Below are 55,642 nucleotides of genomic sequence, written 5' to 3'. Positions count from 1 at the left end.
GGTAGACACCGCACACGGGGTCGCCGCGCTTGAACACGAACGGCCCCTCGCGCTCGCTCCAGCCGAAGTTGTCGCCGGGGCGCACGTCGTAGACGGCCTCGACGCGGTGCTCGCCGATGTGGCCGAGGAATATCCGGTTCCCCGCGGCCGGGTCCCAGCTGAAGCGGTGCGGGTCACGCATGCCGAGGGCGTAGATCTCGTCGAGCACGCCGTCCTCGCCCGCGAACGGGTTGTCCGGCGGGATGCCGTAGGTGCCGCCGGGACCGTCGGTACCCAACGGGTCGATGCGCAGCAGCTTGCCGTACGGGGTGGTCGGGTCCTGCGGGTCGGTCGTCGTGGCGCCGAGGCCGCCGTCACCCGCCGCGATGTAGAGGATGCCGTGGTCGGGGCTGCCCCGGCGCGCGGTCGGGTTGAAGTCGATCTGCTGGAGGCCGTGGATCCGCCCGAAGAAGCCCAACCGCAGGACCTGGCGCCGGGTCCCGCTGAACACGTCGGCGGCCGGGTCGTCGGCGGTCCACTCGGTGACGATCCCGTGGAACTCGGCACCGGGCTGCTCGGGATGAGTCGTCGGCTCGTCCAGGCCGGCCCCCCACTCGGTGTGCACCGTGTAGAACTTGCCGTTGCGCGCGAAGTCCGGGTGGAAGGTGATGAACCCGGAGCCGGAGCCCAGGCCGCGGCCTGAGATGAACTCGGGTGCGAACTCGGCGCCGACATCGAGGTACAGGTGCGGGACGCCGTCGTCGCCGAGCAGGTACATCCGCCCGTTCAGGTCGGGGACGTACATCCGGCCGGAGCCGTCGGGGATCTCGCCGAGGTGGTTGATGCGCGCGTGGCGCACCAGCCGCTGGTCTGTCGGCGCCGGGACAGGTTCGGTCTTGGGGAACTGGGCGAACTCCTCGACCGTGATGCCCAGCGAGGACGGGACCGGGTCCGGGAGCGGGTCCTGGATCGGCTCGTCCGCCTGGGCTGCCGCCGAAGGAGTTCCGACGAGGCTTCCGGTGAGGACCGCCGCCGCGATCGGAACCAGCAACCGTCGGGAGAAAGACAATTCGTCCACCACCTCGGGGGTCGAACGCTCCGGGAAAGCGCTTGCCGGCAAGCGCTTTCCCGACCATAGCACGGGTGCCACGGCGGGGACCCTCTACTGTCGTGAGTGTGTTCGCGGCGGAACGACGGCAACGCATCCTCGAGCTGGTGCGGTCCAGCGGTGCCATTTCCCTGCGGGAGCTCGCCCGCCAGGTGGAGACCTCGGAGGTCACCGTCCGCCGCGACCTGCGCGCGCTCGAGGCCCAGGGGCTGCTCGACCGGCGCCACGGCGGGGCGGTGCTGCCCGGCGGCCTCTCCCACGAGCCGTCCTACTCGGAGAAGTCGCTGGTCGCGGCGGACGCGAAGGCCGCGATAGCCGCGCTCGCGGCGGAGCTCGTGGCCGACGGGGACGCGATCGTGGTGGGTGCCGGCACCACCACCCAGGCGTTCGCCGGGCGGCTCACCCGGCACACCGAGCTGACCGTGGTGACCAACTCGCTGCTGGTGGCTCGGGCACTGGCCGGCGCGCACGGGGTCGACGTCGTGGTCACCGGCGGCTCGTTGCGGGGCCCGATCCACGCCCTGGTGGGCGGCACGACCGAGCAGGCGCTTGCGACCGTGCAGGGCACCCGGGCGTTCATCTCCGGCAACGGGCTCACCGCCGTCCGGGGACTGTCGACACCGAACCTGGCCGTGGCCGGAGTCGACCGCGCGATCGCCGCGGCAGCGGCCGAGGTCGTCGTGCTCGCCGACCACACCAAGATCGGCACCGACGCGCTGCTGCAGACGGTGGCCGTGGAGGACATCCAGCACGTCGTCACCGACGACCAGGCCGACCCGGATGAGCTGGACGCCTTGCGCGCACTCGGCATCACCGTGCACGTGGCCGCCGTTCCCGCGGCGCCGCGCCCCCGCACCGCCCGCCGTTCCGGCTGATCAGCGGTTCGTTCAGGTCCTGAATTTGTTCGTGCCTGTGCGGAATCGAGTTGTGCCTTGACAGATAAGTTTCGGATGTGACTGAATTTGATCGGCGAGGTTGCCGACCGGGTGCGACCTCCGTGATCGGCCAGGAGTGAGCCAATGGTGGCCTTCCGTTCCCCCCGCACCATGCGCCTCGCCGGCGCCACCGCCCTCTGCGCGGCCCTGGCACTGAGCGCGTGCACCAAGTCCGAGGAGTCCGGCACCGGCGGCTCCCCCGAGGGCACCGGTGGCGCCCAGGTCGCGCAGAGCGAGTCCGCCGAGGGCCCGACCTGCACGCTGGAGCAGTACGGCGGCGAGCAGCTGGACCTCTCGAACGCGATCGTCGGCTTCTCCCAGTCGGAGAAGGAGGCCAACCCGTTCCGGATCGCCGAGACCGAGTCGATCAAGTCCGAGGCCGCCAAGGTCGGCGTGAAGCAACTGCTCACCACCAACGCGAACTCGCAGCTGAGCAAGCAGATCTCGGACATCCAGGACATGATCAACAAGGGCGCGCAGGCGCTGATCGTGGCCCCGCTGAACTCCGACGGGCTGGAGCCGGCGCTGGACGCCGCCCGCGCGAAGAACATCCCCGTGCTCACGATCGACCGCAAGGTCAACTCCGAGCCCTGCAAGGACTACGTGGCCTTCCTCGGTTCGAACTTCGTGGAGCAGGGCAAGCGCGCCGCCCAGGAGATGGCCAAGGCCCTGGACAACAAGGGCAAGGTCGCCATCCTGCTGGGGGCCTCGGGCAACAACGTGACCACCGACCGCACCAACGGCTTCGTCGACGAACTCGGCGAGATCGCACCGGACATCGAGATCGTCGCCCAGCAGACCGGTGAGTTCGCCCGGGACAAGGGCCAGCAGGTGATGGAACAGATCATCCAGGCCCAGCCGGACATCAACGGTGTCTACGCGGAGAACGACGAGATGGCGCTGGGCGCGCTGGTCGCCCTGAAGAGCGCGGGCAAGACCCCCGGCACCGACATCCAGCTGGTCTCGATCGACGGGACGCGCAACGCCGTGCAGAAGATCGTCGACGGCGAGCTGTACGCGGTCGTCGAGTCCAACCCGCGGTTCGGCCCGCTGGCGTTCGAGACCCTGGAGAAGTTCCTGTCCGGCGAAGAGGTGTCGCAGAACGTCGTGATCAGCGACAAGCTCTACGGCAAGGACAACGCCCCCGACGAGGTCGCGAACGCCTACTGAGGCGAGGCGGGACGGGCACGCTCATGGACTCGGTACTCGTCGCCACGGCGATCGGCAAGCGGTTCCCCGGCGTCATCGCGCTGTCCGATGTGGACCTGACGCTGCGCGCCGGGGAGGTGCATGCGCTCGTCGGCGAGAACGGGGCGGGAAAGTCCACCCTGATCAAGGTTCTGACCGGGGTGTACACGCCCGACGAGGGGACGCTGCACCACCTCGGCCGGCCGGTCCGGTTCGGCGGTCCGGCCGAGGCCCAGGCGGCGGGCATCAGCACCGTGTACCAGGAGGTCAACCTGGTGCCGATGCAGTCGGTGGCCAGCAACCTGTTCCTCGGCCGGGAGCCGCGGACCCGCTTCGGGCTGCTGGACTTCCGGGCGATGAACGAGGCCGCTACCCAGCTGCTCGGCTCCTACGGAATCCGGGTCGACGTGACCAGGCCACTGCGCACGCTCGGGATGGGCGTGCAGCAGATGGTCGCGGTGGCCAGGGCCGCGGACACCAGGGCGCGGGTGGTGATCCTGGACGAGCCGACCTCCTCGCTCGAGCCGCGCGAGGTCGACACGCTCTTCGGGATCGTGGAGCGGCTGCGGGCCGACGGTGTCGCCGTGCTCTACGTCAGCCACCGGCTCGACGAGCTCTACCGGATCTGCGACCAGGTGACCGTCCTGCGCGACGGCCGGGTGGTCCACAGTGGTCCCATGGACGAGCTGCCCAGGCTGCGGCTGGTAGCCACGATGCTCGGCCGGGACCTCGAGGAGGTTCGCCGCGAGGGCGCGACGAAGTTCGAGGGCGAGCACGCCGCCGAGGAGGCGGCACCGGTACTGGCGGCGACCGGCCTCACGGTCAAACACCGGCTCGACTCGGTGGAGGTCACGGTCCGGCCCGGAGAGATCGTCGGGCTGGGCGGGCTGCTCGGCGCGGGGCGCAGCGAGACCGCGCTGGCGATCGCCGGCGCGCTCCCGCTCGACGACGGGGAGGTCACCGTCGCCGGCCGGAGCGTGCGGGGCGGTTCGGTGGCCGCCGCGATGCGCGCCGGCGTGGTGCTGCTGCCGGAGGACCGCAAGGCGGACGGCATTCTCCCGGACCTGTCGGTCCGGGAGAACATCGTGTTGGCCGCGCTTCCGCGGCTGTCCGCGGCCGGGCTGGTCTCCAGGCGTCGCCAGGACTCCATTGTGGAGACGTTCATGCAGCGGCTGCGGATCAAGGCGGCGAGCCCTGACCAGCGGGTCGGTGAACTGTCCGGGGGCAACCAGCAGAAGGTGCTGTTGGCCAGGCTGCTCTGCATGCAGCCCAAGGTGCTCCTGCTCGACGAGCCCACCAGGGGCATCGACGTGGGGGCCAAGGCCGAGGTCCAGGCCCTGGTGGACGAGCTCGCCAAGGACGGCCTCGCCGTGGTGCTGATCTCCTCGGAGTTCGAGGAGGTCGTCGAGGGCTCGGACGCGATCGTGGTGCTGCGCGAGGGCCGCGTCGTCACCCGCCTCGAGGGCGCCGATGTGAACGAGGCCTCCCTGCTGGCGGCCCTGGCCGAAGAACACTAGAACCCATGCGGAGCGAACGATGAAGCCTCCCCGCTGGCGCGGCGTGCGATGAGCGCGACGACGACCGCCGCGGCACCACGACAGACGGTGGGAACCCGGGCCTTCCTGCGCGACAACGGGGTGTACCTCGCGATCGCGGTGCTGGTGGCCTACAACCTCGTCTTCACCGAGAACTTCGCCACGGTCGCCAACCTCAACACCCAGCTCGTCCAGGTCGCCCCCGTGCTGATCGTCGCACTGGGCATGGCGCTGGTGATCGGCACCGAGGGCGTGGACCTGTCCGTCGGCTCGGTGATGGCTGTCGCCGCCGCGATCCTGCCGCTGTACCTCGGCTACGGCATCATCCCCGCGCTCGGCCTGGCACTCCTCGCCGGAGCGCTGTGTGGCGCGCTGAACGGGACGCTGGTCGCGCTGGTCGGCATCCAGCCGATCGTGGCGACGCTGGCGCTGCTGGTCGGCGGTCGCGGGCTGGCGCTGGTGCTCGCCGACGGGCAGCTCAAGGACATCCGCAACCCCGAGCTGCTGGACCTGGGCTCGGGCAAGCTGCTCGGGCTCCCGGTGATCGTCTGGATCGCCGCTGTGCTGGCCGCGCTGGTGTGGCTGCTGGTGCGGTACACGACGTTTGGCCGACAGCTGGTGGCGGTGGGCGGTAACCGATCGGCGAGCGCCCTGGCCGGGTTGCCGGTCCGCCGGGTGCTGATGATCACCTACATCATCAGCGGCGTGCTGGCCGCCGTCGCCGGGGTCGTCGCCACGGCCCGGCTGACCGCCTCGGACCCCTCGGCGATCGGCACCCTGTTCGAGCTGTCCGCGATCACCGCGGTCGTGGTCGGCGGCACGCCTCTGTCCGGCGGGCGGGTGCGCATCCTGGGAACCGTCGCCGGTGCCCTGCTCATGCAGCTGATCACGGCGACACTGATCAAACACGACCTTCCCGACTCGACCGCGCAGATCGTCCAGGCGGCGATCATCGTGCTCGCGGTGTACCTGCAGCGATCTCGTTCTGGTGGTGACCGATGACGTCGGTGGAGCAGCGGGTGGAGCCCGAGGAGTCGGTCGCCAGCGGCGGGATGACCCGGGCCGAGCGGATCGCGGGTCTCGTGCAGCGGCGCGGCTCGGTGGTGGTGCTCGCGCTGGTGGTGCTGATCGCGTCGGTCTCGTTCGACTCGTTCGCGACGGTCGGCAACGCGCAGAACATCGCCATCCAGAGCTCGTTCCTCGCGATCGTGGCGCTGGGCATGACGTTCGTGATCATCTCCGGCGGTATCGACCTGTCGGTCGGCTCGGTCTACGCCCTGGGCGGGGTGCTGGCCGCCTACGGAATCCAGTGGGGCAGCCTGGTCGGCCTGCTGCTGCCGCTGGTGGTGTGTGGGGCCATCGGGCTGCTCAACGGCGTGCTGGTGGCCTACGGGCGGCTGGCGCCGTTCATCGTGACGCTGGCGACGCTGCTCGGTGCCCGCGGCCTGCTGCTGGCGATCACCGACGAGGGCTCGACGACCCGGCTGATGCAGCGCGAGGACTGGCTCACCCAGCTCGGGCAGGGCACCTTCCTCGGCCTGGGCATCCCGGTCTGGATCACGATCGTGTTGTTCGCGGTCGGCGTGGTGGTGCTGCAACGCACCCGCTTCGGCCACGCGACGCTGGCGATCGGCGGCAGCCGGGAGGCGGCCACGCTGATGGGGCTGCCGGTGGCGCGCGACACGATGCTGCTCTACCTGGGCAGCGGCCTGCTCGCCGGGCTCGCCGGTGCGCTGGCCGCCGCCTACTCCGCCTCCGGCGTGACGATCGTCGGCGAGGGCCTCGAGCTGGACGCGATCGCGGCGGTCGTGATCGGCGGCACGCTGCTGACCGGCGGCGCCGGCACGGTCGGCGGAACGCTCGCCGGCGTGCTGCTGCTGCGGGTGATCCAGAACGTGATCAACCAGGTGGGCACGCTGTCCTCGCACTACCAGTCCGTGGTCAGCGGCGCCTTCCTGGCCGTCGTCGTCGCCGTGCAGGCCTACCTGAGCCGCGCACACCTCCGTGGGGGGCGGTGAGCGCACCCGGTTTTGCCCATGAGAGAAGGGTGACCCTGCAATGAGGACAGCCGTTCGAAGAAGGGTGCTCGGTGCGATCGCCGCTACTGTCACAGCTGTGGCACTGATCCCCGGAGCACCTGGTACGGCGGCCGCGGATCCCGGCTGGCAGCCCGGGACGCCGCCGCTGTCCACCCCCTGGACCGACGAGGTGAGTCCGGACAACGCCCTACCGGAGTACCCCCGCCCCCAGCTGACCCGGGACCGCTGGCAGAACCTCAACGGCGTCTGGGAGTTCGCCGCCGCGGGTTCGCTCGGCACTCCCCCGGTCGGCCAGACACTCGGCGAGCGGGTGCTCGTCCCCTACCCGATCGAGTCGGCCCTGTCCGGGATCCAGCGCAGCGAGGACCGGATGTGGTACCGCCGCACGTTCGAGGTGCCGTCGCGGTGGCGCGGCGACCGGGTCGTGCTCAACTTCGGAGCGGTGGACTACGAGACGAAGGTCTGGGTCAACGGCCGGCTCGTGACCACCCACGAGGGCGGCTACGACAAGTTCAGTGTGGACATCACCGATGCGCTGACCCGGCGTGGGCCGCAGGAGCTGATCGTCGGCGTGGAGGACCTCACCGACGCCACCTGGCAGCCGGTGGGCAAGCAGCGGCGGGTGCCCGACCGCGGCATCTTCTACACCGGCAGCTCCGGCATCTGGCAGACGGTCTGGCTGGAGCCGGTGGCGTCCAAACACATCACCAAGCTGGACATGACGCCGAAGCTGTCCGACAGGAGCCTCACGCTGCGGGCCAACACGGTCGGCGGCAGCGCGACCGTCGAGGCGATCGCCTACGACGGCCGGCGTGAGGTGGGCCGGGTCCGCGGACCGGCGAACGCCGACCTGCGGCTGCCCGTGCCCAGGGCGAAGCTGTGGTCGCCGGACTCGCCGTTCCTCTACGACCTGAAGGTCCGTTTGCTGGACCGCAACCGCACCGTGGACAAGGTCGAGTCGTACTTCGGCATGCGCGAGATCGGCATGAAGCCGGGTGCCGACGGCAGGCTCCGGATGACGTTGAACGGCGAGATCCTCTTCCACATGTCCACTCTGGACCAGGGGTTCTGGCCGGACGGGATCCACACCGCACCCACGGACGAGGCACTGCGCTTCGATCTGGAGCAGCACAAGGTGCTGGGCTTCAACACGGTGCGCAAGCACATCAAGGTCGAGCCGGACCGCTGGTTCTACCACGCCGACCGGCTGGGCCTGATGGTCTGGCAGGACATGCCGGCGATGAAGACCCACCCGACCGAGGACCCGCCGCGACACGCGCAGACCCAGTTCGAGGCCGAGCTGCACACGATGGTGGAGCAGCACGACAACTGGACCTCGATCGTGGCCTGGGTGCCGTTCAACGAGGGCTGGGGCGAGTGGCAGCGCGAGGCAACCGGTCGGATCGCCGACGAGGTCAAGGCGCAGGACCCCAGCCGGCTGGTGAACGCGCACTCCGGCGTGAACTGCTGCGACTCCAAGGGTGACTCGGGCCGGGGTGACATGATCGACCACCACGCCTACGTCGGCCCGGCGCAGCCGGTGCCCGACGCGCGCCGGGTGTCGGTGGACGGTGAGCACGGCGGCTTCGGCCTCGAGGTCGAGGGGCACATGTGGTTCGGCGAGGGCCACGCCTACGAGATGGCCCCGGACTCGGCCACCCTCACCCGCCGGTACGTCGAGAACCAGCGCGACGTGCTGTCCTCGGCCCAGAACTGCGGCATCTCCGGCGCCGTCTACACGCAGATCACCGACGTCGAGCACGAGGTGAACGGCTTCTTCACCTACGACCGGCAGGTGGAGAAGATGGACTTCGCCCAGGTGCGGGCGGTGAACGAGGAGATCATCGCCGGCGCAGACGGCTCCGGCGGCGGCACCGAGCCGCCCGGCCCAGGCACACCCGGCGCGGACGGCATCCACTACTACCCGTTCAGCGAGGGCTCCGGCACGACGACCGAGGACGCGGTGGGCGACGCGGACGGCACGTTCGTCGGCGCTCCCACGTGGACCGAGGGACGCAACGGGCCGGGGCTCCAGTTCGACGGCAGCTCGTTCGTCGACACCGGCAGCCCACTGGCCGACACCACCGGGAACTACTCGGTCGCCGCCTGGGTCAAGCTGGACAGCCTGGGCGGGTTCGCCACCGCGGTCAGCCAGGACGGCGTTTCCGACAGTGGCTACTTCCTGCAGTACTCGGGTGCGGACAACCGGTTCGCGTTCAGCTTCGTCGGGGTGCGTGCGCTGGCACCGCAGCCGCCGGAGACCGGCCGCTGGTACCACCTGGTCGGCGTGCGCGACGTCACCTCCGGGACGTTGAAGCTCTATGTCGACGGTCAGCTCGCCGGGACGACCAACGCGTGCCTGGGCAGCGACGCCCGAGGCAACACGGTGATCGGCCGGGCCAAGTTCGGCGGCAACCCGGTTGACCACTGGCGCGGCGGGATCGACCAGGTGCACGTGTTCGACCGCGCGCTGCCGGCCGACGAGGTGGCCGCGCTGCACGAGTCGGGCAGGTAGACCGATGCGCCGCGTCGCCCTCGCGATCGCGGCGGTGCTGGTGACGTCGGTCGTGCCGGCCGTGGCGCCCTCAGGTGCCACGGCCGGTGCGGCCGTCGCCGCGCCGTACCCACCCGTCGGTGCGGGCACCGCCTTCCTCGATCATGACGCGCTGCTGGGGGAGCTCGCCGAACCCGAGTGGTTCAAGGCGAACATCCCGTTCCTGGAGGTGCCGGACCGTGAGATCCAGGACGTCTACTACTACCGCTGGAGTGTCTACAAGCGCCACCTCCGCTACACCGACCAGTCGTCGGGCCATGTGATCACCGAGTTCCACAACCCGCCCGGCTACTCGGCGCCGCTGGGCGGCATCGTCGCAGCGGCCGGGCACCACGTGGCGGAGGGCCGCTGGCTGCGCGACCGCCGCCCGGTCGACGACTACCTGCGCTACTGGCTGAGCGGCCCGGGCGCCGGCCCCAAGCCGATGGAGGAGTTCGTCAACCCCGACACCGACGACTGGGCCCACCAGTACTCGTTCTGGGCGGCGTCCTCGGCCTACCAGCGGTACCTCGTCACCGGCGACCGGGCTCACGTGGTGTCGCTGCTGCCCGACCTGGTGCGCCAGTACGACAAGTGGGGCCACCAGTTCAACCCGCGACTGGGCCTGTACTGGTCGGTGCCGGTGTGGGACGCGATGGAGTACACCGCGTCCGCCTACGAGACCGACCCGGCCGACCCCTACCACGGCGGCGACGGCTACCGCCCGACCCTGAACGCCTACCAGTACGGCGACGCACGGGCGATAGCCGCGATAGCCCGCCTGGCCGGCCGACGCGACGTGGCAGCCGACTTCGACCGCCGCGCCGACGCGTTGCGCGACGCGCTACACCGCTGGCTCTGGGACCCGACCCGGAAGTTCTTCTACCACAAGGCCAGGGCGACCCTGGACCCCGCTGAGCCCCTGGTCGCGGACCGCGAGCAGGTGGGCTTCCTGCCGTGGATGTTCGACATGGCCAGGCCGTCGGCCGACGTCGCCTGGTCCCAGCTGCGCGATGGGTTCGCCGCCCCGTACGGCCCGACCACCGTGGAGCGCCGGTCACGCTGGTTCATGCACGACGCGTCGGGCTGCTGCCACTGGAACGGCCCGAGCTGGCCGTTCTCGACGTCGCAGACGCTGACAGCGCTGGCCAACCTGCTGAACACTCGGACACAGCCGTATGTGTCCTCATCGGACTACTACGCCCTGCTGCGGACGTATGCACGGACCCAGTACAAGAACGGCGTGCCCTATGTGGCGGAGGCCCACCACCCCGACGAGAACCGCTGGCTGTACGACGGGTTCGGGCACAGCGAGCACTACAACCACTCCACGTTCACAGATCTGGTGGTCAACGGTCTGGTGGGTCTGCGGCCGGGCGACCCGCTGGTGGTGAACCCTCTTGTCCCGTCCACCTGGGACTACTTCGCCCTGGAGAACGTCCCGTACCGGGGCCACAACGTGACGGTGCTCTGGGACAGGACGGGTGCCCGCTACAAGGCCGGCGCCGGCCTGTCCGTGTACGTGGACGGTGTTCGGGTGGCAGCCCGACCGTCCCTGGGGTCCCTCCGGGTTCCCGTGCCGACCACGCCGCTGCCCCAGCCGCGGGAGGTGAACGACGCCGCCAACCCCCACGGCAGTGGTTACCCGCGCCCGTTCGCGTCATTCACCGGCGTCATCGACAGCGAGTGGGACGCCGTCGACGGCCGAATCTACTACGACGACGTGCCGCACAGCCGGTGGACGAACTACGGCTCGCCCAACGGGTCGGATCACCTGGGCGTGGACTTCGGCGTCCCGACCCCGGTCTCCGACCTACGCCTACACCTGTACGACGACGGAGGGGGCGTCCAGACGCCTGCCGGGTATCGCCTGGAGTACTGGGACGGGGCGACCTGGCGTGAAGTGCCCGCGCAGCAGCGTGTTCCGGCGGTTCCGGCCGGGAACGCGTTGAACCGCGTGACCTTTCCGTCGGTGACGACCAGCCGGATCAGGGTCGTGTTCACCAACCCGCCCGGTGCACGGGTCGGCGTGACCGAGCTGGGTGCGTGGCGGGTTCAGCGGGTGGGGTCTCGCTAGTCGGCGAGGTGGTTGAGCAGGTGAGTCCAGTGGTCCGGCGTGAACGCCAGCGTCGGGCCGCTGGGCTGCTTGCTGTCCCGCACGAGGACCTCCTCGCCGCCGTGCGCCACGGCGACACAGTTGGCGTCCTCCGCACTGAAGCTACTCTTCCGCCACCGGCGCTTCACCGACATCGAGTTACCTCGCTCTCTCCATACCCTCGGCGATCGCGAGCAGCAGATCGCGAGAACCCTCCTCGGACAACGTCAAGTCTGCCACCTTCTCCGCCGCTTGCCTATATTCCGCCACCTCCTCGGGGTCGTCGGGAAACATCCCCGAACGGCGTCCCTCGATGAACACCACAGGCTGCTCGTCGGCGAAGTCCAGCACCACGTAGGCACCGCGTAGCGCCGGGTGCGCCGCCACGCTGACGGGGATGAGTCGAACCGAGACGTGCGGTCGCCTGGCCTGCTCGGCCATGTGCCGCAACTGGCGTGCCATGACAGCGTCGCCTCCAACAGGCTGATGTAGTGCCAACTCGCTGACCACGAACACCAACGCGGGAGGCTCCCACCGGTCGAGGAGTTGCTGCCGCCTCACCCGACGCGCGATCCGCCCCGGGATCTCCGACTTGTTCACCCCGAACGCGATGAACAGGGCGTGCATGTACTCCGGCGTCTGGAGCAGTCCGGGCACCAGCAACGGCTCGACGTCGACGATCCGGCTTGCCCGGCTCTCGAACCCGAGGTAGGTCCGAGCCTGGTCGCTCATGTTGGCGTTGTTCGTCTCCCACCACCCCTGCTCGACAAGCCCGAACGCCATCCGCATGACCCGCTCCCGGTCGGCGCCCACGACCCCCATGACAGCCAACAACGCCGAGACCTCGTCCGGCGTCGTGTCCGGCCGAAGACCGCGCTCCAGCCGGCTCATCGTGTTCGCCGACCAGCCCAGCACAGCGCCGACCTTCTCCAGGCTCAGCCCCGTTCGCTCCCGATGCCGCCGCAGCTCCATTCCCAACCCCCGACCGCCCACGCCCCCGTGCGCCCTCGCCTTTCGCACCATCACCACGTTTCCCCCGTTTCTTGTCACACCATGACAAGCGAATAACAGAATGTGTATGCCGCGCCCCGGAATTCACCCCAACTCACATTCACCCACGACGCGCGACGCTGCCAACCTAGCGGCACAACCCCAGATCCGCCGCTCAGGAAGGGAACGCGAGATGCCCGCACCCCCACCAGGAATTGCCCGCCGCTGGTCGGTGGTAGGTCGCACCCGCGACCATTGGGAATGCACCCTGATCATCGACCTCCCGAAGAAAGCCGACGACCTCCTCGTACTCCACCCGGCCGGCGTGTCCATGTACACGGTCACCACGACCCGGCACGCCATCCAGCAACTCCACGAGACGCTCACCACCGGCGGAGCCTGCGCCGTCCCCGTCCATCACGAAGCGCACGGCGACCGCCTCCTGTGCCTACGCCCCACCACGCTGCCCGCGGAGCCCCCCTGGACCGACCGCCCAGCCGACGCCCCGCCCCACCGCGGCCCCATGGAGCTCTACCTGGGCCTCCCCGACTCCCAGATCTCGATCATCTTCCCCCGCGACCGCGTCCTGCTCCTGGCCCGAACCCTCACCCAGATCCTCAACGAGGAGGATTCCGTTGCCCAGTAGGCACGTGCTCGCAGCCCTGGCCCTCTTGGCAGCAGCCGGCTGCACCCCCTCAGAGCCCGGCTTCTTCGACCGCCCAATGGCACCCCCCGCTCCCACCATCGACCGCCTCGACGCGATCCCCGTAGCCGACCTGTCCACGTCCGCAAGACCCCCCTTGAACGAATCAACCCCCTGCGACAGCGTCCCCGCGTCGGTAGTCGCCCCCGCCGGCTTCACCGAGGCGCCGGTGGCCAACCAACCACCCGGCTGCGTCTGGCTGTCGCCGAGAAACCTGGTCCTCACCGTCTCGTCGATCTCCCAGCGCACCATGGCCGAGCAGGTGGCGACCCACCTCGACATGTCCCCAGCCGCACTGGCCCACTTGACGTGGCTCCGCGTCGACAGGTCGTACGCCATCCAACGCATCCTCACCACAGACGAGGCAAGCACCTGCTTCCTGATCGTCGACGTCAGCGCACCGCGCCCGGTAGAGATCCAGATCTACCGCCTGAACCCGGAGACCGGCGACGCCGTCCCCACACCCGCGAGGAAGGCAGCCGAGGCGTTCTGCCCGGTCGCCCAGGAGGTCGCCCTGAACCTGCTCCGCCACCTGGACCGCCCATGACCACCGAACCCGGCCACCCCTACCCCCCGATCGGCTACCCTGCTGATCAGAGCCACACGAGGGGAGGCGACGCCAAGGTGTACATCGACACCGGCCGCTCAGACGAGCCAGGCCGCATGATCGTCGACCCCGAGAAGCTGATGCAGCTCAAACAGGGCATAGAAGCCGAACGCGACCGAGTCCGCGAGTGGCTCTTTAGAAACCGCGTCCGGCTGGAAGAGATGGGTTCGCCTGGCGCCGACCCGTGCAGCATCGACGCGACGGACGTCGTTACACAGAATGGCGGCATCGCGATCGACAAGGGCGATGCGTACGTGCAGCGGCTGACCGCAATCATCGGCAAGATGCACGAGAGCGCGGTGACCTACGGTCTCGTCGAGGACACCCAAAATGCGGCGTTCCAGCGAGGACCAGCATGATTCGCACCCGAGCCAGGGTGCTGGTTCTGTTCCTGCTCATCGGCACCCTCGCTGGGTGTACGAGTTTGTCCGCCGGCGAACCGTCGCCTGATGACGCTGTCGTCCCCTCGACGGAGCAGCCAGGCACCACTTCTTCTGCCCAGCCGACACGTCCCCGTGAGCTCCCTCTCGACAACGTCGATCCCTGCACCTTGCTTCCTCAGGCGGACTACGCCGACTACTACCTCGACAAGCCAGGCAAAGCCGGAACGACCGACAAGGGTGCGGCCGACTGTCTCTGGTCCGGCGACGTGGGCTACATGGCTGTCGCTCTCGTCACCTACGAAGGGGTCGAAGCCCAGGAAGATCGCTTCGGCGAACTGGCACCGACCGAGCCCATCGACGACTTTCCCACCTACACCATCACCCTCCCCAACGACGAAAATGCCTGCTCCATCGCAGTCGATGTCGCTGACGGCCAGTACCTATACAGCCAAGTCGGCCTCGATGCCAGGCCAGCCGAAGTCACCTCGGTCTGCGACTACGCACGTCAGTTCGCCGCCTCGATCATGAGCACCCTGCTGAAATGAGATTGACTGTCGGCTTTCCTGCGATACAAGATCCGAAACGATGCGGCGCCGCCGAAGGCCGTGAGAATCCCCCTTGCGGGTATCGATACCTGACTCTTGCCCCCAGCGCCGCAAGCGAAAGCAGCACCCACTGTCTTCCAGCGGTGTAGCTGTGTCGCACGCGCGGAGACACCGGTCTCAAGATCCACTTACCCCTATGTGACAAAGCGCACCACGTGGGCAGCCTCAGCATGGACCCCGCTAGACCAGCGGTCGGGTGCAATTTAGGCGACCGACAGGCGAGGAGCCGGACACTGCCCTATCATCTCAACCCTGGGTGAGCGAACAACCGCTGCACGTGACATCTGGGGGCCGCGAGACCTGCGTCAACCGGCCATGTCACGTCACCCGATCAGCTACGCTGCTGGTCGGAGGCTTGCGAGCAGCGGTAGACGCTTCAGGAGGGGGACGAACACCGTGTTCATCGACACCGGCGACCTGGACGGGCCGGAGCGCATGGTCGTGGACCCGGACAAGCTTCTTCAGCTCAAGCAGGGCATCGAGGAGGAACGCGACCGAGTCGCTGAGTGGATTCTTCGACACGGGCGCCAGCTGGCAGAGGTCGAGTCCCCCGGGGGCGACCCTTGTAGCAGAGACGCGATCGCGATCGTGTCCGAGAACGGCGGCATAGCGACGGCGAAGGGCGCCGCTTACGCTGCCCGACTGGACATAGTGATCGACAAGATGCGTGAGAGCGCGCTCGCTTACGGTCTAATCGAGGAGACCGCCGCCGCCACCTTTCGGCAGGGACCAGCGTGACCCGGCGGATCGGCATCCTCTTGCCCCTGCTGTTCATCACAACGGCTGGGTGCACGAGCGTCTCCGCCGGGCAACCTCGCCCAGGCGCCTCGGAGAGCCCAAGTCCGGACGAGCAAACCAGCACCAGCGTTTCGGCTCCCCCTGCCCGACCCCGAGATATCCGCCTCGACGACGTCGACCCCTGCACCCTGCTGCCGCAGGCCGACTTTGCCGGATACGGCCTGGACAAGCCCGGCGAACGCAGCAGCGACGACAACGGTGCATCCACCTGCGCCTGGTACGGCGATCTCGGAGCGATGGACGCCAACCTCGTGACCCACGAAGGCGTCGAAGCCCGGGAGGGACGCCTCCTCCAGATCGGCCCCGCGGACCCGATCGACGGTTTCCCGGCCTACACCGGCACCCTGCCCGGCGATGACATGGTGTGCTTCATCGCTGTCGACGTGGCCGACGGTCAGTATCTTGACGTGCAGGTTCGGCTGTACTCCCTCCCAGCCGGGGTTGACTCGGTTTGTGACTACGCACACCAGTTCGCCAGCTCGATCATGAGCACGTTGGTCAAGAGATAACGAAGGACATCCGATGAGTATTCGGGGCCCGGGGTTCTGGGGGTACCGGTGGGACGGCTACTCCCACCAGGAGATCTACGACATGGTCAAGACCAATGCCAAGGGCCCGAGCGCCTTGGACGAGGCCGACCGCGCGTGGAACGAGCTCGTCGGGTTGATGAACGAGTCGCGGGACCGCATCGAGCAGTTGCAGCGGGAGGCGGGCGTCTCCTGGGAGGGCCGGGCCAGCACCGCGATGAGTGAGAGCGTGTCGCCGCTTGGCTCGTGGGCGCAGGAAACCGCCACGGCCGCCGAGCAGAGTCGGGCTAGTTTGCAGCAGATCGCGGACGGCTTCGCTCGTGCCTCCAACTCTATGCCGGAGCCGGTCGTTGTGCCGTCGCGGATCGGGCAGGGGATGCCGTCCAACTTCTCGGGATTGTTGGCGGGGCAGAACGACGAGGACGTCGCCGATCGGCAGGCTCAGCGTGCGCACCTGTACGCGGTCGAGCTGATGAACGGGTACACGGACAACAACATCTCCTCCGCCGACACGTTGGGGAACTTCGCGGAGCCGCCCGACATCGGGATCAGCTCGCACGAGCGCACGAGCGCGGGTGGCAGTGCGGGCAGCTTCATCGACAGCCGCTCGTTCGGTGACAGCGGCGACACCGCCGGGGGCGACGGAGCACGGGCGCTTTCGGACACGGGGCCCGGCGGTGACACCGGGCGCGGCGGCGACACGGGACGCGGCTCGACCGGGCCCGGTCAGTTCGGCGCGCCCGGCGGTGACGGGGGCAGCGCGCCCGGGAACGGCAGCGGGAACGGGAACGGGACCGTGCCGGGGGGTGTGACTCCCAACGAGGTGGGGACTACGGATCCCTCCCGGGTCGGCGGCACGCCCACCCCGACGCCGCTGCCGTCGGGAACGTCTGGCCCCTCGGGACCGACCGGAAGCAACCCGTTCCCGCCGATCACCGGCGTGCTCACCGACCCGACCGATCGGGTCGCCGGCAACACGGGACGGCCGTTCGGCGGCACCGGCGCGGGACCCGGCAGTGGCGGGACTCCAGGAGGCGGCGCCCCGCGCGGCACGGGCGGCGGGCTCGGGAGCGGCGGGGTCGGCGGAAGTCCTGGCAGCGGTCAGGGCGGCGGCGCCGCTGGGCGCGGCGGGGCTGTCGGCGCGGCACCACTGTCCGAAAACACGGCCGTCGCGCGGGGTGGGGTTGGGGCGGCACGGCCCGGCGGGCCGGCCGGCGGCATGGGCGCCGGACCGATGGGTGCCCCGGCCCGCAACGAGGAGGACAAGGAGCGCACCTCCCCCGAGTACCTCCGCGACTTCAACGACGACTTCTGGGACGACACCCCGCCCGTCGCGCCGGCGGTTATCGGTGAGGACGACGACTGAGGACCACTATGGGCGGCAGGATCACGTTGAGCCGGCTCGAGTATGACGTGCTGTGGGAGCATCTCGGGCTGGGGCCGTTTCAGCCGGTACTCGCGGTCGAGTCGCCGGGGCGCACCCACGACGAGCGCGCCGAGCTTCGGGTCAAGGCCTGGGCATCGCTTGCCGCACGCAACCTCGGCCGCCCGGACGACCTCGACGAACGGCTCGCGCACCGACTGGCTCGGCTCGCGCGGCCGGAGTGGGAGATCGACGCGCGGTTGCAGCTGAGCGAACACGGGCCACGCACGACCGCCCTCGCGGCGGTGGCCGGGCGGGGCGCCACAGTGGCCGTGTTGGACGACGAGCTCGGGTTGTGGTCGGTACGGCCGGACCAGGTCGTGGCCGAGACGGCCGCGTTGTTGCCGCCGCATCCGGCCGGCACTGGCGGGTCGATCACGTTGCCGGCCGCGACACTCGACCACGCGGCTGGACGGGCGGGAGCGGACCGGGACCGGTTCTGGCGGGCCTTGACAGCGAAAGGGCTTCCTCGCTCCGAGGCGACGAAGGTCACGGGGGTGTTGGCCGAGGTCGTCCGAATGGGACACTTCGGAGCGGCGCGCACGACCGCCGACCGGACCCGTCGTCGGGCCTCGTATGTCGTCAGCGTGTACGACACCCCGACGAACCGGTACCTGTTCACCAGGAAGAACGGCTGGGTGACGCTGCTACCGGGAACCGACGCCGCGCTTCGGCGTCAGCTGGACGAGCTGCTCGGCGAGCTGGGCCGGGCCTGAGAGAGGAACACGGTGGAAGGCAACCCGTTCGCCGGCATGGAGCCGGAGGCGATGCTGCGAACCCTGCGCGAGGAGGCCGAGCGGCTCGAGGCCAAGGCGACCGAGCTGCGCGAGAACCTGGCCGCCGCGAGCGCGACGGCGACCTCGCCCGACGGAGCGGTGACCGTCACCCTCTCGCCGACCGGTGCGTTGCAGAACATCTCCTTCTCCGCCAAGGTTTCCGACCACCGACCCGAGGCCCTCGGGGCGCTGGTGATGCGGACCGTGCGTGAGGCCGGGCGTCAGGTGTCGACGAAGCTGACCGAGTCGCTCGACCCGGCCACGGCGGAGTTCGTCCGCCAGTTCGCGCCGGAGCCGGAGGAGGAACACCTCGGACGGTCGGAGCAGCATCCGGACGAGGAGTACGGGGGCGTTCTCCGGAAACGAAAGGGACGGTCGTGACCGACAGGACCGAAGTAGCGACTGGCGAACTCCGCAGGTTCGCCCACGGCGTGGAGCACCGAGGCGAGGCGATCAGCGCGGCGTCGGACCACGCCGCCTCGTTCCTGTCGGACAGACTTGCCTTCGGGGTGCTCAACGCGCCCTTCGTCGGCTGCCTGATGGACTCCGCGGACGAGGCGGTCCGAGGGCTGAAGCAGCTGGGCAACGCGGTAAAAGTGGACGCGGGTAAGGTCCGGTACTCGGCGGACACCTTCGACAGGACCGAGGAGAACCAGGTACAGCGGTTCGGGGGTGAGCAGGATGGTTGAGCCACTGGCGGGCGCCGGCCCGGTGGACACCCTCGCCGAGCTCGGCCAGTCCATCGCCGCGGGTGACATCGACTCGGTGGTGGCCAACACCGGCCTTCTCGGAGTCGACATGATCGGCGCGTTCGCCAACCCCATCGACACCCTGGCCACGTCGGCGATCGGGTGGATGCTCGAGCACATCCCGATGCTGCGCGTCCCGCTCGACGTGACCGCCGGGAACCCGGATGCCGTGAAGAACGCCGTGCAACAGTGGAACGACACCGCGCTCGCGCTGGAGAACATCGCCAACCAGCAAGGGAACTCCCTGCGGACGGAGGTCCCGACCTACCTCCACGGCGACTCGACCTCGTCCCACGAGTTCGCCGCCGCCATGAACCACCGCGAGGCGCAGATCCGCGGTGCGGCCCTCACGTGTGCGGAGATGGCGAGTGAGACCGCCAAGGCCGGTGCCGACGTCGCCGTCGTCCGCGGCGTCATCCGGGACATGCTCGCCGACTTCGCCTGGCGTACGTTGCAGTGGGCGGCGGCCCAGCTCGCGGCGGCACCGATGACCCTCGGTGCCACCTCGGTTCAGATGCTGTGCAGGGTCATGGAGCACGCCGCCGACGTCTTCAGGCGCATCATCGGCAAGCTCGACGAGCTTGTGGACCACCTCGGGCACCTCGGTTCCAGGGTCCAGCAGCTGGCCCACCGGTTCGACAAGGCCGTGACACCGCGAATCCCGGTGGGCTTCCGCGAGGTCGAAGGACTCGGGCCGCTTGCCAGGAAGGTGCCGTTGGAGATGGCCAAAGAGGACGCGAAGCTCAGTACCACTGGGACCGCCACCAGCGACGACGTGGACGCGGAACGCGCGCGACAGCTGCACGAGCGGCTGCCTACCGACGGTGAGACCGTGGACTGGTGGACAAAGAAGGGACAACTGTGAGCGTAGCCGCCCTGGTCGTGGTAATGGGGGTCACCGGCTGCGGAAAGTCCACTGTAGGCAAGGCGATCGCCGCTCGGCTCGGGATGCCGTTCGCCGACGCGGACGACTTCCACAGTCCGGCCAACGTCGCCAAGATGACCGCCGGTGTGCCGCTGACCGACGAGGACCGGGTGCCGTGGCTGCACGCCATCGGCACCTGGCTCGCCAGCCAGCGCGACACCGGCGCAGTCGCCAGCTGCTCCGCGCTGCGCCGCCGCTACCGGGACGCGCTGCGCGACACCGCCCCGGACGTCGTGTTCGTCCACCTGCACGGCGACCGGGAGACCGCCTACCGGCGGGTGTCCAACCGTCGCGGGCACTTCATGCCGTCCTCGCTCGTGGACTCTCAGTTCGACACGCTCGAGCCGCTCGAGCCGGACGAGCGGGGCATGGTGCTCGACATGTCCCTTCCGGTCGACGAGCTGGTGGACCAGGCGGTCGGCGAGCTTCGATAGCTTGCCGTCGCCAGCTGGACGAACGACTGGACCAACGGGCTCGTCCGGCTCTCTTTCCAGGCCAGGATCACGCGGCTGGGACGCATGTCGACCACCGGCACGACGATGAGTCCCGCCGCGGGCCTGTGGCCGACGAGCGTCATCCCGACCGTCCCGTTCCAGAGAACGGCCTGCTGGCACTCCTGGACCGCTCGCACCACCGGTCCCTCGCGGGTTTCCCCACCGTTCCAGTAGGACTGCCAGCGGGGGTCGGTGCCCGCCGGGAACACGAACCACCGACGCCCCGCCAGCTCGGCGAGCGTCAGGCTCTCGTGCCGGGCCAGCGGGTCGTCGGCACGCAGCAGCGCGCCCACCGGGTCCGCGCGCAGCTCGCGCACCACCAGGCCGGTCTCGTCGAACGGTGCCCGGGTCAGGGCGATGTCCACCAGGCCCGCGTGCAGTCCGCAGGTGGGATCGGTCAGGTCGGTCTCGCGCACGCTGACCTCCACGTGGGGATACCGCCGGCGGTAGGCGCCGGCCAGCCGGATCAGGTCCGGGTCGGTGCTGTCGCCGAGGATGCCGACGGTGATGGTCGCGGCCCCGGCAGCGGCGGCCACGCGCAGGCGGGTTCGGTCGGCCTGGTCGAGCAGTGCCCGTGCCTCGTCGAGCAGCACCACCCCGGCCGCGGTGAGCGTGACACCGGCCGGGGACCGGTCGAACAGTCTGGTGCCGAGCTCGGCCTCCAGCTGCTTGATCGCCCGACTCAGCGCCGGCTGGCTGATGTGCAGTCGGGCGGCGGCACGGCCGAAGTGGAGCTCCTCGGCGACCGCGACGAAATAGCGCAGCGTGCGAAGCTCCATGCTGCGACGATACCCGCACGGTATCGGCGACGCGGGCAACGGAATCGGGCTCGCCGACTCCCTACCCAGGAAAATTGACTCGGCTGGCCTCAACGTCAAGATTTGTCGAACCCGGCCTCGTGCGCTCTAAGCTCGCGATCATGAGTGCTGGGGAGGCTCCTCGGTTGCCGGGCATGCTGTGGTTCGCCCGGCTGGTGTTCGTGTCCATGGGGTTGTTGCTGCTGGCGGCCCACGCCCTCGGTTCCCTGACGTCCGACTCGCAGGTCGACGCGTCCGTCGAGAACGTTGTCGTCGACACGCTGGCCTGGCTGGCGCCGATCGTGATGCTGGTCCTCGCCTTGTGGCTCCGGGGTAGCGGCAACCTGGTCCGCGTCCTCCTCGCCCTCGTCGTCGTGTTCCTGGTGTCCGGGTCGATGGAGATCGCGATCGGGGACTTCCTGTCCGACGACTCCGGGGGTGGAGGGATGTTGGCGCTCCCCGTGGTCGGTCTGGTGTCCTTGCCGCTGCTCTACGTGGCGGTGGCCCTGCTCTTCCTGCCGTCGTCCAACGCGTACGTGCGGGAGATCCGCCGGCTGCGGTTCACCGGCCAGGCGCCGCTCGGGCCGTCTCCAGCGTCCGATCCGGAAGGATGACCAGGGCCTCCGCGGTGGTCAGAACTTCTTCACCTGGTCGATGATCGTCAGCACGCTCAGCACGCCGAACAGTGCGAACGACCAGGCCAGAACCCCGAGCCGCACCCCCTTGATCCGGATCTGCTCGGGCAGCACCTTGCGGTTGAGCATGATCAGCAGCGCCGAGTAGACGAACATCATCACGCCGCCGACCGACGCTGAGATCACCAGGAGCACCAGTGGCTGCGCGAAACCGGCCACCACGATCACGCACCCGACCAGCACCAGCCCCCAGACGATTCCGAAGTAGAGCGAGCTCTCCTTGGCCTTCGGTGCGTATGCCGTCTTGATCACGTCGGCGACCAGCCGGCCGGTGTAGTCCACGATCCCCAGCGCCGCGGCGAACAGGGCGAACGCTCCGATCGCCCAGAACAGCGTGCGGAACCAGCCGCCGACCGTCTCGCCGAGCACGTTGCCCTCGACCTGGAGGAACGCGATGCCGTTGGCCACGTCGTCCCGGCCGAACACCGTCGAGTACGCCAGCAGCGAGGTGAACATGATCGACAGGAACGTGATCAGCACGAACGTGTAGAGCTGCTCGCGGTTCGCGAAGCGCCACCAGGCACGCCACCGGCCGAGGTTCTCGTCGGTCGGCTCGAAGATGAAGCCGGTGCTCGGCGCCGCCTCCGGCTTGCCGGTGACCGGGCTCGCGATGCGCGGGACGTACCGCCCCATGCCGAAGCCCTTGTCCCGGATCCAGTTGCTCTGCACCAGGTTCTGCCCACCGCCGGCGCCGGCGAACGCCAGCGCACCCAGCAGCAGCGCGAAGCCGAGCGACTCGGCCGGGATGGACGCGTCCGTCACGATCTTCGGCACGTCGCCCCACGCGTCGGCGGAGATGGCGACGAACGCGCCGACCACCAGCAGCACGGCCACCGCGGCGACCTTGAGCATCTCGGCCCGTTCCAGGGCGACGTAGACGACGGGTGCCAGGGTGAGGATCAGTCCGATCACGAGCAGCATCCCCATGGCGATCCACTTGACATCGCCGCCCCAGAGGTAGGTGACCAGCGTCGCCGACGAGGTCACCCAGCCGGGCCAGAGGTTCGCGAACAGCGCGAGGACGGCGAACACGAGCCCCCAGTGCCGCCAGAAGCGGCTGAACCCGGTCAGCGCGGTCTCGCCGGTGGCCAGCGTGTAGCGCTCGATCTCCATGTTGATGAAGAACTGGGTGGCGAGGCCGACCAGTGCCGCCCACACGAACACCAGCCCGACCTGCGACGCGATGTAGGGGAAGAGGACGAACTCGCCCGAGGCGAGCCCCACGCCGGCCGCCACCACGCCCGGTCCGATGATCCGCCACGTCGATGTCGGGGCCTCCGGCAACTGTCTGATCTCCGGCTTGGCCAGGTGCTTCGCGGGGAACCGGTCGACCACCGAGGACGCCACGCCGTCGTGCTGCCTCGTCATAGCCCTCATCACCTTTCCACCTGGGAAACGATCACGAAAATCCTATCCGCCCCGGGTGGACTAGCGTTAATAACGATGAAGACCATGATCGACTTCCACGAGGCCCGGACGTTCGCCATCCCGATGACGACGCGCTTCCGCGGCGTCGACGTGCGCGAGGGCATGCTGATCGAGGGACCGGCCGGGTGGGGCGAGTTCTGCCCGTTCCCCGAGTACGACGACCCGGAGGCGGCGTCCTGGCTCACCGCCGCGCTCGAGGCCTGCACGGTCGGCTGGCCCGACCCCGTCCGCGGGCGCGTGCCGATCAACGCGATCGTGCCCGCGGTGTCACCGGAGCGCGCCCACGAGATCGCCTCGTCCTCGGGCTGCCGCACGGTCAAGGTGAAGGTGGCCGACCACGCGGACTCCCTGCCCGAGGACATCGAGCGGCTCGCCGCGGTGCGTGACGCCCTCGGCCCGTCGGGCGCGGTCCGCTGCGACGCCAACGGCGCCTGGGACACCGACACCGCGATCACCGCGATCCCCCGGCTGGACAGCGCGGCGGGCGGGCTGGAGTACGTCGAACAGCCCTGCCGGACGGTGGAGGAGCTGGCCGCGGTCCGCCGTCGGGTCGACGTGCGGATCGCCGCGGACGAGTCCATCCGCCGCGCGGCCGACCCGCTGCGGGTGGCCCTCGCCGAGGCGGCCGACGTCGCCGTGCTCAAGTGCGCGCCGCTGGGCGGGGTTCGCCGTGCGCTGCGGGTCGCCGAGGCCTGCGGCCTGCCGTGCGTGGTGTCCTCGGCGCTGGAGACCAGCGTCGGGCTGGCCGCGGGCCTGGCCCTGGCCGGTGCCCTGCCGACCCTGGACTTCGCCTGCGGCCTGGGCACCCTGTCCCTGCTGGCCGGGGACGTGGTCGGGCCGGCGCGGTCGCTGCTGCCGGTGGACGGCTACCTGCCGGTGGCCCCGGTTCCCCCGACCCCGGAGCCGTCCCTGCTGGACCGCTACGACAACGCCGACCCCGAGCGCGCGCGGTGGTGGCGGGACCGCCTCACCCGCCTGGTCGAGCAGGGGCGTTCACCGGAGTGACCCACCGGCCTGCTTCCGGGTCGGCATTCCGGACTGGGCACCCCAGCGGGTGGTGGAGATGCCGGCCACCCGCACCGCCCAGGCCGTCGCGTCCTCGAGCGAGTCGCCGCGGGCCAGGCCGTCGGCAAGGGCGCCGCAGAACGCGTCGCCCGCGCCGGTGGTGTCCACGGCCTCGACCGGCGTAGCCGGCACGTGCGTTGTCCGTCCCCTGTGGAGCACGAGGGCGCCGTCCGCGCCGAGGGTGACCACGACCGCGCCGGGGCCGGTCAGTGCCTCGGCCTGGATGACCGCATCGTCCAGGGTGGATGGTTCCTGGTTCCCCGTCAGGAACGCCAGCTCCGACCGGTTGGGCACCAGGACGTCCACCGAGGACAGCAGGGCCGGGGTCAGCGGACGAGCCGGGGCGGGGTTGAGCACCACCCGGCCGCCGGCGCCCCGGGTCGCCGCGTCGACCACCTCCGGCGCGATCTCCAGCTGGATCAGCGTCACCTCGGCCTCGGCGAGCAGCGACCCGGCCGCGGCGACGTCCTCGGTGCCCAGGCGCGCGTTGGCACCGGGACTCACCGCGATCGTGTTCTCGCCGTCCTCGGCGACGGTGATCAGCGCGATGCCGCTCGGGGTGTCGGCCACCTCGCGCAGCCAGTCCAGCCGCACGCCGGCCGCCTCGAGGGCGCCCCGGATCGTGCCGGCGAGCTCGTCGTCGCCCACACACCCCACGAACGCGACCTCGCTGCCCAGCCGGGCGGCGGCAACCGACTGGTTGGCGCCCTTGCCGCCCGGGGTGCGCAGGTGGTCACGACCCAGGACCGTCTCGCCGGGAGCCGGGAGGGTCGCCACCGGCACGACGAAGTCGACGTTGCAGCTGCCGACGACCGCGATCATCGCGTCAGTGGGCGCTGGAGCGGGCCCACAGGTTGATGCCGCTCTCCTCGGCATGCCGGTCGATCTCGGCCAGCTCGTCGTCGGTGAACTCCCGCGTGTCCAGCGCGGCCAGGTTGTCCTCCAGCTGCCGGACGCTGGACGCGCCGATCAGCGTGGAGGTCATCCGCGGGTCGCGCAGGGTCCAGGCCAGCGCCATCTGCGCCAGCGTCTGCCCCCTCCCCTTCGCGATCTCGTTCAGCGCGCGCACCCGCTCCAGGTTCTCCTCGGTGAGCATCGAACGCGAAAGCGAGCCGTCGCGGCTGGCGCGTGAGCCCTCGGGGATGCCGTCGAGGTAGCGGTCGGTGAGCATGCCCTGCGCGAGCGGGGAGAACCCGATACAGCCGACGCCGAGCTCGCCGAGGGTGTCCAGCAGCTCGCCCTCGACCCAGCGGTTGAGCATCGAGTACGACGGCTGGTGGATGAGCAGCCGCACGCCCATTCCGGCGAGCAGGGTGTGCGCCTCCCTGGTCTTGGCCGCGCTGTAGGAGGAGATGCCGACGTAGAGCGCCTTGCCCTGCTGCACGGCCGAGGCCAGCGCACCCATCGTCTCGTCCAGCGGGGTGTCCGGGTCGAACCGGTGGGAGTAGAAGATGTCGACGTAGTCCAGCCCCATCCGGGACAGGCTCTGGTCCAGGCTCGCCAGCAGGTACTTGCGCGACCCGCCGCCCTGGCCGTACGGCCCCGGCCACATGTCGTAGCCCGCCTTGGTGGAGATGACGAGCTCGTCCCGGTAGGGCCGGAAGTCCGACGCCATCAGCGCGCCGAAGTTCGCCTCCGCCGAGCCGTAGGGCGGGCCGTAGTTGTTGGCGAGGTCGAAGTGGGTCACGCCGCGGTCGAACGCGCGGCGCAGGATCGCGCGGCACTGCTCGAGGGGGACCTCGGTTCCGAAGTTCTGCCACAGGCCGAGCGAGACCGCCGGGAGGTGGAGCCCGCTGTCCCCCGTGCGGCGGTAGGACATGGTCTCGTAGCGGTCCTGCGCGGCGGCGAAGCCCATGCTCATCTCCTCGAGGTGCTGGCGGGTGGGCCGATCGTATGTCCTGGCCGACCCGGTTCGCCCGCCGGAGCCGGCGGCGGTGGATCCCGCCGCCGGTGCGGGCGGTCAGTCCTCCTGGAGCTCGGCGAGCGCCTGCCGCACCTTGGACAGCTCGGCCTCCAGCTCGGCGAGCCGGGACTGGTGCTGCTGGCGCGCGGCGTCGAGCACGCTCTCGATGGCCTTGGAGATGTCCTCGTGCAGCTCCGCGGCGGCTCGGGAGACTGCGGCGGCCGGGACCGACAGGCCCTGCAGGACCCGGGTGCCGGACTGGGTCAGCTCGGCCTGCCACTCGCCGTCCATGGTGCCGGTGACCGTGAGCGTCAGCTCGACCGTGCGGGTCTTGCGGGCGGTGCTGCCGGGCTTGCGGCCGCGCTTCTTCGGGGCCTCGGCCGCGGCCTCGACCGGCGCGGGGGCGGCCTCGACGGTGGGCTCCGGCGCCTCGGCGGCGGTCGCGGGCTTCTTCTTCGGGGCCTCGGCGGCGGTGGGCTCGCTCGTGGGGGACACCCTCACGCTCCTTCGTCGTCTCGAACGCTGCGGGACGCAACATTAGAACACGCGTTCCCATGACATGTTGCGGCGGTCGAGGGAGAACGGTAGGTCAGTCCCTTCGGCCGCTCACCGCGAGGCCTGCCCCCAGGCCGATCATCATGAGCCCGCCGGTGCCCCCGACCAGCTCCAGGCGCCGGGGCGAGCGGGCGAACCAGGCCCGCGCGGTGGCCGCGGCGAGGGCCCAGACACTGTCGAACACCAGGGCGGTCACCGGGAACAGCGCGCCGAGCACGAGCATCTGGACCGGCACCGCGCCGGCCTCCGGAGCGACGAACTGCGGCAGCGCCACGGCGAAGAACAGAATCGACTTCGGGTTCAGCAGCCCGACCACGAGACCGTCCCGCACCGAGCGCCCGGCGGAGTACACCGGCCGCACGGCGAGCGCCTCGGTGACCCGCCGGCGGTGGCGGATCGCCTGGACGCCGAGGAACACGAGGTAGCCCGCGCCGGCCAGCTTCACCGCCGTGAACACCGCCGCGGACCGCTCGACGAGGACCCCGACCCCGAAGGCCACCGCGACGACCTGCAGGTAGACCCCGACCGCGTTGCCGACGACGGTCAACAACGCCTCCCGCCGTCCGACGGTCAGCGCGCGACCGATCGTGAACAGCACGCTCGGCCCCGGCACGACCACCATGACCACGGTCAGCACCGCGAACGCCGCCACCTGGCTCATCGACATCACGGTCGAGAACGCTAGACCGCAGCGCGAAGCACGTCCTCCGAATTCCCCGCCGGTCGGGCGGCGGCACCGAGGGCCACCCCGAGCACCAGGATCGTGATCGCGGCCACCCCGCTGAACGTGATGCCCCGCTCCACCAGGCCGAGCGGCACGAACCGCCACCACGGCCCGCCGCCGGCCGACATCCGGACCACGCCGACGAGGATCACGCAGAACTGGGCGAGGGAGAGCACGGCGAACCCGCGTGCCGCCAGGCGCCAGCCCGGACGCCCGGCGAACGCGGCGCCGGCCGCGAGCAGCACCGCCAGCGGCAGCGAGACGAACGCGACGACGCTGGCATAGCGATGGACGAGACCGCTGATCGAGGGCCCGACCGACCAGTCCGTCTTCGTGAAGTACACGATCACCAGCAGGCTGAGCGTCCACAACGCACCGAAGAACACGGTGCCCGACCACGGCCGGACCACCCGGTGGCGCACCAGCAGCGCCAGTCCGAGCGCGGAACCGAGCGCGATGAGCAGCACCGAGACGTCGAACACCCACTTGTTCGGGCCAAGGGCGTACTGGCTGAGCGTTCTACGCACCGGGCTGATCTCGCTGGTCGGCGGCACGACGTGGAGGGCGAGCATCAGCGCGACGCCGAGCAGCAGCGCGGCCAGGCTCGCGACCGCCACGGCTCGTGCGTTGGACATGCGTTCCACAGTAAGCAGCGAACCTATGAGCAAGGTAAGAAGACAAATCAGACAGCGCGGGACGCGATCAACACGCCGAACCCGTCCATGAGCCGGGCCAGACCGAACGCGAAGTCGTCGTCGAGCTGTTCGTCCTCGTCGACGAACGGCTCGGCCGCGAGGACCTCGTGCAGCGCGGGGAACCGCTCGGGCGTGGTGAGCTTCATCAGGAGCCGGGGGTAGTCCGCCACGACCTCGACCCCGACCGCCCCCTCGGTGACGGACTCCGCGTCGAGCTGTGAGCTCATCGCCGCCCAGGCCCGCGTGTAGCTGGTCAACGTGAGGATCACCGACATCTTCTCTGCCGGCGTGAGCGGCGTGCCGGTCAGGCAGCGCAGGCCCTGCTCGAGGAAGGTGATCGAGTTCGGGGTGACCGGCGGGCCCTTGATGGGCACCTGCAGCACCCACAGGTTCTTCCGGTACGCCGCGAGCTCGGTCCACGCCCACCGCTCCAGGCCGGCCCGCCACCCGTCGTCCCGGGCGATCGTGGTGATGTCGACCTCGCCGAGGACGGCGTCGAGCATCAGCGCGAGCAGCTCGTCCTTCGACCCGACGTACCGGTACAGCGACATCGCCGAGGTTCCGAGCACCTTCGCCACCCGGCTCATCGACACCGCCGCCAGCCCCTCCTCGGCGGCTACGGTGACGCCCGCCCGCACCACGCGCTCCAGGCTCAGCCCGGCGCGCGGTCCCTTGGTCGGGCGCTCACGCACGCCCCAGGCCAACTCGAAGCTGGCCGGCAGCCCGGTCTCGCTCTCTCCGCTCATCCCCTGACCACCCCGATGTCGGCCTCAGGGTATTTCCCCGATGCACTGTTTATGTCATACGCAATATGGTTTACGCCATACGCAGAACCACTGACCGCGACAGACAGGGATCACCATGCCCGACCAGCCAGCGATCGAGGCCGTCGGCCTCGAGAAGTCCTTCGGCGCCGTGCGCGTGCTCGACGGCGTCGACCTCCGGGTGGCCCGGGGCAGCGTCTTCTCGCTGCTCGGCCCGAACGGCGCCGGCAAGACCACGACCGTGCGCATCCTCTCGACCCTGCTGCCCCCGACCGCGGGCACGGCCAGGGTCGCCGGGTTCGACATCAGGCGGCAGCGCGCCGAGGTCCGCCGCGGCATCAGCGTGACCGGGCAGGACACCGCCGTTGACGAGCTCCAGACCGGAGCCGAGAACCTCCGGATGATGGCTCGGCTGCACGGGCTGCGGGGGTCCGCGGCCAGGGCGCGGGCCGGTGCGCTGCTCGAACGGTTCGACCTGACCGAGGCCGGCGACCGGCGGGTCCGCACGTACTCGGGCGGCATGCGGCGGCGGCTGGACCTCGCCGCGAGCCTGATCACGCAGCCCGCGGTGATCTTCCTGGACGAGCCGACAACGGGCCTGGACCCGCGCAGCCGCCAGCAGGTCTGGGAGGTCGTCAACGAGCTCGTCCGGAACGGGGTGACGATCTTCCTGACCACCCAGTACCTCGAGGAGGCCGATCGGCTGGCCGACCAGATCGCGGTCGTGGACGGCGGGCGGATCGTCGCGCAGGGCCACGCCGCCCAGCTCAAGCAACAGGTCGCCGGCCACCGGCTCGACCTGGTCGCCCCGGACCCGGCCGCGTACGAGGGCCTGGTCCACCGGCTCGGTCCCCGCGCCACGCAGCCGGCGCCCGAGCGCCTGGCCGTCTCGGTCGCCACCGACGGCAGCGCCAACCACGTGCGGGCACTGCTCGACGAGCTCGATCCGGAACACCGCGCCGTCGCCCGGTTCACCGTCCACAGCGCGACCCTCGACGACGTGTTTCTCGCCCTCACCGGGCACGCCACCACCCAGTCCCAGAAGGAGACCGCCGGTGTCTGAGACCGCAACCCTCCAGCGCCCGGCCTCGCTCGCCGGCGACGCGCTGGCGATGACCGCCCGCTCGATCCGCCTTTCGCTGCGCAACATCGACGGGCTGATCACCGCGTTGTTCCTGCCGGTGATGCTGATGCTGCTGTTCGTGTACCTGTTCGGCGGGGCGATCGAGACCGGGACCGAGTACGTGACCTACGTGGTGCCGGGGGTGATCGTCCTGTGTGCCGGGTTCGGCTCCTCGCTCACCGCTGTCGCCGTGACCAACGACATGACCGGCGGCATCATGGACCGCTTCCGCTCGATGGACGTCAGCGGCGCCGCCGTCCTGGGCGGCCACGTGGTCGCCTCGGTCGCGCGCAACCTGATGTCCACCGTGCTGGTGATCCTGGTCGGGTTCCTGATCGGCTTCCGACCGCAGGCCGACGCTCCGGACGTGCTCGCCGCGGTCAGCGTGCTGGTGCTGTTCGTGGTCGCGTTCTCCTGGGTCGCCGCCGCCGTCGGGGTGCTGGCGCGCTCGCCCGAGGCAGCCGGGGGGTTCACCTTCTTCATCATGTTCCTGCCCTACCCGAGCAGCGCGTTCGTCCCGATCGACACCATGCCGAGCTGGATCCACGGCTTCGCCGAGCACCAGCCGATGACGCCGGTGATCGAGTCGATGCGCGGCCTGCTGCTCGGTACGCCGGTCGGCGACAGCGCCTGGCTGGCGATTGCCTGGTGCGCCGGGATCCTGGCGGTCGCGCTGGCCGCTGCGAGCGTGCTGTTCCGCCGCCGGATCACCTGAGGACAGATCACTCCTCGAGGGTGAGCCGGACCGGCTCACCCTCGAGGAGCGCCAGTATCGCCTTGGGTGCCCAGGCCAGGCGCATCCCGTCCACACCGGCCAGTCGCTCGGCCGAGTGCAGCTCCCGGGGTTCTCCGCCCGGCTCGGCGACGACCTTCACCGAGCCGGGCGGCTCGACGTAGGCGATGGCCTGCCCGCCCGGCGCCCAGGTCGGGAAGGCGACATCGCCGTCTGCCACCGGCACCGGGTCCCCACCGGTGGCCGGCACGACCCGCGCGAACCCGCCGGGCCGAGGGCTGGACGTGACGTACTGGGTGCCGGAGTCGACGAGCAGCCACTTGCCGTTCGGGGAGAACGAGAGCAGCATGCGGTCCTCGCCCTTCTTGCTCCGCATCACCTCGACGGCGTTCTGTCCGGAGTGGTCGGCCGTCCACACCGACGGCTCGTGGGCCCCGCAGGTCCAGGCGACCCGGTCGGCCGACCAGGCCAGCGCGACGAACTCGGCTCTGCCGCAGCCGATCGTGCCGTGCGACCGCGGCTCGCCCTCACCGTCCACGGCGACGGTCATCAGCTCGGAGGACCCGGAGTCCCAGTGCCCGCGGGCGAACCGGATCGACCGGCCGTCCGGCGACCAGGACGGCAGGAGGTCGATGTGGGCGTCGGGGTCCGGAGCGCTCAGGTCGAACTGGTCGACGCCGTCGTCGGTCAGGTTCTCCAGCCGGCCGTCGGCCAGGTCGAGGACCCACACGTCCGGATCGCGCAGCCGCCGCCAGAAGTCGCCGGTGAACACGAGCCGCGTGCCGTCGGGAGACCACTCCGCGTGGGCAAGGTCCGCGATCACCTCGTTGCCGATGCACTGCTCGCCGGCGCCCTCCAGCGAGGTGACACAGGGGTCACCGACCAGCCGGAGCAGCCGGTCGCCGTCCCGGGACACGCGGACCGGACCCTCGACGCCGGTCGCCTCGGTCCCGGTCACCCGGAGCGCGGCGACGTCGGGTCCGGCCAGCCGGCCCAGGTCGGGCCAGGCGGTCGAGGAGGAGCAGCCGGTCGAGACGAGACCGGCGAGGACGAGCCAGAACGCGATAACCGGGGTACGCCGCCACACCCGCCGATGATGACACCTCAGCGGCGCGGGTGCCCCGGTTTCGCCCGATCTCTCCCACCGGCGTGCTGTGGCCGCGGTCGGGACGACCGCGGCCACAGTGGAGCACGGGCTACTTGACACCGCCCGCGGTGAGCCCGGCGATGATCCGCCGCTGGAAGATCAGTACGACGACGACCAGCGGCACGGTGACGATCACACCGGCGGCCATCTTCGTGCCGAACGGGCTGTCGAAGCCGGTGATGCCGGTGAACTGCGAGATGGCGACGGTGGCGGTCTTCATCTCCTGGTCGTTGACCATCGACAGCGCGATGATGAACTCGTTCCAGGCCGCGATGAACGTGATGATCGCCGTGGTGAACATGCCGGGCGCGGCCAGCGGCAGGATCACCCGCCGGAACGCCTGGCCCCGGGTGAGGCCGTCCACCATCGCCGCCTCCTCCAGCTCCTTGGGCATCTGCCGGAAGAACGTGGCCAGCGTCCACACCGCCAGCGGCAGCGCGAACGAGAGGCTCGGCACGATCATCCCCTGGTAGGTGTCGATCCAGCCGATCTCGCTGAACAGCTTGAGCAGCGGCACGATCAGCGAGATCCCGGGGAACATCGCGGTCGCGATGATGATGCCCGCGACCAGGTTCTTGAACCGGAAGTTGAGCCTGGCCAGCGTGTAGGCGGCGAACGTGCCGATCAGCAGCGTGAGCAGTGTCGTCGCGCCGGCGACGACGACGCTGTTGAGCAGCGACCGGCCGAAGCCCACGCCCGGACCGAACACACCCCTGAAGTTCTCCAGCGAGAACGGGCTCGGGAGCCAGGTGTTCTCACCCTGGTCGTTGGGCCGGCGGAACGCCGACACCACCATCCAGTAGAACGGCGCCAGGCAGTAGAGCACGATGACCAGGATGCCCAGCTGCAGCAGCCACCGGCGGCCGCGCGGTGCCTGGGTCTTCGTGCTCATGTCGCCATCGCCTTCCTGCGCATCCTGCTCTCCTTGTTCCGCACCCTGGCCTCACCGAGCAGGTCGGCACCGAGCAGCTTCACGAACGCGTACGCGACGATCGCCACGTAGAGGAACAGGATCGTCGCGTAGGTCGCCGCCGGTCCGTACCTGACCTGGTTGGCCTCCTCGAAGGCCAGCATCGACAGCGTCTCGACCGAGTGCTTGCGCGCTCCGATGAGCACGTAGGGCAGGTCGAAGATGCGCAACACGTCCATCACCCGGAACAGCACAGCCACCATCAGGGCCGGCCTGACCAGCGGCAGGGTGATCCGCCAGAACTGGCGCCAGCCGCTGGCCCCGTCCACCCTGGCCGCCTCGTAGACGTCGTTGGGGATGATCTGGAGCCCGGCGAGCACCAGCAGGCCGACGAACGGAGCCGTCTTCCAGGTGTCCGCGATCAACACCGCGAGCTTCGCCTGGAACCCTTCCGTGGTCCACAGGATCTGGGTGTTGAGGATCTCGTTCGCGACGCCGTCCGCCTGGAAGATCCACTGCCACAGCACGGCGGACATCGCCGTCGGCACCGCCCATGGCACCAGGATGCTGGCCCGGACGATGCCCCGGCCGCGCAGCGCGTGGTGCATGACCAGCGCCATGGCGATGCCGAGCACGACTTCGATGGTCACCCCGACGATGGTGAAGAACGTGGTGTTGAAGAAGGCGTTCCAGAACCGCTCGGCGGCCTCGCCGGTGAACGCCTGCATGTAGTTGTCGATGGCGACGAACTTGTCGCCCTCGACCACGAATCCGCTCTCGTCGAGCCCTTCCTCCCTGCGGTAGAGCGACTCGCGCAGGGCGGAGATGAGCGGGTAGAGGACGATCAGGGCCAGCACGATCAACGTGGGCGAGAGCAGCGCGGCGGCCAGGCGGCCGTGGCGCTGCGGACTGCTTGCGGCGTCGCCGCCGGTGGTCGGCGGCAGGGCAGGAGCGGTCACGAGTTTCTCCCGTACATGGTCACAGGAGGGCCGGCCGGACGGGAGGTGAGTCCCGCCCGGCCCAACCCACTGCCCTTATTCCGCCGTCAGCTCTTCGAGCTTGGTCTGCAGCTGCTCGAGCGCCTCGTCGGTGGTCGTCTCACCGGTGATGGCACCGTACGCGGCCTCCTGGATGGCGGCCGTGACGTCGCCGTAGCGCACGACCCGCGGCCGCGGCGCGGCGTTCTCGATCGAGGAGAGCAGGGTCGGCAGGTACGGGAACTTGTCGACCAGCTCCTGCTCCTCGTAGAGCGCCGAACGGGTCGGCGCCTGCGAGGTCGCCAGCAGGTTGGAGCGCTGGGCCTCCTCCGAGGAGAAGAACTTGATGAAGTCCAGCGCGGTGGCCTTGTTCGGCGTGAACGCGGAGATGGCGAAGTTGTGCCCGCCGAGGCTGGACACGCCCGGGCCGTCCTTGCCGGGCAGCGGGGCGACGTCGAACTTGCCGGCCACCTTCGAGGAGCCGTCGGTGGCGTTGGCCAGCGCCCACTGGTACGGCCACTGCCGGTGGAAGATCAGCCCGCCGTCCTGGAACGCGCGGCGACCCTCCTCCTCCTTGTAGGTGATCGCGGCCTGCGGGATCAGGTTGCTCTTGCGGGCCTCGACGAGGAAGTTCAGGCCGTCCTTGGCTTCCTGCGTGTTGACGTCCGGCTTGCCGTCCTCACCGACGACGGTGCCGCCCGAGGACGCCACGGCCTCGGAGAAGTTCACCGTGAGGCCCTCGTACTTGTCGAGCTGGCCGGCATAGCAACCGGTGTTCTTCGCCTCGGGCAGCTTCTTGACCGCCGTGCAGGCGGCCGTCAGCTCGTCCCAGGTCTCCGGCGGCTGGACGCCCGCCTTGTCGAGCAGGTCCTTGCGGTAGTACATCAGGCCGCCGTCGGAGTACACCGGGACCGCGTACAGCTTGTCCCGGTACTTGCCGGTCTCCACCGCCGGCTCGAGGAACTGGTCGAGGTCGAACTCGTCCTGCGGCAGCTCGACGATCCACCGGTTCGCGGCGAACTCCGCGGTCCAGATCACGTCCAGGTTCAGCACGCTGAACTCGTCGGACTTGACCTGGGCGTTCTGGATCATCCGGTTGCGCTGGTCGTCGGCCGACTCCGGCAGCTCGGTGATCGTCACCTTCTCGTCGGGGTGCTCGGAGTTCCACTCGTCGGCCAGCTTCTGCATGTTGCCCGACGTGTCCTTGCCGCTCGCGAACGTGATCGGACCGCGCCCCTCCAGGGCAGTCCCGCCGCCCGGCTGGTCGCCACCGCCACCGCCGCCGCCGTCGTCACCACACGCGGCCAGCACGACCGCCGCGACGGCAAGGAGGGCAGCACTGCGCACCCTTGCTCCAGCACTCATTTCCGTTACTCCTGTCGATCCGTGACTGAATGCACCGCACCTGTTTTCTCTCCGCACCCGGAGCAGGCTCAGTCAAGGGATTCCTGAAAGCGCGCGGGGAGAGACCACGCCAGCCGCCACCGGGCGAACGGCCGCCGTGAGGCGACGGGTCCACCGTCGAGTCATCTTCGACTCCTCCACAGGGGTCCACTTCGGACCTGGTGTAATCGATGCGGCTGCTCAACCGGCGGCACAGGTTGGCCGACTTGATCGGTTAATGGCGGACTAGCCTGGACCAGCGCGAGCTTTGAAGTCAACCCCCCGACCAAGCACACCCGCCGAAGGGAGGCCAGGTGACCACCGATCAGCCCACCGGGCCCGATCCAGACCTCATGCCCACTCCGCCGCGAGGGTTTCCGACACCGGTTCCAGGGCGCCGAGGGAGCCGTGGACCCCTGCTCATCGCCGGCATCGTCGGTCTCGCGGTCGGTGCCGCGCTGGTCGGAGGTGCATGGTTGCTGTTCGGCAACAATGGCGCATCGTCCTCGGCGATTTCCGCACCGGAACGACTGTCGGACTACGTCCAGTACGGGGACGCGTCCGTGTTCGATGAGGACGATCGGGGTCAGGAGAACGCCGACCGGCAGCGCGACTGGGACTCGCGCAGCACGCAGCGGCTCGCCGCGGCCTACGACGACGCCGGCGCCCTCGTGCGTACCTACTCCGACGACAGCGTCGAGAACAGGTTCGCGCTCGAGGCGGTCCGGGCGCCGAGCCCGAACCTGTACGCCCCCTACAGCGACGCCGAGTACCTCCGGCTGGACCGGCCGGTCGAGGAGGTTCGCGTGTTCGGCGAGGTGAGCTGCTCGATCAACAACACCAGCCCGGACCTCTCCGCCGTGGTCGCCTGCCAGCGCGGCGACGAGGAGCTGACCGTCCGCATCACCCGGGTCGGCGGAGACCTCCTGCAGGACCCGGAGCAGGTGGCCGAGCTCGTCGACATCGCCTGGCGGGAGCTGTCCTGACCCGAGCCGCGCTCGAGCCGGTCGCGACCCCGGCTCCGCCCGCACCGCACGACTACGCAAGGTCGAACCGGGCGATCGCGCGTTCGGCGAGGCTGCCGAGGTAGACCGTGCCGTTGGCCTCCCGCACGCCGGTGACCATGTGGAAGTCCGGGTGCTCGCCGTACAGGTCGTGCACGACGCGCCCGGTCTCGATGTCCAGCGCGCGCACCCACACCACCCGCTTCTCCTTGACCTGAAGGGCTTCGGGCAGTGCCCAGACGCCCTTGCGCAGCACGGGGTGCAGCCGGCTGAGGATGTCCAGCGCCGCGATCCGCGGGCTCGCCATGGCGATCCAGACCAGCCCGTCCGAACCGGTCGCGATGTTGTCCGGGAACGCGGGCAGGCCTTCGGCGAGCGGTTCGCTCTCCCCCTGCCGCTCCCCCGTGAGGTGGACCTTGTCCAGCCGGTAGGCGCCGGTCTGCGCCACCACCACCGACGACTCGTCAGGCGCGAGCGCGACGCCGTTGGCGAAGTGCAGGCCCTCGAGCACGGTCTCGACGGTGCCGTCGGGATCGCGGCGCAGCAGGCGCCCGGTACCCCCGTGCTCGAGCAGGTCGGCTTTCCAGTGTTCGAGGTCGAACCGGCTGGTGGAGTCCGTGAAGTACACGGTGCCGTCCATGGTCACCGCGGCGTTGTTGCAGACCCTCAGGTTCGGCCCCCGCTCGACGAGGACCTCGATCTCGCCGCTGGCCCGCTCGACCGCCAGCAGTCCGCGGACGGCGTCGCAGACCAGCAGCCGGCCGTCGGTGTGGAGTTCGATGCCCAGGGGCCGCCCGCCGGTGTCGGCGATCGTGTCGAGCCGTCGGCCGTCGGGGGTCAGCCGCAGGATCCGGCCGTCCTCCACTCCGGTGAACAGGTGCCCCTTGTCGCACAGGACGTCCTCCGGCCCGAGGCCGCTCACCTGGATCAACGACAACGCGGGCAGGGTCGCCCTGGTCGGCCGCGCACCCTCGACCTTGGCCGGGCGCCACACGACGGGGTCGATGCTGGGTCGACGCATGCCCATTGCCTACACCGGTCGGACCGCACGGGCAACCGGCAGGTCAGCGATAAGTCAACAGCTCTCGGTTCTCCCCCTCGAAGTGACCGTGCTCGTTGTAGGACAGCAGGCTCACCCCCGACCGGCCGCTGACCAGCTTGGTGATGCTCGCGTTGGCCATCGTCCGGTTCAGGGCCAGGTAGCCCTCCGGGGGCAGGTGCAGCAGCCGGGCGCAGATCGCGCTGATCAGGCCGGCGGAGGTGAACACGAGCGCCGTACCGCCCTTGGGCAGGCCGGCGAACACCTCGGCCGCGGCCTCGACCGCGCCGCCGCTGAACTGCGCCCAGGTGCCGCTGGTGCCGACGGCGTCGTCACCGGCGAGCCAGCGCGACAGCGCCGCGTCCAGCTGGGCCTGGAAGTGGCGGGCGGAGGCGACCAGGTCCTCGGGGTCGGCCGCCTGCCCCTCCGGGACCAGGCCGAGGTGGTCGTACTCGTTCCAGCGCGGGTCCTCGCGGACCTCCAGCTCCACACCGGCCGCGGGCAGGCAGGCCGCGGCGGTGGCGAGTTGGCGGCGCAGTGTGCCCGACCACACCGCGTGCACCCGCACCCCGCGCCGGCGCAGCTCGTCGCCCAGCGCCTTGGCCTGCAACTCGCCGACCGGGGAGAGCACGTCGTAGTCGGCTGTCCCAAAGCTCGCCTGGCCGTGCCGCAACAGGTAGATCGCCGCCACGTCAACGCCCCATCGCGGTGCGGCAGCGGTCGGCGAGGTAGGCGACGAACCGGCCGAAGTGCTCGAAGGCGGGGTTGTGGGTCTGGCCGGCGCGAAACCGGTAGTAGATCTGCTGCATGATCACCAGCAGCCGGAACTGGCCGAACACCTCGTAGAACGTCCAGTTGCCGGCGGAGCGGCCCGTCCGCGCGCAGTAGTACTCGACGATCTCGGCCCGGGTCGGCATGCCGGGCAGGTGGGTCGGCTGGCGGCGCAGCAGCTGCGCCACCTCGTCGTCGTCGGCCTGGATCCAGTACGCGACGCTGCCGGCGAGGTCCATCAGCGGGTCGCCGAGCGTCGCCATCTCCCAGTCGAGCACCCCGACCACCTCGAGCGCGTCGTCCAGCACGACGTTGTCGAACCGGAAGTCGTTGTGAATCACGCAGGTCGCCACGTCCTCGGGCCGGTTCGCGGCCAGCCAGTCCATGACCTCCGCGCAGTCGGGCGCGTCGTCGGTGCGGGCCCGGACATAGCGGTCCGACCAGCCGGTCACCTGCCGCTCGACGTACCCGGGACCCCGGCCGAGGTCGGCGAGCCCCGCTGCGGCCGGGTCCACCTCGTGCAGCTCGATCAGCCGATCGAACACCCGGAACGCCAGCGCCCTTGCCTGCTCGGCGGACAGCGTCATCCCCGCGGGCAGGTCCCCGCGCAGGATGAGGCCTTCGACGCGCTCCATGACGTAGAAGTCCGAGCCCAGCACGGCGGGGTCCTCGCAGAGCGCGAGCACCTCGGGCACGTACGGGTACACCGGGTGGAGCTGCCGCTGCACCCGGTACTCCCGCTTCATGTCGTGCGCGGACTTCGCCTTCCGTCCCACGGGCGGGCGACGCAGGATCAGCTCGCGGCCGTCGAAGCGCAGCAGGTAGGTCAGGTTCGAGGCGCCGCCGGGGTACTGGCGCACCTCCCGCAGCTCACCGAGCCCATCCAGCCGCGCGCCGAGCCACCGCGTCACCGCGGCGGTGTCGAACGCGTCCTCCTCCCGCACCTCGCCCGGCTGGTTGTGGGTTCGTGGCGGGGCCGCGTCACGTCCTTCGGTCATCGGTTGTTCTCGCTGAGGTACTTGGCAAGTTCGAAGCGGGCCACGAGGTTGAGGTGGACCTCGTCGGGCCCGTCGGCCAGGCGCAGTGACCGCGCGCCGGCGTAGGCGTCGGCGAGGGGGAAGTCCGCGGACAGGCCGGCCGCGCCGTGCAGCTGGATCGCCATGTCGATCACCTCGAGGGCCATGTTCGGCACGGCCACCTTGATCTGCGAGACCTCGCTGCGCGCGCCGGCCAGGCCCTGGGTGTCCAGCAGCCAGGCGGTGTGCAGTACCAGCAGCCTGGCCTGGTTGATCGCGATCCTGGCCCTGGCGATCCGCTCGCGGTTCCCGCCGAGGTTCGCCAGCGGCTTGCCGAACGCCACCCGCGAGCTCGCCCGCTCGCAGGCCAGCTCCAGCGCCCGCTCGGCCAGCCCGATGGAGCGCATGCAGTGGTGGATGCGACCCGGGCCGAGCCGTCCCTGGGCGATCTCGAACCCGCGACCGGGGCCGGCGATGACCGCCGAGAGCGGCAGCCGGACATCGGTGAAGCTGACCTCGCCGTGGCCGAAGGGCTCGTCGCGGTGGCCAAACACCGACAGCATCCGCTCGACCTTGACCCCCTCGGCGTCCATCGGCACGAGCACCATCGAGTGCCGCTGGTACCTGTGCGCCTCGGGGTCGGTGAGCCCCATGAAGATCACGAACGAACAGTCGGGGTGGCCGACCCCGGTACTCCACCACTTGCGTCCGTTGAGGACGATCTCGTCCCCGTCGACGACCGCCGTGGCGACCATGTTCGTCGCGTCCGAGGAGGCGACGTCCGGCTCGGTCATGCAGAAGGCCGAGCGGATCTCACCGCGCAGCAACGGACCGAGCCACCGCTCCTGCTGCTCGGCACTGCCGTACTTGACCAACACCTCGGCGTTGCCCGTGTCCGGGGCGTTGCAGTTGAACACCACCGGCGCGAACGAGGACCGGCCCATCAGCTCGGCGAGCGGTGCGTACTCCACGTTGGACAGTCCGGCGCCACCGAACTCCTCGTCGGGCAGGAAGAGGTTCCACAGGCCCTGCGCGCGGGCCTTGGCCTTCAGCTCGGCGAGGACCGGTGGCACCACCCAGGCGGCGTCCCGGTCCCGCGTCGTCTCGAACAGGACACGGTGGTACTCGGCCTCGACGGGCTCGATCTCCGTACGAATGAAGTCACCGACACGCCTCAGGTAGTCGGCCGCCTTGGCCGAGTGCGAGAAGTCCACCTCACGCACCCTAGTCCGAGCACGCGGCGTTGGGGGTCGTCGGCGGGCACAGGTCACGTCGGGCGCGCCGCACGCACGTCAGTCGGAACTCGCCAGCTCGCCGCGGAGCAGTTTGCCCGTGGCGTTGTGCGGCAGCTCATCGACGAAGACCACCTCGCGCGGCACCTTGTACCGAGCCAGGTTCGCCCGCACGAACTCGCGGATCTCCTCGCCGGTCACGCTCGCGCCCGGCCGCAGCACCAGGTGCGCCTTCAGCCGCTGGCCGAACTCCTCGTCCGGCACCCCGGTCACCGCGGCCTCGGCCACCGCCTCGTGCTCGAGCAGGAGGTTCTCGATCTCACCGGGGAACACGTTCTCGCCACCGGAGACGATCATGTCGTCGTCGCGGCCGTCGATGAACAGGCGCCCCTGCGCGTCGAAGTGGCCCAGGTCACCGGTGGCGAGCAGGCCGTCGACGATCTCCCGGTGCCGGCCGTCGGTGTAGCCCTCGAAGGACAGGACGCTGCCGACGAACACCCGGCCGACCACGCCGGGCTCGGTGACCCGGCGGCCCTCCTCGTCCACCAGGGCGACCCGGCAGCCGACCGGCGGCCGACCGACGGTACCCGGCGCCGCCCGCCAGTCCTCGGGGGTCGCCACCGTCGCCACCGCGACCTCGGTCGACCCGTACAGGTTGTGCACGACGTCGCCGAACGCCTCGGTCGCCCGGTTGCCCAGCTCGGGCGGGAGCGCCGAACCGGCCGAGAACAGGATGCGCAGCGACGAGGTGTCGTAGGCCGCGAGCACCTCGGGGCCGAGGTCGAGGACGCGGCGCAGCATGGTCGGCACCAGCACGAGGGCGGTGGCCCGGTTGTCCTGGACCGCGCGCAGCGCCTCGACCGGGTCGAACCGGCGGCGCAGGACGACCGCCGACCCCAGCGCGAAGGACAGCAGGAACTGGGAGAGCCCTGTCCCGTGGAACAGCGGCGCGGCGAGCACGGTGGCTTCCCCGGCGCGCAGCGGGATGCGGTCGAGGAACTGCGCCACCGCCAGCGGCGAGCTGACCTGCCTCGGGGCTCCCTTGGGGGTGCCGGTCGTGCCGCTGGTGAGCAGGACGAAGCCGCCGGGGCGCGGCGGGTGCGCGAGCGGGGCGTCGTCCGTGCTCGCGATCAGCTCCTCGAGGGTCGGCCGGTCCGCGGTGGCGGGGTCCTCGACCCAGGCGAGCACGCGGGGACCTTCGCCGGGTACGGCGTCGACCTGCTCGGCGAACTCCTGGTCGAACACCAGCGCGGAGACCTTCTCCCGACGGGCCACGTCGACGAGCTGGGGCGTGGCGAAGCCGGTGTTCATCAGCAGCAACCGCGCGCCAAGCTTGCCAGCGGCGATCATCGTCTCGACCGTGCCGCGGTGGTCGCGGGCCAGCAGCGCGACGACCGAACCGGGGCCGACGCCCTGGCCCGCCAGCGCCCTGGCCACGGCGTTGGAGCGGACGTCGAGCTGGGCGTAGGTGAGTGGGCCCAGCTCGTCGACCAGGCCGATCGCGGTGCGGTCGCGGTTGGCGGCGACCTGGGCCGCGCCGGCGACCGGGCCGAGCCGCCGCAGCCTGAGCAGGGCGGTCAGCGCGAGGTCGGGGCGGGTGAGGTCGACCATGCCCGAGCGGCGGATGACCTCGAGGCCCCGCAGCATCGTCGGCACCCGCGCGACGGCGTCCCGGACCCGGGGCAGATAGCTCGACAAACCCGGACCTCCTTGTCGGCGTGTCCCCCCTCCGCGAACCTACTAGGGAGTTAACTAACGGTCCACCACGCTTGTCGGTGGCGACGCGCACAATGCCGGTATGCAGGTCGTCGTGGCGCCGGGCGCCGAGGGCACCGGGCGGGTGCGGGTGCTCCCGTCCGGCCCGGAGACGGCGGTGGGCGACCTGGCCGGCTGGGTCGCGGCGACCGAGGCACGGCACTCGCCACGCTGGGTGCTCCCCTCGGCCGACGCGCTCTACCCCGACCTGCTCGCGGCGGGGGTGCCGGTGGCCCGCTGCCACGACCTCGAGCTGACCGAGGCCATCCTGCTCGCGTTCGCCGGGACCCCGAAGCGGCCCCGCAACCTGGCCGCCGCCTGGGCTCGCCTGCACGGCCTCGCCGAACCGGACGATCCGCCGCCGACCTCCCGGGGTGACCAGCCCGCGTTGTTCGAGGCAGCGCGCGAACCGGTGCCGGCCGGCGCCGACCCGCTCGAGGCGGCCGCCGCGGTGTACGCCGACCAACTCCGGCGGATCGACGACACCCCGCACCCGGACCGGCTGCGCCTGCTGGTCGCCGCCGAGTCCGCCGCCGCGCTGGCCGCGGCCGAGATGCGGCACCACGGCCTGCCCTGGCACGCCGACGTGCACGCGGCGCTGCTCACCGAGTTGCTCGGCCCCCGGCCCTCCCCCGGCGCGCGACCGAAGGTCCTCGCCGGCCTCGCCGAGGAGATCACCGTGGCGTTCGGACTGGTCGGCGCGCCGGAGAGCCGCCAGGTGAACCCGGACAACCCGGCGAGCGTCGTGCGCGCGTTCGGCCGGGCCGGAATCGAGGTCCCGTCCAGCCGGGCGCACGTGCTGCGCGAGGTGGACCACCCGGCCGTGGAGCCGCTGCTGCGCTACAAGGAGCTGGCCCGGCTGTGGGTGGCCAACGGCTGGAGCTGGCTGGAGACCTGGGTGCACGGCGGCCGGTTCCGCCCGGAGTTCGTGGTCGGGGGTGTGGTGTCCGGGCGCTGGGCCACCCGCGGCAACGCCGCCCTGCAGCTCCCGCGAGCGCTGCGCACCGCGGTGCGGGCCGATCCCGGCTGGTCGCTGGTGGTGGCCGACGCAGCGCAGCTCGAACCGCGGGTCCTCGCGGCGCTCTCCGGGGACCGCGGGCTCGCCGAGGTCTCCGCCGGGGTCGACCTGTACGCGCGGCTGGCCGACGAGGCCTTCGGCGGCGACCGGCAACAGGCGAAGATCGCCATGCTGTCGGCGATGTACGGCGGCACCTCCGGGAGCGCCGGAGCCCTGCTGGCGACGCTGCGCAAACGCTTTCCCGGGGCGGTCGGCTACGTCGAGCAGGCCGCCCGTGCCGGGGAGGAGGGGCGGCTGGTCCGCTCGCGCCTGGGCCGGACCAGCCCGCCACCCAGCGAGGGATGGCGGGCCATCACCGGCGCCGCGGCGGCCGACGAGGGCGCCGAGCGCCGGTCCCGCCGGGTTGCCCGCGACTGGGGTCGCTTCACCCGCAACTTCGTGGTGCAGGCCAGTGCCGCGGACTGGGCACTGACCGTGCTGGCGACGCTGCGCCGCCGGTTGGCCGGCACGGAAGCGCAGCTGGTGTTCTTCCAGCACGACGAGGTCCTCGTGCACTGCCCGGCCGCCCTGGCCCCCCGGGTGAGCGCCGAGGTCGCCGCCGCCGCCGAGGAAGCGACCCGGCTGGTCTTCCCGGGCACCCTGGTCAACTTCCCCCTCCAGGCCACCACGGTCGCCACCTACGCCGACGCGAAATAAGGCCCAGCGCGGTGGTCAGCTCCGGCGCAGGGCACCGGGGGCGAGCTCGGCCGGGGTGCGGTGGCCGGACAGGCCCAGCGTCAGGTCGAAGTCGGCCAGCAGTCCGCGTACGACATGCCGCACCCCGGCCTCGCCGCCCATCGCGAGCCCGTAGACGTACGGCCGCCCCAGCATGACGGCGTCGGCACCCAGGGCCAGGGCCTTCAGGACGTCCGCACCGGTCCGGATCCCCGAGTCGAACAACACCGTGGTCTGGTCGCCGACCGCGGCCGCGATCTCGGGTAACACCTCGAGCGAGCCGACGGCTCCGTCGACCTGGCGGCCCCCGTGGTTGGACACGACGATGCCGTCCATGCCCGCCTCGACCGCCCGGCGCGCGTCGTCGACGTGCTGGATGCCCTTCAGCACGATCGGGCCGTCCCAGTGCTCGCGGAGGAACGGCAGCTGGTCCCACCGCTTGTCGGTCCCGGTGAACAGGGGGATCCAGTGCAGGATCGCGGCGGTCTGGTCCTCCTCCGGGGTCTTCGCGAGCCCCGCGCGGAAGGCCGGGTCGGAGAACGGGACCGCGGTGCCGACGCCGCGGATGAACGGCAGGTAGGCCTGGTCGAGGTCGGCGGTGCGCCAGGCCAGCGTCCAGGTGTCCAGGGTCAGCACGAGGGCGGTGTACCCGGCGGCCTTGGCCCGGCCGAGGAGGCTGATCGTCACGTCGTTGTCGTTGGGCCAGTAGAGCTGGAACCACCGCGGGCCGTCCCCGCTCGCCTCGGCGACCTCCTCGATCGAGTGCGAGGACGCGGTGGACAGCACCATCGGCACGCCGAGCGCGGCCGCCGCCCTGGCCGTGGCGAGCTCACCCTCGGGGTGCGCGATCGACTGCACCCCGAGCGGCGCGAGCAGCACGGGCGCCGGCATCGCGGTGCCGAGGACCGTCGTCGAGAGGTCCCGGTTCGTCGCGTCGGTCAGCATCCTCGGCACGATCCGCCACCGGTCGAACGCCTCGCGGTTGGCCCGCACGGTCGCGCCGGAGCCGGCTCCGCCGGACACGTACCCGAAGGGCTCGGGGTCCATCGCCTCCCGGGCGACCACCTCGAGCGCGGAGCCGTCTGTGGTGAACGGCGGGAGCTGCCCACCGAGGCCCTGAAGGTAGATCTCGTTCTGGTAGGAACCCCACTGACCAGCCACTTCGCCGCTCCTCACCACCGTCGGGCCTGCTCGATGCGGGCTCATCTTCCCCGACCGGGAGCCGCGGGTGCTCAGCGCGGCTCCCGCAGCACCCCGGTGACGACCGTGGTCACGGCGCGGCGCACCGCCTCCGCGTCCGGGCGGGTGCCCGTCCGGTCGGCGAACAGCAGGTGCACCGTGCCGATCAGCATGGGCGCGAGCCCGTCGACCTCGGCGTCCGCGGCGAGGCGGCCCAGGTCGCGCTCCGCGGCGAGGTAGGCGGCGACCATCTCGGCCGCCTCGGTGAGCACCGGCACCCCGGCCGGCCAGGTCCGGCGCAGCCTGGCGCGCAGCTCGTCGCGGAAGATCACCAGCGGCACCACGGCCACCGCGACCGAGGTGAACAGCGCGGTCAGCGCGCTGGTGAGGTTGTCCACGACGGTGCCGGTGCCGGCGGCCTCGCGCAGGGCGGCGGCCTGCGCGTCCATCCGGTGTGCGCGGTCGACGACGAACTCGGCGAGGAAGCCGTCGAAGTCGTCGAAGTGGCGGTGCAGCACCCCCTTGGCGCAGCCGGCCTCAGTCGTGACCGCCCGGCTGGTCAGCGCGCTCGGCCCGTCCCGGAGCAGGATGCGTTCGGCCGCGTCGAACAGCTGCTGCCGCACGTCGCGGATGGCGACCCCGGTCGGCATCGCGTTCCTCCTCCTGCTGCGCGCGTTGCCGAAGTGGGCGCTTGCCCACTACGGTGGGCACATGCCCACTATCGCTCGTGACCCGTCATCCTCCCCCGAGAACGAGCCTCACCGGTACCGGGAGGTGGCCGAGTCCTTCGGCGTGGACGCCGAACGCTACGACCGGACGCGGCCGCCCTACCCCGAGACGATGGTGAACCGCATCGTCGCCGACAGCCCGGGACCCGGTGTCCTGGATGTCGGCTGCGGCACCGGTATCGAGGCCAGGCAGTTCCGGGCCGCCGGCTGCACCGTGCTCGGCGTCGAGCCCGACGCGCGGATGGCCGAGTTCGCCCGGCGTGCCGGCCTGGCCGTCGAGGTGTCGACGTTCGAGACCTGGGACCCTGCCGGGCGGACCTTCGACGCCGTCGTCGCCGGTCAGGCCTGGCACTGGGTGGACCCGGTGAAGGGCGCCGCCAAGGCGGCGGCGGTACTGCGCCCCGGCGGACTACTGGCCGCGTTCTGGCACGTGTTCGAGCCTCCGGCGGACGTGGCACTGGCCCTCGCCGACGTCTACCGGCGGCTGCTGCCCCACGCGCCGGACCTCGGCTCGATGGCACAGCGCCCGCTGGACGGCTACCAGGTGATGTTCACCAAGGCGGCCGACGGGATCCGAGCGGCCGGCGGCTTCGGCGAACCCGAGCAGTGGCCGTTCGACTGGGAGCGGCACTACACGCGGGACGAGTGGCTCGACCAGCTGCCCACCTCCGGCGCACTCACCCGGCTGCCGGCGGACCGGCTGGCCGAGGTGCTCGACGAGGTCCGCGCCGCAACCGACCCGGGCGGCTTCACCATGCACTACACGACGGTCGCCGTCACCGCCCGCCGAACCGGCGGCTGACACCCGAGTTCGTCGTCGATCGTGGAGCCGGCTGGTTGGGGCGAACGACCAGCGGCCGCCGAGATCCCTATCCGCGCTGGTCGGTGGGGATGCCGCCGACCGGGCCGAACGGCTGAGCCGGCTGCTGGTCGAGCCGGCGCGGCGCCGGCGGGAACTGCGGCAGCGGAGCCTGTCGGGGCGGGGCGGCAGGAGCCGTCGGCGCGGGGACCTGCGGGGCGAACTGCGGCCGGCCCAGCACCGGCTCCGGCCGCTGACCTCCCCACTGCTGCTGGGCCTGCGGCGCGGCGAGGCCCTGCTGTCCGGGCGGGAACGGCGGCTGCTGCTGGAGGCCCGGCTGCCGCGGGTCCCGCTGCACCGCGGGAAGCGGCGCGTAGCCCTCCGGCGGCGGCCCGAACCCCTGCGGCTCGGTCGCCGCCGAGTCCCGCTTGGACAGTGCAAACCTGAGCACCACGAGCCCCACACCCAGCGTCCCGACAACGAGACCGAGCACGGGCTGCACCGGCTCCGCCCACATCATCAGCCGGAACTGCACCGAGGTCAGATGTAGTAACGCCGAACCGAAGCCGAAGAAGATGAGAATCCCACCGAAACGGACCATTGCAATGTCCCCTTACCCCGCACCAACTGCCGCACCCTAACCATTGCCCGCCCAGATCCGCCATAGGCCGATCGAACTGTTTGCGGCTGCGACCACGCCCCCGCCGAGGGCGACCGCGAGCGCGATCAGCGGGGCGGATCCCAGGACCAGCAACAAGATCCACACGAGCAGTGCGGCGACGGCCAGGGCAACAGCGGTCGCCGACACCGCGACCAGCGGCTCCCGTGTGGACAGTTCATCGAGCGGTACCCGGGCCCGCTCGGGCAGGCCGAGCCACCCGCGCCAGGCCAGCAGTGAGACGAACACCACTACGCCGAGCCCGAACCACGCCAGCGAAGGGCTCGACGACGGGTGCCCGGTGAGCAGCAGAACCAGCGACCCGACCGCCTGCCAGACTCCCAGCCTGCGCGCCAGGAGAAGCAGCGCGACCCGTTCGCCCCGGCCGAAGCGTCCCGCGCGTCGGGACCGCACCGTCCTCTCCGGACGCCGCGGGTCCTGTGCCGGGCGGCGGTCCAGGCGCGCCAGCTTCGCCCGCACGTCATCGTTCTCCGGGTCGAGCCGACGCGCCTCGCGGTAGGCGCCCTCGGCGACCCGCCAGTCGTGCGCCAGCACCGCGGCGTCGCCGAGCACCTCCCGGGCGCGGGGTTCGTCCGGGGCGAGCGCCACCGCCGCGCGTGCCGCGTTCACCGCGTCCAACGGCGTGTCGCGGGCGAGCGCCTCGGCGAGCGCCACGTGCGAACGCCAGTCGCCCTCGTCCCGCCGCACCGCCTCCCGGGCCGACACCACGGCCTCGTCGTAGCGGCCGAGCTCCACCAGCGCGAGGCTCGCCAGCCGGTGCGCCCAGGACCGCTCGCCGAGCATGATCGCACGTTTGGCGGCGGCCAGGGACTCGCCGGGATCCCCGGCGTCCAGGTGCGCCGCGGCCAGCCGGCACCAGGCGGCCGGGTGCTCGGGGAACTCCTCGAGCACCGGCACCAGCACCGCGATGGCCGAGAGCGGCCGACCCTGCGCGGTCAACAGCTCCGCGCGGACCAGTACTGATTCGATCGAGCCGGCCATCATGCCCTCCCCGGGCTACCCCATCATGCTGGCCAGGTCTCCGGCAACGAGCCCCGCCGAGTCCACAGTGGTGTCCCCGTCCACGAGCTTCCCCAGCGCGTCACCGTCGTCCCACATGTTGACGTTCATCGCCGCGCGGACGACACCGTCTCGCAACCAGAACGCGATGAACTCCCGGGCGGCCAGGTCGCCGCGCACCACGAGCGTGTCCACGGCCGGGTCGGCCAGTCCCCGGAACTCCATCCCCAGGTCGTACTGGTCGGAGAAGAAGTAGGGGCTCGCCCGGTAGGGCTCGTGCCCCCCGAGCAGGTTCCCCGCCACGTGGGCGCCCTGGTCCTTCGCGTTCGCCCAGTGCTCCACCCGCACCCGGTTGCGGTAGCGGGGGTGGACCTGCGCGGCGATGTCGCCGATCGCGTACACGTCCGGGGCCGACGTGCGCAGCTCCTCGTCGACGGCCACGCCGCCGGGGTAGGCCAGTTCCAGGCCCATCGCCGCCGCCAGCTCCACCCTCGGCGCCGCGCCGACGGCCACCAACACGACGTCCGCCGGCAGCTCCGAGCCGTCGGCCAGCGCCACCCCGGACACCGCGCCCTCGCCCAGGAACGCGGTCACCCCGACGCCGAGCCGCCAGTTCACCCCGTGCGCGGCGTGCACGTCGCGGTACACGCCGGCCACCACGTCGCCGAGCACCCGGTGCAGCGGCAGCGGCAACGGGTCGACCACGGTCACCTCGGCGCCGTGCGCCCGGGCGGCGGCGGCCACCTCACAGCCGATCCACCCCCCGCCGACGATCACCACGCGGCGCCCCTCGGACAGCTCCTCGCGCAGCCCCAGCGCGTCGTCCAGGCTGCGCAGCGTGCGCAGGCCGGCCAGCTCGGCCCCGGGCACCTCGAGCCGGCGGGGCGCCGAGCCCGTGGCGAGCAGCAACCGGTCGAAGGGGTGGGCCGTGCCGTCCGCCTCGACCACCTCCCGGTCGGCGAGCCGAACCCCGGAGACCACCGTCGACAGGCGCAGGTCGATGTCCCGCTCCTGGTAGAAGGCCTCGTCGTGCACCCAGTCCGGGTCGTTGGTCTCGCCGAGCAGGATGCCCTTGGACAGGGCCGGCAGCTCGTAGGGCCGCCTCGCCTCCTCCCCGAGCAGCGTGAGCTGCCCGGAGTAGCCCCGTTCCCGCAGCGCCCCGGCAGCCGTGGCGCCGGCGAGGCCGGTGCCGATGATGACTATGCGCTGCGGATCGCTCATCGTGATCATGCCCTTCGAGAAATGGTCCGGACCGTGCGAGGAAGCCGGGCAACCGCCGTCATGCCGGCGATCGTGCCGCGTCCCCTGGGTATACGGCGCCCGACGCGGCGTAGTTCAGCGCGAACCCAAGGACGGGAAACGTGAACAACCACAGGGAGTGGTCGATCACCTGTCGCGACGTCGCCGGGCGGCGGCGCGACCTCACGGTGTTCGTGCGGCAGGGCCGCGTTGTGCTGGTCGCCCCGCCAGGCGAGACGGCCGTGCTCGCGCCGCTCGACGTCGGCCGGTTGCGTGCGGCACTGCGCGACGCCGTGGTCGACGCCTCGCAGGGCGAGAGCTGAGGAGTCACACCCCCGGCCAGGTGTGCACCGGCTCGTTCGTGTGCATGTGGGCGGTGTAGCGCCTGGTCATCTCGCGCAGCGCCTGCTCCCGGCCCACCCCGGTGGTCCGCTCGATCGCGTTGACCGCGTCCACCTGCCAGGTGGCGCCGTTGCGCCCGGTGATGCAGCGCTGCTCGATCACGCCGAGCAGGCGGTCGCGGTGCTCGGTGGCCACGCCCCAGGCCTCCAGGCCCTGGTGGGCGAGCGGCAGCAGCCGCCGCAGCACCAGCTCGGTGACGGGCACCTCGCCGATGCCCGGCCAGTACACCCGGGCGCCGATCCCCTCCCGGGCCGCCGAGTGGAAGTTCTCCTCGGCCGCCGAGAAGCTCATCTGCGTCCACAGCGGGCGCTCCTGGTCGACCAGCGCGCGGACCAGGCCGAAGTAGAGCGCCGCGTTGGCCATGACGTCCACCACCGTCGGCCCGGCGGGCAGCACGCGGTTCTCCACCCGCAGGTGGGGGCGGTTCTCGACCACGTCGTAGATGGGCCGGTTCCAGCGGTAGATCGTGCCGTTGTGCAACCGCAGCTCGCCCAGCTGGGGCGTCTGCCCCTTGGCGAGGACCTCTGCCGGGTCCTCGTCGTCACAGAGCGGGAGCAGCGCCGAGTAGTAGCGGACGTTCTCCTCGAACAGGTCGAAGATCGAGGTGATCCAGCGGTCGCCGAACCAGACCCGCGGCCGCACCCCCTGGGCCTTCAGCTCGTCCGGCCGGGTGTCGGTGGCCTGCTCGAACAGGGCGATCCGGCTCTCGGCCCAGAGCTGCTTGCCGTAGAGGTAGGGGGCGTTGGCCCCCAGCGCCACCTGCACGCCGGCGACGACCTGGCTCGCGTTCCAGTACTGGGCGAACGTCTCCGGCGCCACCTGGAGGTGGTACTGGACGCTCGTACAGGCGCTCTCCGGGGCGATCGTGTCGGCCTGGGTGACCAGGCGCTCCTGCCCGGAGATGTTGATCTCCAGGTTTTCGCCCCGGGCGGCGAAGATCTGCTCGTCGAGCAGCTTGTAGCGCTGGTTCGCCGAGAGCGTGTGCGGGCCCATGTGCTCGTCCCTCAGCGTCGGCAGGATCCCGATCATCACGATGTCGGTGTCCGCCGCCGAGGCCTTGGAGTCGGCCGCGTTGAGGCACTGCCGCAGGTTCTCCTCGAACTCGGCCAGCCCCGCCGGGCCGAGCTCCCGCGGCGGCAGGTTGATCTCGATGTTGAACCGCCCGAGCTCGGTCTGGAAGGCCGGGTCGGCGATCGCCGCCAGCACGTCGGCGTTGCGCATCGCCGGGTCACCGGTCCGGTCGACCAGGTTCAGCTCGACCTCGAGGCCCGACATCGGGCGCTCCGAGTCGAACCGGGACTCGGCCAACATCTGCGCGAACACGTCCAGACACTGCCGGACCTTCTGGCGGAACCGATGCCGGTCCTCCCGGGTGAACTCGGTCCGCTCGACGTCCTTGCCCATCGCCTCTGGCCTCCCGGTTCGAGATCAAACAAGCCTACCGGGGATAAGCTCGCCAGGTGACGGACAACCTGGTCTGGATTGACTGCGAGATGACGGGGCTCGACCTGGGCAAGGACGCCCTGATCGAGATCGCCGTCCTCGTGACCGACTCCGAGCTCAACATCCTGGACGACGGGGTCGACCTGGTCATCCACGCCGAGGACGCCCAGCTCGACGGCATGGTCGAGGTGGTGCGGGAGATGCACGCGCTGTCCGGCCTCACCGAGGCGGTGCGGGCCTCCACCCTGACCGTCGCCGAGGCGGAGCGGGTCGTGCTCGACTACGTGCGCCAACACGTGCCGGACCCGCGCACCGCGCCCCTGTGCGGGAACTCGATCGCCACCGACCGCGGCTTCATCGCCAGGGACATGCCGGCGCTGGACGGGCACCTGCACTACCGGATGATCGACGTGTCATCGATCAAGGAACTGTGCCGGCGGTGGTACCCGCGCGTGTACTACGCCCAGCCCGACAAGGGCCTCACCCACCGCGCGCTGGCCGACATCCGCGAGTCCATCCGCGAGCTGGTCTACTACCGGCAGACCCTGTTCGTCCCCCAGCCCGGCCCGTCGAGCGACCAGGCCAAAGCCGTAGCCGAGGCCATGCTCGGGACCAACCGGTAACCGAGTGCCGCCCACCGGGAGGCGCAGGCTACGATATTGTCCGCCGCCCCCCGAGGCGGCGATGGTGGGTGTAGCTCAGCTGGTAGAGCACCTGGTTGTGGTCCAGGATGTCGCGGGTTCAAGTCCCGTCACTCACCCCAGGCGAGGTATGTTCGGTGGCCCTTCGGGGCCACCTTCCCCCTCTTGGGGTTTCGTTGTTGTATCTGGGGGCCGAGCCCCCAGACCCCACGGTGCGGGCTTCTTGCGGGGGCGGCCACTTAATTCGCGGCGTAGACCAGCGGCGGATGACGGGGAGCGGCCACCTCCACTCGCGGCGTGGACCCGCACCGGATGACGGGAGCGGGTCAACCCCATTCGCGGCGTGGACCAGCGGCGGACAACGGCGGGCGGCCACGACGAGACGAGCTAAAGGCCCTTGCGCCGCATATGACAAGCGGACGCCCCTCAACCCGCTGACCGTGTTGGCTCAGCGGGTTGAGTAGTTCATCCAGTTTCCGGCGCCCTCGGGGAGGGCGGTGGTCAGCGGTTGCCCTTCTGCCACTCGGTCCAGGGGATCTGCCAGTCGCCTAAGCCGTCCCAGGGTTCGAGGGTGGGGCCGCCCGTGTTGCGGACGACGATGATGTCGCCCTTCTGGGAGATCTCCTGGAGCCAGGCGGCGTTCTCGGTGGACATGTTGATGCAGCCGTGGCTGACGTTGCGGTGGCCCTGATCGCCCACCGACCAGGGGGCGGAGTGGTAGAAGATGCCGCTGTTGGACATGCGGCTCGCCACGTCGACCTCGGTGCGGTAGCCGAGGGGTGAGTCGGCGGGGACGCCGTAGGTGCTCGAGTCCATTGTGTAGTCGGTGTGCTCGCTCATCACGACATAGGTGCCGACCGGGGTCTCGTGGCCGGGCTTGCCGGTCGAGATGGGGATGTTCCGCGCCACCTTGCCGTCGATCGCCACCTCCATCTGGTGGCTCGCGCCGTCGACGATCGCGGTGATCGCCCGGCCCACGGTGATGTTCGCCACGCGGTCGTTGTTGCCGAACACGCCGTCGCCGAAGTGCTTGCCGTAGATCGTGGCGCGGATCGTGATCTTGGTGCCGGCGGGCCAGTACTCCTTCGGCCGCCAGTGCACCTCGCTGTCGTCGAACCAGTAGAACGCGCCCTGGACGGCCGGGGTGGTGGAGATCTGGATCGCCCGCTCGACGGCCGCCTTGTCGGCGATGTCGACGTCGAAGTAGAACGCCAGCGGCTGACCGACGCCGACGGTCTGGCCGTCCAGCGGGTTCATCGACAGATCGGCCTTGAAACGAGCCGTCGCGGTGGTGAACGACGAGGTCAGCGTGGCGGGCTTGCCATCGGTGCCCTGGCCGGCGGCCGTCGCCGTGTAGGTGCGGCCGAAGCCCAGGGGCTCCGCGGCGATCCAGCTCGTCGCGTCCGGCGACAGACGACCCTTGACCGGCTCCCCGGCGTCGTTCTTCAGCACGACCTGGGTGAGCTTGCCCCCGACCGCGGCAATCGTGATCGGGGCTCCGGGGGCGACGTCGACAGCCTTGTCACCGGGAGTCATCGTCAACCGCACCGGCGTGGGCGGTGGGGCTGCCTTGGTGGAGGGGGGCTCCGAGGAGCGGTCGTCGCGGGGCTCCGCAGCCTCACTGCTGGTACATGCCGAGGCCAGCGCCCCCAGAAGCAACGCCGCGACGAGCAACCCCAGCCCGCGCCGACGACGCCCAGCCCATGCCGTCATCAATAACCCCGCCGATCTGCTCCGGTGTGCTGATCACCCATAGTGTGCCGGATTGCCCCGACAGGGGGAACCGGTGGTCACGAGCGGGGGTGGGGGCCATCCGGTTACCGGGGTGCTCAGCGCCCGTGCTAACGTTTCGTCGTCGCGTCGGAGGGCATCCTCCGACCAGGCGCCGCTAGCTCAACTGGCAGAGCAGCTGGCTCTTAACCAGCGGGTTCGGGGTTCGAGTCCCTGGCGGCGTACGTCCGAGCAGGTCGGGGACCATAACCGGTCCCCGACCTTTCTCGTAGGGACGGTTTACGGACCGTATTCGCCCAGGTGCCGCAGCATGCCGGCGTGATGCAGACCCCGTCGTTGATGCTTACGGTCCGCCGGGTGTGCGGCCACAGATCCAGCCACTGGCGCCGGAGCGCTAGCCTGGCCGGCGCTGCCGGCACGTTGGAGGATCGATGAAGAGCCTGCGTGGTCGATGGAGGATCGTCGAGACGGAGCACTGGGACCGGGACGCGATCGATCTCGACGGACCCGCGTTCATCGAGTTCGCCGAGGAGGGGACCGGCGAGTTCGGGTTCATCGCGGTTCGTGGCTGGTTGGACTGCCGGTGGTCCGAGCGGGACGGCCGGCCGTTCGTCGAGTTCAGCTGGGAAGGCGTGGACGAGGGCGACCAGGTCAACGGACGGGGCTGGGCCGCGCTGACCGAAGGCGGTGACCTCATCGGACACCTGTTCTTCCACCTCGGCGACGACTCCGACTTCCGCGCGACGCCGCTGGGAGCCGACGTGGGCGTCGAGCGTTGAGCGAGTACCAGTACTACGAGTTCCTCGCGGTCGACCGGCCACTTGACGAGCACGCGCTCGCCGAGGTGCGGTCGCTGTCCACCCGAGCTCGGATCACCGCCACGAGCTTCGTCAACGAGTACCACTGGGGCGACTTCCGCGGTAACCCGAGCACGATGATGGAGCGCTACTACGACGCGCATCTGTACCTGGCGAGCTGGGGCACCCGACACGTGATGCTGCGCCTACCGCGCAGTGTCCTCGACCTGGACGTGGCCGAGCAGTACTGCGTCGGTGACCACGTCACGGCCTGGACCGCGGGCAAGCATGTGATCCTCAGGCTTGCCAGCGAGGAGGAAGAAGACAGCTGGGACTACGAGCCGCAGGGAAGTCTGGCCGCGATCGTCGGCGCCCGGGGCGAGCTCGCCGCCGGTGACTACCGCGCGCTGTACCTGGCGTGGCTGGCCGGGTACAGCATGGTGGAACACGACGAGGACGAGGACGAACTCGAGCCCCCGGTGCCAGCAGGACTGCGGACTCTCACCGCGTCGCAACGCGCGCTGGCCGACTTCCTGCGTCTCGACGACGACCTGCTCGCGACCGCGGCAGAGGCGAGCCCGTCGCTCGGCAAGGCCACCGACGATTCGAAACGCCTCGCTGCCTGGGTGGCGGCATTGTCGACAGTGGAGAAGGACCAGTTGCTCGTGCGTGTGGCCCAGGATCACGCCGCAACCGTGCGTCTGGAGATGCTGCGCCGGTTCCGCGACGAAACCCCGCGACCAGTCGCCGACCAGCCGCGTCGTGCCGTGGCCGACCTCCTGGACGGCGCGGCTCGCCGACGCGCAGACCGGCAGCGCCGGGAGGCCGTGCGACGAGCCGACGAACAAGCCCGCGACGAAGCATCTCGGGCGCTTGCGCGCGAGCGGCGGCTGGACGAACTGGCCAGCGACGAGGAAGCCGCCTGGACGCGCGTGGCCGAGCTGATCGCCACACGCCGCCCCGGCCAGTACGACGAAGCCGTCCGACTCCTCGCCGACCTGCAGGGTCTCGCCGAACGCGACGACCGCTCCCCCGAGTTCGACCGGCGCTGCGGCGCCATCCGGCGAGAACACGTGCGCAAGACCACCCTTGTCGGCAAGCTCGACCGCGCGAACCTCTGAGAGCCTGTTCCTGAACTGATCTTGGTCGGCGTGTCGGGTGCTGG

Annotated in this window: 57 protein-coding genes and 2 tRNA genes (1 of these 59 cut by a window edge); 32 read left to right on the top strand and 27 right to left on the bottom strand. The window is 70.7% G+C overall.

Annotation, left to right across the window (positions count from 1 at the left end; translation table 11 throughout):
* Positions 1-1,057, bottom strand: the 5' portion of a protein-coding gene (locus BU204_RS14940; RefSeq protein ID WP_233160334.1) for a PQQ-dependent sugar dehydrogenase. The gene continues 1,016 nt to the left of window position 1, outside the view; the window shows 1,057 of its 2,073 coding nt (coding positions 1-1,057); the start codon lies at positions 1,055-1,057; the stop codon falls past the left edge of the window.
* 92 nt (positions 1,058-1,149) lie between these two features.
* Between BU204_RS14940 and BU204_RS14935 the strand changes: the two genes are divergently transcribed.
* The 7 genes from BU204_RS14935 to BU204_RS14905 all read left to right on the top strand — a co-directional run bounded on the left by BU204_RS14935 (position 1,150) and on the right by BU204_RS14905 (position 11,394).
* The gene (locus BU204_RS14935; protein ID WP_075126269.1) at positions 1,150-1,962 is read left to right on the top strand and encodes a DeoR/GlpR family DNA-binding transcription regulator; all 813 of its coding nucleotides are present in this window, start codon (positions 1,150-1,152) and stop codon (positions 1,960-1,962) included.
* Between the two features lie 144 nt (positions 1,963-2,106).
* Positions 2,107-3,192: an ABC transporter substrate-binding protein gene (locus BU204_RS14930; protein ID WP_075126268.1), complete on the top strand. Its 1,086-nt coding sequence runs from the start codon at positions 2,107-2,109 to the stop codon at positions 3,190-3,192.
* 23 nt (positions 3,193-3,215) lie between these two features.
* Positions 3,216-4,727, top strand: coding sequence for a sugar ABC transporter ATP-binding protein (locus BU204_RS14925; RefSeq protein WP_075126267.1), 1,512 nt, complete (start codon positions 3,216-3,218; stop codon positions 4,725-4,727).
* Positions 4,728-4,775: 48 nt separating this feature from the next.
* A complete protein-coding gene (locus BU204_RS14920; protein ID WP_075126266.1) occupies positions 4,776-5,747 on the top strand; it encodes an ABC transporter permease in 972 nt (323 codons plus the stop codon).
* Positions 5,744-6,763: an ABC transporter permease gene (locus BU204_RS14915; RefSeq protein ID WP_075126265.1), complete on the top strand. Its 1,020-nt coding sequence runs from the start codon at positions 5,744-5,746 to the stop codon at positions 6,761-6,763. Before BU204_RS14920 ends, BU204_RS14915 begins: the two co-directional genes overlap by 4 nt.
* Before the next feature lie 40 nt (positions 6,764-6,803).
* The gene (locus BU204_RS14910) at positions 6,804-9,299 is read left to right on the top strand and encodes a LamG-like jellyroll fold domain-containing protein (protein ID WP_075126264.1); all 2,496 of its coding nucleotides are present in this window, start codon (positions 6,804-6,806) and stop codon (positions 9,297-9,299) included.
* 4 nt (positions 9,300-9,303) lie between these two features.
* Positions 9,304-11,394 (top strand): MGH1-like glycoside hydrolase domain-containing protein, encoded by a 2,091-nt coding sequence (locus BU204_RS14905; RefSeq protein ID WP_075126263.1) that lies wholly within the window; start codon positions 9,304-9,306, stop codon positions 11,392-11,394.
* On the opposite strand, the gene BU204_RS14900 is transcribed toward BU204_RS14905, so the two are convergent.
* Positions 11,391-11,567: a DUF397 domain-containing protein gene (locus tag BU204_RS14900; protein ID WP_075126262.1), complete on the bottom strand. Its 177-nt coding sequence runs from the start codon at positions 11,565-11,567 to the stop codon at positions 11,391-11,393. The two genes, BU204_RS14905 and BU204_RS14900, sit on opposite strands and share 4 nt — an antisense overlap.
* A gap of 4 nt (positions 11,568-11,571) precedes the next feature.
* On the bottom strand, positions 11,572-12,435 hold the full coding sequence (locus BU204_RS14895; RefSeq protein ID WP_233160340.1) for a helix-turn-helix domain-containing protein: 864 nt from the start codon (positions 12,433-12,435) through the stop codon (positions 11,572-11,574).
* A 160-nt stretch (positions 12,436-12,595) separates the two neighbouring features.
* On the opposite strand from BU204_RS14895, the gene BU204_RS14890 reads away from it, so the two are divergent.
* From BU204_RS14890 to BU204_RS14835, 12 genes are all read left to right on the top strand, one after another.
* A complete protein-coding gene (locus BU204_RS14890) occupies positions 12,596-13,048 on the top strand; it encodes a hypothetical protein (RefSeq protein ID WP_143229518.1) in 453 nt (150 codons plus the stop codon).
* Between the two features lie 154 nt (positions 13,049-13,202).
* Positions 13,203-13,652, top strand: a complete 450-nt coding sequence (locus BU204_RS14885; RefSeq protein ID WP_233160333.1) for a hypothetical protein — start codon at positions 13,203-13,205, stop codon at positions 13,650-13,652.
* The gene (locus BU204_RS14880; RefSeq protein WP_075126259.1) at positions 13,649-14,071 is read left to right on the top strand and encodes a hypothetical protein; all 423 of its coding nucleotides are present in this window, start codon (positions 13,649-13,651) and stop codon (positions 14,069-14,071) included. The genes BU204_RS14885 and BU204_RS14880 overlap by 4 nt, the downstream gene beginning before the upstream one ends.
* On the top strand, positions 14,068-14,640 hold the full coding sequence (locus BU204_RS14875) for a DUF3558 domain-containing protein (protein ID WP_075126258.1): 573 nt from the start codon (positions 14,068-14,070) through the stop codon (positions 14,638-14,640). Before BU204_RS14880 ends, BU204_RS14875 begins: the two co-directional genes overlap by 4 nt.
* 456 nt (positions 14,641-15,096) lie before the next feature.
* Entirely contained in the window at positions 15,097-15,438 is a 342-nt protein-coding gene (locus tag BU204_RS14870; RefSeq protein ID WP_075126257.1) for a PE domain-containing protein, read from the top strand.
* The gene (locus BU204_RS14865; RefSeq protein WP_075126256.1) at positions 15,435-16,007 is read left to right on the top strand and encodes a DUF3558 domain-containing protein; all 573 of its coding nucleotides are present in this window, start codon (positions 15,435-15,437) and stop codon (positions 16,005-16,007) included. The genes BU204_RS14870 and BU204_RS14865 overlap by 4 nt, the downstream gene beginning before the upstream one ends.
* Positions 16,008-16,020: 13 nt before the next feature.
* On the top strand, positions 16,021-17,391 hold the full coding sequence (locus BU204_RS14860; protein ID WP_075126255.1) for a PPE domain-containing protein: 1,371 nt from the start codon (positions 16,021-16,023) through the stop codon (positions 17,389-17,391).
* An 8-nt stretch (positions 17,392-17,399) separates the two neighbouring features.
* Complete coding sequence (locus BU204_RS14855; RefSeq protein ID WP_075126254.1) at positions 17,400-18,164, top strand: ESX secretion-associated protein EspG; 765 nt, start codon at positions 17,400-17,402, stop codon at positions 18,162-18,164.
* A gap of 12 nt (positions 18,165-18,176) precedes the next feature.
* Positions 18,177-18,605 carry a YbaB/EbfC family nucleoid-associated protein gene (locus BU204_RS14850; protein ID WP_075126253.1) on the top strand — a complete coding sequence of 143 codons (429 nt, stop codon included), beginning with the start codon at positions 18,177-18,179 and terminating at the stop codon, positions 18,603-18,605.
* Positions 18,602-18,913 (top strand): hypothetical protein, encoded by a 312-nt coding sequence (locus tag BU204_RS14845; RefSeq protein ID WP_075126252.1) that lies wholly within the window; start codon positions 18,602-18,604, stop codon positions 18,911-18,913. Before BU204_RS14850 ends, BU204_RS14845 begins: the two co-directional genes overlap by 4 nt.
* The gene (locus tag BU204_RS14840; RefSeq protein WP_075126251.1) at positions 18,906-19,838 is read left to right on the top strand and encodes a hypothetical protein; all 933 of its coding nucleotides are present in this window, start codon (positions 18,906-18,908) and stop codon (positions 19,836-19,838) included. Before BU204_RS14845 ends, BU204_RS14840 begins: the two co-directional genes overlap by 8 nt.
* Positions 19,839-19,861: 23 nt before the next feature.
* Positions 19,862-20,332 (top strand): gluconokinase, encoded by a 471-nt coding sequence (locus tag BU204_RS14835; RefSeq protein WP_198942881.1) that lies wholly within the window; start codon positions 19,862-19,864, stop codon positions 20,330-20,332.
* Here BU204_RS14835 and BU204_RS14830 read toward each other — a convergent pair.
* Positions 20,224-21,171, bottom strand: coding sequence for a LysR family transcriptional regulator (locus BU204_RS14830; protein ID WP_083661323.1), 948 nt, complete (start codon positions 21,169-21,171; stop codon positions 20,224-20,226). The genes BU204_RS14835 and BU204_RS14830 overlap by 109 nt on opposite strands.
* A 140-nt stretch (positions 21,172-21,311) precedes the next feature.
* Between BU204_RS14830 and BU204_RS14825 the strand changes: the two genes are divergently transcribed.
* Positions 21,312-21,803, top strand: coding sequence for a hypothetical protein (locus BU204_RS14825; RefSeq protein WP_143229517.1), 492 nt, complete (start codon positions 21,312-21,314; stop codon positions 21,801-21,803).
* Between the two features lie 18 nt (positions 21,804-21,821).
* Here BU204_RS14825 and BU204_RS14820 read toward each other — a convergent pair whose 3' ends face one another.
* On the bottom strand, positions 21,822-23,252 hold the full coding sequence (locus BU204_RS14820; protein ID WP_075126248.1) for an Nramp family divalent metal transporter: 1,431 nt from the start codon (positions 23,250-23,252) through the stop codon (positions 21,822-21,824).
* 75 nt (positions 23,253-23,327) lie between these two features.
* Here BU204_RS14820 and BU204_RS14815 point away from each other — a divergent pair, with 75 nt between their 5' ends.
* Entirely contained in the window at positions 23,328-24,317 is a 990-nt protein-coding gene (locus BU204_RS14815) for an o-succinylbenzoate synthase (RefSeq protein WP_075126247.1), read from the top strand.
* Here the strand turns inward: BU204_RS14815 and rbsK are convergent.
* The 6 genes from rbsK to BU204_RS14785 form a co-directional block, all read right to left on the bottom strand.
* Positions 24,306-25,199 (bottom strand): ribokinase, encoded by an 894-nt coding sequence (gene rbsK, locus BU204_RS14810; protein WP_075126246.1) that lies wholly within the window; start codon positions 25,197-25,199, stop codon positions 24,306-24,308. The two genes, BU204_RS14815 and rbsK, sit on opposite strands and share 12 nt — an antisense overlap.
* 4 nt (positions 25,200-25,203) lie before the next feature.
* Complete coding sequence (mgrA, locus tag BU204_RS14805) at positions 25,204-26,232, bottom strand: L-glyceraldehyde 3-phosphate reductase (protein ID WP_075126245.1); 1,029 nt, start codon at positions 26,230-26,232, stop codon at positions 25,204-25,206.
* Positions 26,233-26,337: 105 nt separating this feature from the next.
* Positions 26,338-26,781: a DUF6319 family protein gene (locus BU204_RS14800; protein ID WP_408608009.1), complete on the bottom strand. Its 444-nt coding sequence runs from the start codon at positions 26,779-26,781 to the stop codon at positions 26,338-26,340.
* A gap of 88 nt (positions 26,782-26,869) precedes the next feature.
* On the bottom strand, positions 26,870-27,502 hold the full coding sequence (locus tag BU204_RS14795) for a LysE family translocator (RefSeq protein WP_408608010.1): 633 nt from the start codon (positions 27,500-27,502) through the stop codon (positions 26,870-26,872).
* Positions 27,503-27,516: 14 nt separating this feature from the next.
* Positions 27,517-28,194: a DUF998 domain-containing protein gene (locus BU204_RS14790; protein WP_075126242.1), complete on the bottom strand. Its 678-nt coding sequence runs from the start codon at positions 28,192-28,194 to the stop codon at positions 27,517-27,519.
* A 47-nt stretch (positions 28,195-28,241) separates the two neighbouring features.
* On the bottom strand, positions 28,242-29,000 hold the full coding sequence (locus BU204_RS14785) for a TetR/AcrR family transcriptional regulator (RefSeq protein WP_075126241.1): 759 nt from the start codon (positions 28,998-29,000) through the stop codon (positions 28,242-28,244).
* A 115-nt stretch (positions 29,001-29,115) separates the two neighbouring features.
* On the opposite strand from BU204_RS14785, the gene BU204_RS14780 reads away from it, so the two are divergent.
* Both BU204_RS14780 and BU204_RS14775 read left to right on the top strand, forming a co-directional pair.
* Complete coding sequence (locus BU204_RS14780) at positions 29,116-30,081, top strand: ATP-binding cassette domain-containing protein (protein ID WP_075126240.1); 966 nt, start codon at positions 29,116-29,118, stop codon at positions 30,079-30,081.
* Positions 30,074-30,856 carry an ABC transporter permease gene (locus tag BU204_RS14775; protein WP_233160332.1) on the top strand — a complete coding sequence of 261 codons (783 nt, stop codon included), beginning with the start codon at positions 30,074-30,076 and terminating at the stop codon, positions 30,854-30,856. Before BU204_RS14780 ends, BU204_RS14775 begins: the two co-directional genes overlap by 8 nt.
* Before the next feature lie 7 nt (positions 30,857-30,863).
* On the opposite strand, the gene BU204_RS14770 is transcribed toward BU204_RS14775, so the two are convergent.
* The 4 genes from BU204_RS14770 to BU204_RS14755 all read right to left on the bottom strand — a co-directional run bounded on the left by BU204_RS14770 (position 30,864) and on the right by BU204_RS14755 (position 35,255).
* Positions 30,864-31,961: a PD40 domain-containing protein gene (locus BU204_RS14770; RefSeq protein WP_075126239.1), complete on the bottom strand. Its 1,098-nt coding sequence runs from the start codon at positions 31,959-31,961 to the stop codon at positions 30,864-30,866.
* A gap of 109 nt (positions 31,962-32,070) precedes the next feature.
* Positions 32,071-32,913: a carbohydrate ABC transporter permease gene (locus BU204_RS14765; RefSeq protein ID WP_075126238.1), complete on the bottom strand. Its 843-nt coding sequence runs from the start codon at positions 32,911-32,913 to the stop codon at positions 32,071-32,073.
* A complete protein-coding gene (locus BU204_RS14760) occupies positions 32,910-33,890 on the bottom strand; it encodes a carbohydrate ABC transporter permease (protein WP_233160331.1) in 981 nt (326 codons plus the stop codon). The genes BU204_RS14765 and BU204_RS14760 overlap by 4 nt, the downstream gene beginning before the upstream one ends.
* A 75-nt stretch (positions 33,891-33,965) precedes the next feature.
* Complete coding sequence (locus tag BU204_RS14755) at positions 33,966-35,255, bottom strand: ABC transporter substrate-binding protein (protein ID WP_233160330.1); 1,290 nt, start codon at positions 35,253-35,255, stop codon at positions 33,966-33,968.
* 599 nt (positions 35,256-35,854) lie between these two features.
* Here BU204_RS14755 and BU204_RS14750 point away from each other — a divergent pair.
* Positions 35,855-36,277 (top strand): hypothetical protein, encoded by a 423-nt coding sequence (locus BU204_RS14750; protein WP_143229515.1) that lies wholly within the window; start codon positions 35,855-35,857, stop codon positions 36,275-36,277.
* A 52-nt stretch (positions 36,278-36,329) separates the two neighbouring features.
* Here BU204_RS14750 and BU204_RS14745 read toward each other — a convergent pair whose 3' ends face one another.
* The 5 genes from BU204_RS14745 to BU204_RS14725 form a co-directional block, all read right to left on the bottom strand.
* A complete protein-coding gene (locus BU204_RS14745) occupies positions 36,330-37,316 on the bottom strand; it encodes an SMP-30/gluconolactonase/LRE family protein (RefSeq protein WP_198942879.1) in 987 nt (328 codons plus the stop codon).
* A gap of 43 nt (positions 37,317-37,359) precedes the next feature.
* Positions 37,360-38,025: a histidine phosphatase family protein gene (locus BU204_RS14740; protein WP_075126235.1), complete on the bottom strand. Its 666-nt coding sequence runs from the start codon at positions 38,023-38,025 to the stop codon at positions 37,360-37,362.
* A 1-nt stretch (position 38,026) separates the two neighbouring features.
* Entirely contained in the window at positions 38,027-39,103 is a 1,077-nt protein-coding gene (locus BU204_RS14735; protein WP_075126234.1) for a phosphotransferase family protein, read from the bottom strand.
* Positions 39,100-40,335 (bottom strand): acyl-CoA dehydrogenase family protein, encoded by a 1,236-nt coding sequence (locus BU204_RS14730; protein ID WP_075126329.1) that lies wholly within the window; start codon positions 40,333-40,335, stop codon positions 39,100-39,102. The genes BU204_RS14735 and BU204_RS14730 overlap by 4 nt, the downstream gene beginning before the upstream one ends.
* Before the next feature lie 78 nt (positions 40,336-40,413).
* Positions 40,414-42,000, bottom strand: coding sequence for an acyl-CoA synthetase (locus BU204_RS14725; protein ID WP_075126328.1), 1,587 nt, complete (start codon positions 41,998-42,000; stop codon positions 40,414-40,416).
* Positions 42,001-42,151: 151 nt separating this feature from the next.
* Between BU204_RS14725 and BU204_RS14720 the strand changes: the two genes are divergently transcribed.
* Positions 42,152-43,822 carry a bifunctional 3'-5' exonuclease/DNA polymerase gene (locus BU204_RS14720; RefSeq protein WP_075126233.1) on the top strand — a complete coding sequence of 557 codons (1,671 nt, stop codon included), beginning with the start codon at positions 42,152-42,154 and terminating at the stop codon, positions 43,820-43,822.
* Positions 43,823-43,837: 15 nt separating this feature from the next.
* On the opposite strand, the gene BU204_RS14715 is transcribed toward BU204_RS14720, so the two are convergent.
* Together BU204_RS14715 and BU204_RS14710 are read right to left on the bottom strand one after the other, a co-directional pair.
* Complete coding sequence (locus BU204_RS14715; RefSeq protein ID WP_075126232.1) at positions 43,838-45,046, bottom strand: lactate 2-monooxygenase; 1,209 nt, start codon at positions 45,044-45,046, stop codon at positions 43,838-43,840.
* A gap of 26 nt (positions 45,047-45,072) precedes the next feature.
* A complete protein-coding gene (locus BU204_RS14710; RefSeq protein ID WP_075126231.1) occupies positions 45,073-45,669 on the bottom strand; it encodes a TetR/AcrR family transcriptional regulator in 597 nt (198 codons plus the stop codon).
* A gap of 124 nt (positions 45,670-45,793) precedes the next feature.
* On the opposite strand from BU204_RS14710, the gene BU204_RS14705 reads away from it, so the two are divergent.
* Complete coding sequence (locus tag BU204_RS14705; RefSeq protein WP_233160339.1) at positions 45,794-46,549, top strand: class I SAM-dependent methyltransferase; 756 nt, start codon at positions 45,794-45,796, stop codon at positions 46,547-46,549.
* 67 nt (positions 46,550-46,616) lie between these two features.
* Here BU204_RS14705 and BU204_RS14700 read toward each other — a convergent pair whose 3' ends face one another.
* The 3 genes from BU204_RS14700 to BU204_RS14690 are packed head-to-tail and all read right to left on the bottom strand — an operon-like array spanning position 46,617 to position 49,445.
* The gene (locus BU204_RS14700) at positions 46,617-47,147 is read right to left on the bottom strand and encodes a hypothetical protein (protein WP_075126229.1); all 531 of its coding nucleotides are present in this window, start codon (positions 47,145-47,147) and stop codon (positions 46,617-46,619) included.
* 36 nt (positions 47,148-47,183) lie between these two features.
* Positions 47,184-48,206 carry a tetratricopeptide repeat protein gene (locus BU204_RS14695; protein WP_075126327.1) on the bottom strand — a complete coding sequence of 341 codons (1,023 nt, stop codon included), beginning with the start codon at positions 48,204-48,206 and terminating at the stop codon, positions 47,184-47,186.
* A 15-nt stretch (positions 48,207-48,221) separates the two neighbouring features.
* On the bottom strand, positions 48,222-49,445 hold the full coding sequence (locus BU204_RS14690; RefSeq protein WP_075126326.1) for an NAD(P)/FAD-dependent oxidoreductase: 1,224 nt from the start codon (positions 49,443-49,445) through the stop codon (positions 48,222-48,224).
* Between the two features lie 140 nt (positions 49,446-49,585).
* On the opposite strand from BU204_RS14690, the gene BU204_RS14685 reads away from it, so the two are divergent.
* Complete coding sequence (locus tag BU204_RS14685) at positions 49,586-49,786, top strand: hypothetical protein (RefSeq protein WP_075126228.1); 201 nt, start codon at positions 49,586-49,588, stop codon at positions 49,784-49,786.
* A 4-nt stretch (positions 49,787-49,790) separates the two neighbouring features.
* On the opposite strand, the gene BU204_RS14680 is transcribed toward BU204_RS14685, so the two are convergent.
* Complete coding sequence (locus tag BU204_RS14680; RefSeq protein WP_075126227.1) at positions 49,791-51,269, bottom strand: glutamate-cysteine ligase family protein; 1,479 nt, start codon at positions 51,267-51,269, stop codon at positions 49,791-49,793.
* Positions 51,270-51,325: 56 nt separating this feature from the next.
* On the opposite strand from BU204_RS14680, the gene orn reads away from it, so the two are divergent.
* Both orn and BU204_RS14670 read left to right on the top strand, forming a co-directional pair.
* Positions 51,326-51,931 (top strand): oligoribonuclease, encoded by a 606-nt coding sequence (gene orn, locus BU204_RS14675; RefSeq protein WP_075126226.1) that lies wholly within the window; start codon positions 51,326-51,328, stop codon positions 51,929-51,931.
* Between the two features lie 64 nt (positions 51,932-51,995).
* Positions 51,996-52,071 (top strand) — tRNA-His (locus BU204_RS14670).
* 379 nt (positions 52,072-52,450) lie between these two features.
* On the opposite strand, the gene BU204_RS14665 is transcribed toward BU204_RS14670, so the two are convergent.
* Positions 52,451-53,485: a L,D-transpeptidase gene (locus BU204_RS14665; RefSeq protein WP_233160329.1), complete on the bottom strand. Its 1,035-nt coding sequence runs from the start codon at positions 53,483-53,485 to the stop codon at positions 52,451-52,453.
* A gap of 346 nt (positions 53,486-53,831) precedes the next feature.
* Here BU204_RS14665 and BU204_RS14660 point away from each other — a divergent pair.
* From BU204_RS14660 to BU204_RS14650, 3 genes are all read left to right on the top strand, one after another.
* Positions 53,832-53,904, top strand: a tRNA-Lys gene (locus BU204_RS14660).
* Positions 53,905-54,111: 207 nt separating this feature from the next.
* Positions 54,112-54,459, top strand: a complete 348-nt coding sequence (locus tag BU204_RS14655; protein WP_075126225.1) for a hypothetical protein — start codon at positions 54,112-54,114, stop codon at positions 54,457-54,459.
* Entirely contained in the window at positions 54,456-55,598 is a 1,143-nt protein-coding gene (locus BU204_RS14650; protein ID WP_075126224.1) for a hypothetical protein, read from the top strand. The genes BU204_RS14655 and BU204_RS14650 overlap by 4 nt, the downstream gene beginning before the upstream one ends.
* Positions 55,599-55,642 lie beyond the last annotated feature (44 nt).

Origin of the sequence: Actinophytocola xanthii (assembly GCF_001921205.1) — a bacterium.
In the GTDB taxonomy this organism is placed as follows: Bacteria; Actinomycetota; Actinomycetes; order Mycobacteriales; family Pseudonocardiaceae; genus Actinophytocola; species Actinophytocola xanthii.
This window is presented reverse-complemented; position numbering and strand designations above follow the sequence as displayed.

What these genes read in the sequence shown, in the direction of transcription:
- BU204_RS14930 (WP_075126268.1), top strand. Translation starts at nt 2,107, where the DNA reads ATGGTGGCCTTCCGTTCCCCCCGCACCATGCGCCTCGCCGGCGCCACC.
- BU204_RS14925 (WP_075126267.1), top strand. Translation starts at nt 3,216, where the DNA reads ATGGACTCGGTACTCGTCGCCACGGCGATCGGCAAGCGGTTCCCCGGC.
- BU204_RS14920 (WP_075126266.1), top strand. Translation starts at nt 4,776, where the DNA reads ATGAGCGCGACGACGACCGCCGCGGCACCACGACAGACGGTGGGAACC.
- BU204_RS14915 (WP_075126265.1), top strand. Translation starts at nt 5,744, where the DNA reads ATGACGTCGGTGGAGCAGCGGGTGGAGCCCGAGGAGTCGGTCGCCAGC.
- BU204_RS14910 (WP_075126264.1), top strand. Translation starts at nt 6,804, where the DNA reads ATGAGGACAGCCGTTCGAAGAAGGGTGCTCGGTGCGATCGCCGCTACT.
- BU204_RS14905 (WP_075126263.1), top strand. Translation starts at nt 9,304, where the DNA reads ATGCGCCGCGTCGCCCTCGCGATCGCGGCGGTGCTGGTGACGTCGGTC.
- BU204_RS14900 (WP_075126262.1), bottom strand. Translation starts at nt 11,567, where the DNA reads ATGTCGGTGAAGCGCCGGTGGCGGAAGAGTAGCTTCAGTGCGGAGGAC.
- BU204_RS14895 (WP_233160340.1), bottom strand. Translation starts at nt 12,435, where the DNA reads ATGGTGCGAAAGGCGAGGGCGCACGGGGGCGTGGGCGGTCGGGGGTTG.
- BU204_RS14890 (WP_143229518.1), top strand. Translation starts at nt 12,596, where the DNA reads ATGCCCGCACCCCCACCAGGAATTGCCCGCCGCTGGTCGGTGGTAGGT.
- BU204_RS14880 (WP_075126259.1), top strand. Translation starts at nt 13,649, where the DNA reads ATGACCACCGAACCCGGCCACCCCTACCCCCCGATCGGCTACCCTGCT.
- BU204_RS14875 (WP_075126258.1), top strand. Translation starts at nt 14,068, where the DNA reads ATGATTCGCACCCGAGCCAGGGTGCTGGTTCTGTTCCTGCTCATCGGC.
- BU204_RS14860 (WP_075126255.1), top strand. Translation starts at nt 16,021, where the DNA reads ATGAGTATTCGGGGCCCGGGGTTCTGGGGGTACCGGTGGGACGGCTAC.
- BU204_RS14855 (WP_075126254.1), top strand. Translation starts at nt 17,400, where the DNA reads ATGGGCGGCAGGATCACGTTGAGCCGGCTCGAGTATGACGTGCTGTGG.
- BU204_RS14840 (WP_075126251.1), top strand. Translation starts at nt 18,906, where the DNA reads ATGGTTGAGCCACTGGCGGGCGCCGGCCCGGTGGACACCCTCGCCGAG.
- BU204_RS14835 (WP_198942881.1), top strand. Translation starts at nt 19,862, where the DNA reads ATGGGGGTCACCGGCTGCGGAAAGTCCACTGTAGGCAAGGCGATCGCC.
- BU204_RS14830 (WP_083661323.1), bottom strand. Translation starts at nt 21,171, where the DNA reads ATGGAGCTTCGCACGCTGCGCTATTTCGTCGCGGTCGCCGAGGAGCTC.
- BU204_RS14825 (WP_143229517.1), top strand. Translation starts at nt 21,312, where the DNA reads ATGAGTGCTGGGGAGGCTCCTCGGTTGCCGGGCATGCTGTGGTTCGCC.
- BU204_RS14820 (WP_075126248.1), bottom strand. Translation starts at nt 23,252, where the DNA reads ATGACGAGGCAGCACGACGGCGTGGCGTCCTCGGTGGTCGACCGGTTC.
- BU204_RS14815 (WP_075126247.1), top strand. Translation starts at nt 23,328, where the DNA reads ATGAAGACCATGATCGACTTCCACGAGGCCCGGACGTTCGCCATCCCG.
- rbsK (WP_075126246.1), bottom strand. Translation starts at nt 25,199, where the DNA reads ATGATCGCGGTCGTCGGCAGCTGCAACGTCGACTTCGTCGTGCCGGTG.
- mgrA (WP_075126245.1), bottom strand. Translation starts at nt 26,232, where the DNA reads ATGGGCTTCGCCGCCGCGCAGGACCGCTACGAGACCATGTCCTACCGC.
- BU204_RS14795 (WP_408608010.1), bottom strand. Translation starts at nt 27,502, where the DNA reads ATGTCGATGAGCCAGGTGGCGGCGTTCGCGGTGCTGACCGTGGTCATG.
- BU204_RS14790 (WP_075126242.1), bottom strand. Translation starts at nt 28,194, where the DNA reads ATGTCCAACGCACGAGCCGTGGCGGTCGCGAGCCTGGCCGCGCTGCTG.
- BU204_RS14785 (WP_075126241.1), bottom strand. Translation starts at nt 29,000, where the DNA reads ATGAGCGGAGAGAGCGAGACCGGGCTGCCGGCCAGCTTCGAGTTGGCC.
- BU204_RS14780 (WP_075126240.1), top strand. Translation starts at nt 29,116, where the DNA reads ATGCCCGACCAGCCAGCGATCGAGGCCGTCGGCCTCGAGAAGTCCTTC.
- BU204_RS14765 (WP_075126238.1), bottom strand. Translation starts at nt 32,913, where the DNA reads ATGAGCACGAAGACCCAGGCACCGCGCGGCCGCCGGTGGCTGCTGCAG.
- BU204_RS14745 (WP_198942879.1), bottom strand. Translation starts at nt 37,316, where the DNA reads ATGCGTCGACCCAGCATCGACCCCGTCGTGTGGCGCCCGGCCAAGGTC.
- BU204_RS14735 (WP_075126234.1), bottom strand. Translation starts at nt 39,103, where the DNA reads ATGACCGAAGGACGTGACGCGGCCCCGCCACGAACCCACAACCAGCCG.
- BU204_RS14725 (WP_075126328.1), bottom strand. Translation starts at nt 42,000, where the DNA reads ATGCTGCGGGGCCTCGAGGTCATCCGCCGCTCGGGCATGGTCGACCTC.
- BU204_RS14720 (WP_075126233.1), top strand. Translation starts at nt 42,152, where the DNA reads ATGCAGGTCGTCGTGGCGCCGGGCGCCGAGGGCACCGGGCGGGTGCGG.
- BU204_RS14715 (WP_075126232.1), bottom strand. Translation starts at nt 45,046, where the DNA reads ATGAGCCCGCATCGAGCAGGCCCGACGGTGGTGAGGAGCGGCGAAGTG.
- BU204_RS14710 (WP_075126231.1), bottom strand. Translation starts at nt 45,669, where the DNA reads ATGCCGACCGGGGTCGCCATCCGCGACGTGCGGCAGCAGCTGTTCGAC.
- BU204_RS14700 (WP_075126229.1), bottom strand. Translation starts at nt 47,147, where the DNA reads ATGGTCCGTTTCGGTGGGATTCTCATCTTCTTCGGCTTCGGTTCGGCG.
- BU204_RS14695 (WP_075126327.1), bottom strand. Translation starts at nt 48,206, where the DNA reads ATGGCCGGCTCGATCGAATCAGTACTGGTCCGCGCGGAGCTGTTGACC.
- BU204_RS14690 (WP_075126326.1), bottom strand. Translation starts at nt 49,445, where the DNA reads ATGAGCGATCCGCAGCGCATAGTCATCATCGGCACCGGCCTCGCCGGC.
- BU204_RS14680 (WP_075126227.1), bottom strand. Translation starts at nt 51,269, where the DNA reads ATGGGCAAGGACGTCGAGCGGACCGAGTTCACCCGGGAGGACCGGCAT.
- BU204_RS14665 (WP_233160329.1), bottom strand. Translation starts at nt 53,485, where the DNA reads ATGACTCCCGGTGACAAGGCTGTCGACGTCGCCCCCGGAGCCCCGATC.
- BU204_RS14655 (WP_075126225.1), top strand. Translation starts at nt 54,112, where the DNA reads ATGAAGAGCCTGCGTGGTCGATGGAGGATCGTCGAGACGGAGCACTGG.